This window comes from Methyloversatilis discipulorum, from assembly GCF_018780585.1.
GTDB lineage: Bacteria > Pseudomonadota > Gammaproteobacteria > Burkholderiales > Rhodocyclaceae > Methyloversatilis > Methyloversatilis discipulorum_B.
In genome coordinates, this window is sequence record NZ_JADMJL010000006.1 from 55,520 (window position 1) to 111,068 (window position 55,549).

Consider the following 55,549-nt stretch of genomic DNA (forward strand, 5'->3'; position numbering starts at 1 on the left):
CAACGAAAGGTGCGAGCCGGTGCAGCCGGGTCAGGCGACGCCGGCGGCGTGTGCCTGGCGGTCGGCGTGGTAGCTGGAGCGCACCAGCGGGCCGCAGGCGGCGTGGCTGAAGCCCATCGCCGTCGCTTCGCGCTCGAACATCGCGAAGGTGTCCGGATGCACGTAGCGCAGCACCGGCAGATGACCGCCCGACGGCTGCAGGTACTGACCCAGCGTCAGCATCTGCACGTCGTGCGCGCGCATGTCGCGCATCACGTCGAGGATTTCGTCGTCGGTTTCGCCCAGCCCCAGCATCAGTCCGCTCTTGGTCGGTATTTCGGGGTGGCGGGCGCGGAACTGGCGCAGCAGGTCGAGCGAATGCGCATAGTCGGAGCCCGGGCGCGCCATCCTGTACAGCCGCGGCACGGTTTCCAGGTTGTGGTTCATCACGTCCGGCGGCGCGGCGTCGAGGATGGACAGCGCGATGTCGAGGCGGCCGCGGAAGTCCGGCACCAGCACCTCGATCTGTGTGCGCGGCGAGTGCTCGCGCACGGCGCGTATGCAGTCGACGAAGTGCTGGGCGCCGCCGTCGCGCAGGTCGTCGCGGTCCACGCTGGTGATCACCACGTAGTTCAGCTTCAGCGCGGCGATGGTCTTCGCCAGCTTTTCCGGCTCGCCGGCATCCAGCGGGTCGGGGCGGCCATGGCCGACGTCGCAGAAGGGACAGCGGCGGGTGCACTTGTCGCCCATGATCATGAAGGTGGCGGTGCCGCCGCCGAAGCACTCGCCGATGTTCGGACAGCTCGCCTCCTCGCACACCGTGTGCAGACCGCTGTCGCGCAGGATCTGCTTGATCTCGCCGAAGCGGCTGTCAGGGCGCGCCGCGCGCACGCGTATCCAGTCCGGCTTGCGCAGGGTTTCGGCCGGCACCACCTTGATCGGGATGCGGGCGGTTTTCGATGACCCCTTCTGTTTTTCGGTCGGGTCGTAGGCGGTGTCGCTCATGGCTGCTGTTTACCTATTCATAGAGGGCGCGCTGTAGCGCGCCGGTCAGTTGCAGGCAGATCGCCTCCGGTGGGAGGTCGATGCCCAGATCGCGCGTCTGTGTGACGCGCAGCCCACTGTAACCGCAGGGGTTGATCGCGGTAAACGGTGTCAGGTCCATGTCCACGTTCAGCGAAACGCCGTGGTAGGTGCGGCCGTTGCGGATGCGCAGGCCCAGTGCGGAAATCTTGGCTTCGTCGTCGCCCGTGCCGACGTAGACGCCGGGTGCGCCGGGGCGTCGCTGCGCGCCGACGCCGTGCACCGCCAGCAGATCGATCACCGCCTGTTCGATGCGGTTCACCACCTCGCGCACGCCGAGGCCGGCGCGCTTGAGGTCGATCAGGGTGTAGATGACGACCTGGCCCGGGCCGTGATAGGTCACCTGGCCGCCGCGGTCGCTGTCGACCACCGGCACGCCGACGTCGCGCAGCAGGTGTTCGCGCTTGCCGGCCAGCCCCAGCGTGAATACCGGCGGGTGCTCGACCTGCCAGAACTCGTCCGCCGTGTCGGCAGCGCGCGCCGCGGTGAAGGCCTGCATGTCCCGCCACACCGGCGTGTAGTCCACCCGGCCGAGCGCGCGGACGAGGGCGGTCACAGGACGACTTTCACCATCGGATGGCCGCTCAGTTCGCTGTACAGCGCGTCGAGCTGATCCTTCGAGGTCGCCCGTATCGTCGCGGTCAGACCGATGTAGCGGCCACCGGACGACGGGCGCATGCCCAGCGTCGCCGGGTCGAAGTCGGGCGCGTGGCGCAGCACCACCTCGACCACCACCTGGGCGAAGTCGTCGTGGCGCTCGCCCATGATCTTGAGCGGGAAGTCGCACGGAAACTCGAGCAGGGTGTCGGTGCGCGACGGCTGTGGCTGATCGGCCATCGGTCTGTCCTCGGAAACGCGTTCAGAGACCCAGCCAGAGCCGGATCGTGTCCCAGATGCGGCGGAAGAAACCGCCTTCGTCGATCGCCACCTTGGCCACCAGCGGATACTCGCCGGCCGGCTTGCCGTCGATCGCCACCTTCAGCGTACCGAGCTGCTGGCCGACGGCGATGGGCGCGATCACCGGCGTGGTGATGACGATCTCGCGCGTCACCTTGCCGGCCTGGCCGCGCGGCACCGTGACGACGGCGTCCTCGGCCGCGCCGACCTGCACGCTGGCGGCGGCGCCTTTGTAGACGGCAGGCGTGGCCAGCACTTCCTCGGCGCTGGCGAGACGGGCGTTCTCCCAGGCGTTGAAGCCGTAGTTCAGCAGCGTGGCCGACGATTCGATGCGGCCCTTTTCGTTCGGCGCGCCGAGCAGCACCGACACGACACGGCGGTCTTCGCGCTTCGCCGACGACACCAGGCACCAGCCGGCCGCATCGGTGTGGCCAGTCTTCATGCCGTCCACGCTGCGGTCCATCGTCAGCAGGCGGTTGCGGTTGCCCTGCTTGATACCGTTGTAGGTGTAGTCCAGCGTCGAGTACAGCGGGTAGTACTCGGGGAAGTCGTGGATCAGCGCGCGCGCCAGGATGGCCAGGTCGCGTGCCGTCGTGTAGTGACCGTCCTCGGTCAGGCCGGTCGAGTTGCGGAACTGCGTGCCCGACATGCCCAGACGCTTCGCCTCGGCATTCATCATCTGGGCGAAGGCGGCCTCCGAACCGGCGATCGCCTCGGCCAGTGCAACGCAGGCGTCATTGCCGGACTGGATGATCATGCCGCGGATCAATTCATCGACGGTGACCGGCTTGTCCGGCGCGATGAACATCTTGGAGCCGCCGGTCTTCCATGCGGCGACGCTGACCGGCACCGCCTGGTTGGGCTTCAGCTGCCCGTTCTTCAGCGATTTGAAGGTCAGGTAGGCGGTCATCAGCTTGGTCAGCGAGGCCGGTTCGACCTTGTCGTCCGGGCGCGACTGCGCCAGCACGGCCCCGGATTCGTGGTCGATCAGCAGCCAGGCCTTGGCGTCGGGCTGGGGTGGCGGGATCAGGTCGGCGGAAGCGGCGAACGGAAGTGCGGCGGACACGAGAAGCGCGGTGCAGCGCAACAGCTTGAGCATGAAAGTTACCGGTGGTCAGAACAGCGTGCGCAGTCTACCAAAGCAGGGCCGGCCACCGGCATGGAAGCTGCTTCGTGATGTTTCGTGTTGCACCGCGAGTTGAAACAGTGGTTTCATGAAAGGGAACTTAAATTCCGTGCCGTGCGTCCGAACGCCTCATGAGTTCCGCCAGAGCCTTCCTGTTGATCGGTGTCCTGCTGTTTGCGCTGTCTGCCCTGTGGGCCGGGCAGCGTGCGCTCGCCGATGCACCGGAACAGTGCGTGAGCTGTGCGTCCTTCGAATTCCCCGATGCCACGCCGACCGACGTCTACGGTGCCTTGATGCACCGTCTCGATCTGGCCGGCGATCCGCCGGACCCATTCGTCGCCGAAGTGCCGCAGCGCGCGCGCAGCCAGGCACGCCCCGAACAGATCGCCTCCGCCCTCGTCCTGCAGGACCCCGAGCCCGACCGGGTTCCGTTGCGCCCGCCCAGGCTGGGCTGAGGCGCGGCTGCCCGCCATCGCGGGCGCCGTCCATATCCGTTTCTTCACGACCTGCGCGGCATGCCGTGCGCGCAGGCGTGTTCGCCTGTTTCATCGTTCCCGTCAGGGCATCAGACTCATGAAAACAAAAGCCATCGCCCTTCTGGCCGCCCTCGGCCTGTGTGCGCACGCGGCAGGGGCCGCCGAGCGCTACACACTGGGCCAGCTGCAGACGCTGGCCCTGCAGTCCAACGCATCGCTCGGCGCCGCGCGCGCCGACGTTGATGTCAGCCGCGCCGACACCTTGACCGCCCGCGCCTATCCGAATCCGGAACTCGAAGTGATGGGCGGCGACCGCAATTCGCGCGGTCCCAATCTGGCACCGGGTTCGCTCGGTTCGATCACGCTGTCGCAGCGCTTCGACTACCCGTCGCAGCGCGACGCCCGCCTGCGCGTGGCCGAAGCGGGCATCACGTCCGCCATGTCCGGCGCCCAGGCATACGAGGTGGATCTGCTGACCCGCCTGAAGCAGAGCTTCTACGCAGTCATCCGCCACGAGCGCGAGCTGGGCGCCGCACGCGAGGACCTCGAACTGGCCAAGGCCATCCGCAACCGTGTCGAGGTGCGGGTCAATACCGGGGAAGCACCGCGCTACGAACTGATCCGCGCCGATACCGAGCTGCTGAGCGCGCAGAAGAACGCCGACGCGGCCGAGCTGCGCATTGCGCAGTCCAAGGCGCGACTGCGCGGACTGGTCGGCGGCGTGCTGCCGATCGACTACGAACTGCAGGGCGATCTGGTGAACGACGTCGAGCTGCCGCCGCTGGAAAAGCTGCGCGAGGACATGCTGACGCGCAATCCGGAGATCGCCCGCCTGCGCGCCGAGATCGAGCGCGCGAAGGAGCAGATCGAACTGGAAAAGCTGCGCCGCATGCCGGAACTGTCGTTCAAGCTCGGCCGCGACCAGGATCCGGAATACGAAGCCAACCGCATCGGCGTCGCCGTGAGCATTCCGCTGTTCGACCGCCGCCAGGGCCAGATCGCGCAGGCCAGCGCGATCGGCGAACGCAATCGCATGGCGCTCGAAGGGCGCATGTTCGAACTGCAGCAGCAGCTCGATGCCGCCTACCGGCAGTACGACCTGTCGCGCACTCAGGTGTCGGCACTGGAGAGCGGCATCGTGCGCCAGGCCGAAGCCGCGTTGAAGGTGGCCGAGGCGGCTTACAAGTTCGGTGAGCGCGGCATCCTCGAAGTGCTGGATGCGCAGCGCACCTTCCGCGCCGTCCGCAACGAGCTGATCAGCGCCCGCTACGAACTGATCAATGCCGTCGCCGAAATCGAACGCCTTGGCGCCCTGCGCTGAGCCGGCTCACGCACAACGAATTCATCCACATTCCGATCCGCTATGAAACTTATCCAACGCCCCCTGCTGTGCGCCGGACTGCTCGGCGCTTCCCTTCTGCTCGGCGCCTGCTCCGAAGAATCCGATACCGCGACACCGACGGCCGCTGCGGCGCCGGTCGACCCCAATCTGGTCCAGGCCGGTGACAACCTCGGCAACATCATCAAGCTCGGCACGGTCAGCCGCATGGAGCTGTCGGACACGCTGCGCGTGGCCGGTCAGGTCGATTTCGACGAGCAGCGGGTGACCCGCATCGGCGCCACGGTGACCGGCCGTGTGACCGAACTGACCGCCATGCTGGGCCAGCAGGTGAAGGTGGGCGACACGCTGGCGGTGCTCAACAGCACCGAGCTGGGTGCCGCCCAGCTCGCCTACATGAAGGCGCGCGCGCAGGCGCAGCTGAACGAACGCAATGTCGAGCGCGCGCAGCAGCTGTTCGCAGCCGACGTGATCGGCAGCGCCGAACTGCAGCGCCGCGAGAGCGAACTGTCGATTTCGCGCGCCGAAATGCGCGCCGCCGCCGACCAGCTGCGCGTGCTCGGCGTGTCGTCGAAGTCGCTGGAGAAGCTCACGTCGACCGGGGCCATCAATTCGGTGTCGCCGGTGGTGGCGACGATGGCCGGCACCGTGGTCGAGCGCCTGGTCGCCCAGGGGCAGGTGGTGCAGCCGAGCGAGGTCATGTTTACGGTGGCCGACCTGTCGCGCGTCTGGGTCGAGGCCGAAGTGCCGGAACAGCAGGCTGCCGCGGTGCGGCCGGGCCAGACCATCCAGGTCGAAATCCCGGCGCTCGGCCAGCAGCTGACGGCCAAGCTCATCTTCATTGCCGACACCGTCAATCCGATGACGCGGACCATCATGGTGCGCAGCGAACTGGACAACAGCGACCGCTCGCTGAAGCCGGCGATGCTGGCGACGGTGCTGATCCAGGGGCGGCCGACCGCGCGTCTGGTCGTGCCCGACACCGCCATCGTGCGCGAGAACAACAAGGACTACCTGTTCGTCGAGGTCGGTCCGCAGCAGTTCAAGCTGACCGAAGTCGCGCTCGGCCCCGCCATCGGCACCATGCGGCCGGTGCTGGGCGGTGTGGCCGAAGGCACGAAGGTGGTGACCGAGGGCGCCTTTCATCTGAACAACGAGCGCAAGCGCAAGGAACTCGAATGAGAACCGCACGACTTCGCGCCAACGCTGAACGGATGAACTGGAGACGCCATGATTGAATCCCTCGTGCGCGGGGCGCTCAAACAGCGCCTCGTCATCGTCGTCGTCGCGCTGTGTCTGCTGGCCTTCGGCCTCGACGCGGCGCGCAAGCTGTCGGTGGATGCCTTCCCCGACGTGACCAACGTTCAGGTGCAGATCGCCACCGACGCCACCGGCCGTTCGCCGGAGGAGGTCGAGCGCTTCATCACCGTGCCGATCGAGATCGGCATGACCGGTCTGCCCGGTCTGACCGAAATGCGCTCGCTGAACAAGCCGGGCCTGTCGCTGATCACGCTGGTGTTCACCGACAAGACCGACGTCTATTTCGCGCGCCAGCTGGTGATGGAACGGCTGCTCGAAGTGCGTGACCGCATGCCGGCCGGCGTGGTGCCGGTGCTCGGCCCGGTGTCCACCGGTCTGGGCGAGGTCTATCAGTACACGCTGGTGCGCCCGGACGACGGCGACCGCGAATTGACGCAGGCGGAACTGACCGAGCGCCGCACCATCCAGGACTGGGTGGTGCGTCCGCTGCTGCGCTCGACCCGCGGCGTGGCCGAAATCAACTCGCAGGGCGGCTACCAGAAGCAGTACAAGGTGCTGGTCAATCCGGACCGTCTGCGTCACTACCAGCTCACCGTCAAGGATGTGTACGAGGCGCTGGCGCGCAACAACGCCAATGCCGGTGGCGGCGTGCTGCCGCAGAACGCCGAGCAGTACCTGATCCGCGGCGTCGGTCTGGTGAAGGATCTGGACGACATCCGCCTCATCGTCGTCAAGGAGATCAACGGTACGCCGGTGTTCATCCGCGACGTCGCCGAGGTGGTCTTCGGTCACGCGGTACGCGTCGGTGCGGTGGTCAAGAACGGCAGCACCGAGGCGGTCGGCGGCGTCGTCATGATGATGGCCGGCGGCAACGCCAAGGCCGTGGTGTCGGACATCAAGAAGAAAGTGGCCGACATCAACGACAACAACATGCTGCCTGGCGGCCTGAAGATCGAGCCCTACTACGACCGCTCGGAACTGGTCGATGCGGCACTGGCCACCGTGATCAAGGTGCTGATCGAGGGCGTCATCTTCGTCGTCATCGTGCTCTACCTCTTCCTCGGCGATCTGCGTTCGTCGGTCATCGTGATCGCCACGCTGGTGGTGACGCCGCTGGTCACCTTCATGGCGATGAACCAGCTGGGGCTGTCGGCCAACCTGATGTCGCTGGGCGGTCTGGCCATCGCCATCGGTCTGATGGTGGACGGTTCGGTGGTGGTGGTCGAGAACGCCTTCGAGCGCCTCGGCCATGCGAAGGAGGAAGGCGAAAGCCGCATCCGCGTCATCCTGTCGGCGGTGATGGAGGTGGCGACACCGGTCATCTTCGGTATCGGCATCATCATTCTGGTGTTCCTGCCGCTGATGACGCTGCAGGGCATGGAAGGCAAGATGTTCGCGCCGCTGGCCTACACCATCGCCATCGCACTGTTCGTGTCGTTGGTGCTGTCGCTGACGCTGACGCCGGTGCTGTCCAGCTATCTGCTCAAGGGCGGTGCCGACCACGACACCTGGCTGATCCGCATGATGAAGAAGCCGTATGTGCCGATGCTCGAGTGGGCGGTCGCCAACAGCAAGAAGACGGTATCGCTGGCGGTGGCGGCCTTCATCGGCGCCATCCTGCTGCTGCCCTTCCTCGGCACCGCCTTCATTCCGGAGATGAAGGAAGGTTCGGTGGTGCCCGCGATGGATCGCGTGCCGAACATTTCGCTGCAGGAATCGCTGCGCATGGAACGCGAGGCGATGCGCCTGGTGATGGAGGTGCCGGGCGTGAAGTCCGCCGTGTCCGGTGTCGGTCGCGGCGAGTCGCCGGCCGATCCGCAGTCGCAGAACGAGTCCACGCCCATCGTGTCGCTGAAGCCGCGTGACGAATGGCCGGAAGGCTGGACGCAGGAAACCATCCAGGAGCAGATCCGCGAGAAGCTGAAGGCGCTGCCCGGCGTGAACATCATCATGGCGCAGCCGATTTCCGACCGCGTCGACGAGATGGTGACCGGTGTGCGCGCCGACGTCGCGGTGAAGATATTCGGCGACGACCTCGACCTGCTGAAGGCCAAGGCCGACGAGATCGCGCGCGTTGCGCGTGGCGTGCAGGGCGCGAGCGAAATCAAGATCGAACGCGTGACCGGCCAGCAGTACCTCACCATCGAGATTGATCGGCCGACCATCGCCCGCTACGGCCTCAACGTGGGCGACGTGAACGACCTGATCGAAGCGGCCATCGGCGGCCGTCACGTGACCGACGTGTTCGAGGGGGAGCGGCGCTTCGCTGCGGTGGTGCGTCTGCCGGAGCGCTTCCGCGACAACATCGAGGCGATCCGCAACATGCTGGTACCGACGCCGGAGGGCGCAGCCATCCCGCTGTCCAGCCTGGCCACCATCGACGTGCGCGACGGCCCGGCGCAGATCTCGCGCGAGACCGGCAAGCGTCGCATCGTCATCGGCATCAACGTGGCGAACCGCGACCTCGGTGGTTTCGTCGCCGAACTGCAGCAGAAGGTGAAGGACCAGGTGCAGTTGCCGGAGGCCTACTACTTCGAGTGGGGCGGCCAGTTCCAGAACATGGAGCGCGCGCTCGGCCACCTGTCGGTCATCGTGCCGATCACCGTGGCGGCCATCTTCTTCCTGCTCTTCCTGCTGTTCGGGTCGCTGCGTTTCGCCACGCTCATCATTACCGTGCTGCCCTTCGCGTCGATCGGGGGCGTGATCGGGCTGTTCGTCAGCGGCGAGTACCTGTCGGTGCCGGCGTCGGTGGGTTTCATCGCGCTGTGGGGTATCGCGACGCTGAACGGCGTGGTGCTGGTGTCCTACATCCGCGGCCTGCGCAACGAGGGCATGGAACTGATGCAGGCAGTGGTGCAGGGCGCCAAGATGCGCTTCCGGCCGGTCATGATGACGGCGACCGTTGCACTGCTCGGTCTGGTGCCCTTCCTGTTCGCCACCGGTCCCGGCTCCGAAGTCCAGCGTCCGCTGGCCATCGTGGTGATCGGCGGTCTGATCACCTGCACGCTGCTCACGCTGGTGGTGGTACCGGCGCTGTACACCTGGTTCGACGACAAGCCGTTTGAAGCTTGAGCGAACATCGAAGACGGAGAGACGACATGAAGGAAATTCGCGCCATCATCAGGCCGAACAAGCTGCCGAAACTGCGCACCGTATTGCGTGAAATGCCGGGCTTCCCGGGCATGACGGTGAGCAAGGTGGAGGGCTTCGGTGCGCCGAGCGAGCACACACCGCACAACATCAAGGAGGAGCTGACCGATTACTCCGCCAAGGTGCGCATCGAAATCGTCGCGCCCGACGAAAAGGTCGACGACATCGTGCGCCGCATCATCAGCGTTGCCTGCACCGGCCAGACCGGTGACGGTCTGGTCTGGGTGGTGCCGATCGACCGGGCGGTATTCATCAACAAGACCACCATCGGGTCGCCGCAGGGCTGATCCACCCTGCGCCCGCGCCGGTCACAGGCGCGGGCGTTCTTCCGGATGCCGCTGCAGCCAGGCAGCGTAGCGGCGTTCGTACTCCAGCTTCTCTTCCTGATAGACGGTCCATACGCAGCGCTCGCAACCGGATTCGCAGCACTCGGAGTCCATCGGCATGGTGGGCGGAACGGGGGCGACATCCTCGTCGAGCGATGCGGCCGACAGCATTTCGGTCATAGGCGGAAACGGGCGGTGATGAGACGGGCCGCATTGTCGTACTCGCCATCGAGCTGCGCCAGTGCGATCGTTGCTGCGCTGCAATCAGCGCCACCCTCCCGCAGCGCGCATTCCAGCGCCTGGGCGCTCGCCGACAGGCTGGCCGCGCCCACATTGCTGCAACTGCCCTTCAGTGCATGTGCCGCGCAGATGGCGGAACCGAGCTCGCCGTCGCGCAGTGCCCGGTGCACGGTCTGCAGCGTGCGCGGCGTGTCCTGCAACCAGGCACGCAGCACTTCATCGATCACCGGTCCGAGCATGTCCTGCAATTCGGCCAGTCGTGCGTCGTCGAGTACCGGAGGTGCTGTGGCGGTCGGCATGGTGTGCGGACGGTGTCGTCGGGTAACAGTCGGTGTCGCACACATCAACGACCGGCGCCGCCGCGCCTTGAGCGCCCTCAGCTTTCCCAGATCACCGGCTGTTTCGCCTTCAGCGAACGTTCGAGCTGTTCGATCAGCGGTGCGGCACGCTGGGCCAGCGACACCGGCATCAGCATGGCCGGCGGTCGGTCCTCGGGGTTGTCGTCGTCCTGCGGCTGTGCGCGTTCCGCTTCCCGGCTGGCGACGATCGCCTGCTTCAGTGCGTCGATCGCGGCGGGCAGCTGCTCCAGCGTGATAATGCCCTTCGCGTCGAAGGACTTGCCCATCAGCGACAGCAGCTGCTTTGCGTTGTCGCCGAACATGAGGGTGTCGGCAGTGGCGGATGACTTGAAGGTGACGATCATGATCGATGGACCTCGGTGGGTGACGAAGGACATTGTCGCGCGGAACGTGGTGGCGGCGCCATGCGCATAGGCGTCGATCTCGGCGGTACCAAGACCGAGCTGATCGCGCTCGGCGACGATGGCGCGGTGCGCCTGCGCCGACGCGCGCCGACACCGGCCGGCGACTACGCGGCGACGGTCGCGCTGATCGCCGGGATGGTGACGCAGGCCGAGCACGAACTGGGTGTGCGCGCCAGCGTCGGCATCGGCACACCGGGTTCGCAGTCGCCGGTCGACGGCCGCATGCGCAACGCCAATTCGACCTGTCTCAACGGGCAGCCCCTCAAGCAGGACGTCGAGGCGGCGCTCGGTCGCGCGGTGCGGCTGGCGAACGACGCCAACTGCTTTGCGCTGTCGGAGGCGGTCGACGGCGCCGGCCGGGGTGCCGACGTCGTGTTCGGCGTCATCCTCGGTACCGGGGTCGGTGGCGGCGTCGTGGTTCACGGCCGCGTGCTGCAGGGCGCCAACGGCGTGGCCGGCGAGTGGGGGCACAACCCGCTGCCGCCGGGCGACGACACCGGTGGTCATACGCCGGCCTGCTACTGCGGCCGCCACGGCTGCGTCGAAACCTGGCTGTCCGGTCCGGCGCTGGCGGCCGACCATCTGCGGACGAGCGGCGAGACGGCGGCGCCGGAACACATCGTGGCCCGCGCCGCGGCCGGAGATGCCGCCTGCGAGGCGACGCTGCAGCGCTACGAGGCGCGGCTGGCGCGTGCGCTGGCCGGCGTCATCAATCTGCTCGATCCGGACGTGATCGTGCTCGGCGGCGGTCTGTCCTCGATCGGCCGGCTGTACGAACAGGTGCCACGGCTGTGGGTGCCCCATGTGTTCTCCGACCGCATCGTCACCCGGCTGTGCCCGCCGCTGCACGGCGATTCGTCGGGCGTGCGCGGTGCCGCCTGGCTGTGGTGAGTCACCGTCAGCATTTTTCGCAGACCACTGTAAGGTTCTCGATGCTTGCAGGTCTACTGCCGTGCAAGCCCCACAGGCGGCTTCCAGCCTGTCACTTCAGAGGAGTACACAGATGAGCAAATCCGTCGCACTGCATGCCGCACTCGCTTCCGTCCTCGCGCTCGGCGTGGTCGCCAATCCGGTTTTCGCCGCCGATGACAAGGGCAAGGAGAAGTGCTTCGGTGTCGCCAAGAAGGGCGCCAACGACTGCGCTTCGGCCAACGGCAGCCACAGTTGCGCCGGTCAGGCCAAGATGGACAACGATCCGAACGAATGGAAGTTCGTCGCCGCCGGCACCTGCGAAAAGATGGGTGGCAAGACGATGGCGCCGGGCAAGTAATCGGAGCGCTGCCGGCGCGCCCGCCGCGCCGGCTTCCAGACATGAAGATCGCATCTCCAACCGGCATCGGTCTGCGCCAGCCGCACTATGCACGCGTGCTCGATGAACGCCCGCCGCTGGGCTTCGTCGAAGTGCACAGCGAGAACTTCTTCCATGACGGTGGTGCTGCGCTGCAGGTCCTGCAGCGTGCGCGCGAGTGCTATCCGTTGAGCCTGCACGGCGTTGGTCTGGCGCTCGCGTCGGCCGACGGCGGCGGCGATGCGCACGTGGAGCGGCTGGCTGCGCTGGTGGATCGCTTCGAGCCGGCGCTGGTGTCGGAACACCTGTGCTGGGGTCGAATCGATGGTCGCCACTACAACGACCTGCTGCCCTTTCCCTACACCAGTGACGCGCTGGCGCTGGTTGCCGGCCGCGTATCCGCTCTCCAGGACCGGTTGAAGCGGCAGGTGCTGCTCGAGAACCTGTCGACCTACGTGCAGTTCCGCGACAGCGAAATGAGCGAAGCCGATTTCCTGGCGGAACTGGTCTGCCTGACCGGCTGCGGTCTGCTGCTCGATCTGAACAATCTCTATGTGAATGCGCGCAACTTCGGTGGCGATGCGCTGGAAGCACTCGACCGCCTGCCCATGCGCGCGGTCGGCGAAATCCATCTGGCCGGTCACGCGGTCACCGAACACGGCCTGATCGATACCCACGGCAGCCGCGTCTGCGACGACGTATGGGCGCTGCTGCGCGATGTGCGGCTGCGCGGTGTCGGCGCGCCGGCGTTGATCGAGTGGGACACCGACCTGCCCGATCTCGACCTGCTGCTGGCCGAGGTGGCGCAGGCCGACCGCATCGGCGGCCTCGAACAGGAGCTCGACCATGTCCGCGCTGCGTGAGGTGCAGCGCCGCTTCGGCGCCGCCCTGTCGTCGGCCGATGGCGAGGACGATGTGTTGCCGCTGCTGGCGGGCGACGAGGGTCGCAACCAGGCGCTGCTGTCGATCTATCGTGCCACCTCGATCGCCAACGCGACGGCGGCACTGCGGCTGGCCTACCCGGTCTGCCGGCAGATCACCGGCGACGACTACTTCGATGCGCTGGCGCGCCGCTATCGCGCGGCCTGTCCGTCGCGCGACGGCGACCTGAACCGTTACGGCGACCGCTTCGCCGCCTTCCTCGACGGCTTCGAGCCGGTGCGCGCGCTGCCCTATCTGCCGGACGTCGCCCGTCTCGAATGGTCGGTGCATGTGGCAACGACGGCAGCCGACGCGCGGCCGGCCGGCGGCGAGCTGTTCGCCGGACTGGCGCCCGAGGCGCTGGCGGAGTTGCGCCTGCAGATGACGCCCGGCTTCGCGCTGCACGCCAGCCGCTGGCCGGTGGCCGACATCTGGCTGCAACACCCGTCGGAGGCCGGTGGTCCGCACGCGCGCGAGCTCACCATCGACCTCGATCTTCCGCAACACGCCGTCGTCTGGCGCGAAGGCTACCGCGTGCGCGTCGGCGCGCTGCAACCGGCGACGCATGCCTTCTGGCAGGCGCTGGTCGAGGACGCGCCGGTGGGCGAAGCGTGGGCTGCAGCCAGCGCGACCGACCCGCATTTCGATCTTGCAGCGGCCATTGCGCAGGCACTTGCCGGCGGCTGGCTGCACCTGCCTGTCACCCCGGGAGCGCCCGCATGAATGCCGTCCTTCGTCTTTACGACTTTGCCCTGCCGTTCGCCCGCCTGGCCGATTACGGCCGTCCGCTGCTGCTGCTTGCCTTGCGCCTCTATATCGCCTCGGTCTTCTTCAAGGCCGGCCTGACCAAGATCGAGGACTGGGACACCACGCTCTTCCTGTTCACCGAGGAATATTCGGTGCCGCTGCTGCCGCCGGCGCTGGCCGCGCTGCTCGGCACTGCCGGCGAACTGCTGCTGCCGCCGCTGCTCGCCATCGGCCTGGCAGGTCGCTTCGCCGCGCTCGGACTGACCGTCGTCAATGCGATGGCGCTGATGGCGTATCCTGCGCTATGGGCCTTCGAGTGCCCGGCCGCCGTGCAGTCCCATCTGTGGTGGGGCGCCGGCCTGCTGGCTGTGCTTGCTTTCGGGCCTGGAATGCTGTCCGCCGATCACTGGCTGGTCCGCTGGCGCGCGACGCGGTGAAACATCCGGCAACACTGCGGTCATCGTTTGCGGGAACATGACCCGCACCATGCCTGCCCCATCCATATTCCATCCAGGGCAAGGCATCGTGCAATCGAAAAACAATACCCTGCATGCGCTGCTCGCCAGCGCTTGTCTGATCGTCGCCGCACCGGCGCTTGCCGATGAAGGCAACCATGTGCTGAGTCTGCAGCTGGGTCCCTACGTCCACCACTGGGACCACGATCCGGACCACAAGAACACGCCCGGCCTGATCGGTCTCGAATACATGGCGCCGTCGCAGTGGCTGGCCGGCGCATCCTTCCTGCGCAACTCCTTCGACCAGCCGACCGAGTACTACTACGCCGGCAAGCGCTGGGATCTGGACTCGATCAGTTCCAATCTTTACGTGAAGGTGACTGCCGGTGCGCTGCTCGGCTACACCGGTCGCTACGAGGACAAGATTCCGTTCAACCACAATGGTGTGGCCTTCGCCGTCATTCCGGCGCTCGGCTACCAGGTGGACCGCTACAGCGCGCAGGTGGCGCTGCTGGGCACCGCCGGCGTCATGTTCACCTTCGGCATTGATCTGGCGAAGTGGTGAACGTAGGCTGACGCTCCAGATATCCGTCGAGGTCCATCCATGTCCATCAGTCTGCTCGGCGCCGTCAAGGCAGTCCCCTGGGGCGACGTCATCGCCGCCGCACCGTCTGTCGTGCAGGGCGCCAACGCGCTGTGGGAGCGTGTCGCGAAGAAGCGGAAGAAGGGCGAGGAGCCATCCGTGGTCGCGCCGCCCGGCGCCAGCGACGACGTACGCATCGCTGCGCTGGAACAGGCGGTGACGGAATTGCAGAAGGAGGCGCTCGCCTCGTCCCAGCTCATCCGCACGCTGGCCGAACAGAACGCGCAACTGGTGAGCGAGATCGGGGCGCTCAGGTTGCGCGTCCGCGTCATCACCGTGGCCGGGACCGGGCTGCTGGTGTTCGTCGTCATCGCGCTGGCGACGATGCTGGCGCGCTGAGCACGACCACGCCGCGGTCGATGCTGCGCGCTGAGCGCTCCAGAACGGGATGAAGAAGCAGTGGGCGGAACCGCCCGCAGGCGGTCCGCGTTACGGGCGTCCGGCCGGTCAGGCGACGGCGCGGTACTGATCGCGCAGCAGGCGGATCTGGTCGTGGTTGCGCTGCACGCCGGCCAGCTGGCGCTGTACCACGATGCGCACGTCGGACGGCAGCGGCTGGAACAGCGCCTCGCGGTAGCGCTGCAGCGCTTTGTCCTCGCCGCGTTCGGCCTCGTTCAGCATGGCCACGTTGTCGTCACCCGGCAGCGCGCTGCGCAGCGACACCCAGCCGCGGTGCAGGGCGCCGCTCACGGTGCCGCTGGTATCGGGTTCGCCGCCGGACGCGGCAACGATCTGCTGAAGTTCGAGTGCGGCCGCGCGGCATTCCAGCGCGCGGTTGTTGAACAGCGCCTTGAGCTGTCCGGCCTGGGCGTGCTCGGCGCATTCGTTGAAGCCGTACTCGCCGTCCTTGCAGGTTTCGATCAGGGTGTTCAGGACTTCGATGACAGTGCGATTGCTCATGACGTCTCCTCGGTGATGAGTGCGGCGACGTGCCGCCGAATCCTCATCCTAGGTGTGCGCTGCCATGAGGGCTGTGGGTGTCCGGCGTAGGACAGCGTAGTCCTGCGCCGACCCGGGCGGGATGTCTTCCCGCCCGAACCGTGGCTTATAGCTTGAAGCGTCCGACCAGTTCGCCCAGATGGTCGGAGGCGCGGCCGATCTGCGACAGCGTGGCCGAGGTGCGCTGGATCGCCTCGTCGGTGTTCTGCACCACTTCGGACGCCTGCTCCGCCGACTGCGCCAGCGCGGTGGTGGCGGCCGACTGTTCCTGAGTCGCTTCGGCGATCTCGCGTACCCGTTCGGCGGCGCGCTGCATGCCGGCCTCGATGCCGCCGATCTCCTCGGCCACGCGGGCGGCGCGCTCGACGCCCGACTCGACCGCTTCGCGCGTGCTGTTCATGCTGTCCACCGCGCGGTCGGTTTCGCTGTGCATGGCGGCGATCATGTCGCGGATTTCGGTGGTGGCATTGCTGGTGCGTTCGGCCAGCTTGCGCACCTCGTCGGCGACGACGGCGAAACCGCGGCCCTGCTCGCCGGCGCGGGCGGCTTCGATCGCCGCATTGAGCGCCAGCAGATTGGTCTGGTCGGCGATCTCGCGGATCACCTGCACGATGCCGTTGATCTGTACCGATCGTTCGGCCAGCCCGGTCAGCGAGCCGGCCAGCGTTTCCATGCTGCCGGCGATGTCGCGCATATGCGTCTGCATGCCGCGCACCGCCTCGCCGCTGCGCTGCGACGCGGTGTGCGTGTCCAGCATGACGCCATTGGCGTCGTTGGCGTGGCTGGCGATGTGGCCGATCGACACGGTGATTTCCTCGATCGTTGCCGCGTTGTCGCCAGTGGTGCCGGCCAGCGAGCGCGAACTGCCGGCGATGTGGTGGGTGGCGTCCGACACTTCGCGGATGCCGCCGACCAGGGTGTGGCTCTGATCGCGCACTTCGATGAACATGCGCTGCAGGGTGCCAAGGAAGGCATTGACCGAGGTGGCGACACGCCCCAGTTCGTCGCGGCTGCGGGTTTCCGGCAGGCGGCGCGTCAGATCGCCTTCGCCGCTGGCCAGCGCCTGCATCGCGTCGGCCAGCGATTCCAGCGGCCGCGTCATCGCACCGAGCAGAGCGAACAGCACGCCGGCCGTCAGCAGCACGCTGACGATGCCCATGACGATGGCGGTGTTGCGCAGTGCGTTGGCCGATGCGGTGATCACGTCTTCGGGCACCGACACCACGCTGCCCCACCAGGCGTCGCCGTCGCTCAGCGACACGCGCTGCAGGAAATGACGCACGCCGGCGGCGTCGCGCCACTGCAGGCTGCGACCTTCGCCCAGCGCAGCCAGCGCGTCGGCCGGCAGATCGGAGGCCGGCTTGCCGATGCGGGCCGCGTCGGCATGAGCGACCACCAGACCGGACGGCGCATACAGTGCAACGGTGCCGACGTCGAAGGGCTTGATGCGGCCGAGGTCGTCGGCCAGCCGGTCGAGCGCCATGTCGACGCCGGCGATGCCGGCGAAGCGGCCATTGACGGCCAGCGGCTTGACCAGCGAGGTGATCAGCATCTTCCGGCCGCCGACCACGTATTCATAGGGCTCGGCGAGATAGGCGCGGCCGGTCTTCTTCGGCTGCTGGTAATAGTCGCCGGCGCCCGGCTTGTCGTAATCGACCAGCGGTTCGACCGACAGCTTGTCGCCGCTGCGGCTCCAGTAGGGCACGAAGCGACCGCTGGCGTCATGGCCGGCGGCACCGCCGAAGTCGGCGTCGCGTCCGTCGAAGGCGTTGGCTTCCCAGCCGGTGTAGACGCCCAGCAGTGCGGGGCGGCCCTCCAGCGTGCGACGCAGCAGACGGCTGACCGCATCGCGGTCGGGCGTGCCCTTCGAGTGCAGGCCTTCGAGCGACAGCGCCAGCGTGGACGACACGGCCATCGCTTCGTCCAGGTTGGCGCCGACATCGTGCGCGACCGAGGCGGCCACGCTCTCCGCGCGCGCCAGACCCTGTTCGAGCACCGCCTGATGGCTGCGCCAGGCAAGCACACCCAGCGTGACCGAGAAGCAGAGCAGGACGGTGATGACGGTGGATGCCAGCAGCTTGGTGCGCAGACTCAGGGCGTGCAGATTCATGATCGACCTCGTTCTTGAGTGAGAAGGGGTTGACGACGATCAAGAAAGTTTCTTTAGGGGAAAAATTTGTGAACGCAATGCACCATTTCCTGCCGGGCTGGAAGGTCGGCGCCAGACCGGCTATCTTCTTCGCCCCGTAATGACCGATGCTTTCCGCCCCGTGGATATCCTGACCCCTCGTCTGTTGCTGCGACCGATGAGCGCCGACTTCCTGCAGGCGTCTGCAGAGGGTTGCGGTGTGCGGGATCTGTCCGGGCTGATCGGTCTGACGGTCGCCGAGGACTGGCTCGCCGAAGCCGATCTGGCCGCACTGCGCCTGGCCGACCTGAGGTCTGACCCGGAATACGCGCCGTGGTCGGTGCGCGCCATCGCCTTGCGCGACAGCGGTGAAATGATCGGTCACGCTGGTTTCCATACGCGGCCGGCGCCGGAATACCTGCTGCCCTACGCGCCGGACGGCGTCGAGACCGGCTACACCATCTATCCGCCGCACCGCCGCCGCGGCCTCGGGCGCGAGGCGCTGATCGCGCTGCTGCGCTGGGCACATCTCGATCAGGGCGTGCCGCGTTTCATCGCCTCGGTGCGGCCGGACAATCTCGCCTCGTGCTCCTTGCTGGCCAGTACCGGCTTCCGTCGCATCGCCTCCTTCATCGACGAGGTCGACGGGCTGGAGTACGTGATGCGGCTCGACCCGCCGGCGTTGCGCCGCCTGCTGAAGGCCGTGGACGACCTTTAGTCGGGCAGCCCGAACACGACGACCGCATCGCCCTGGCGGTAGCCCCAGATCGCGCTGCCGCCAGCGGCCACCGCGACGTAGGGCTTGCCGTCGAGCACGTAGGCGATCGGCGGCGCATTGACGCCGGCGCCGGTCTGGAAGCGCCACAGCCGCTTGCCCGAGAGGCTGTCGAAGGCCGACAGATGGCCGTCGCCCTCGCCGGTGAACACGACGCCGGACTTCAGCGCCAGCACGCCGCCGATCAGTGGCTGATCGGTCTTCACCGTCCACTTCAGCTTGCCGCGCTTCTTCAGGTCGATCGCCGCCAGCACGCCCCATTGCGCCTCGTCCGCCGGTTCCATGCTGTCATAGCGCTGCGCCGGCTTGTCGGCGGTGGCCGCACTTTCCTTGATCCAGTAGCGCATGGGCATGTGCATCGCGGCGACGAAGGCCAGACCGCGTTGTGTGTCCAGCGCGGCAGGTGACCAGTTCACGCCGCCCGCCACGCCCGGCGTGATGCGCGTGCCTTCGCGGCTGGCGGCGGCGAACAGGTTGTCCTGTGGCACGAAGGCGTCGGACTTGTAGAGCAGGGCGCCGGTGGCGCGATCGTGCACGTAGAACCAGCCCAGCTTGGACGCCTGGCCGACCGCCGGCACGACGCGCCCGTCCGGCTCGCGATGGTCGAACAGTACCGGCGGACTGGCCACGTCGTAGCCCCACTTGTCGTGCGGAATCTGCTGGAAGTGCCAGGCGTGGCGGCCGGTCTTCGCGTCGATGGCGACCAGCGAGGCGGTGTACAGATTGTCACCCGGGCGAGTGCTGTCGTTGATCTGCGGGCTCGGATTGCCGGTGCCGAAGTAGAGCAGGCCGCTATTCGCGTCGTAGGCCGGCGCGTTCCATACCGAGCCGCCGCCGTATTCCCAGGCGTCGGCGTACTTGCCGGCATTGGCGCGTTCCTCGGCAATATTGCGGTTCAGCGGCAGGCCGTCGGCGGTGCGCTCGACGAAAGCGCCCTCCCAGCCGCCCTCCGCCGGCTTGCGCACGGTGTCGAACTGCCACACGCGCCTGCCGGTTTTCGCGTCGAAGGCGGCGAGGAAGCCGATGCCGCCGTACTTGCCGGCGATGCCCACGACGGCGGCCAGCTGGCCGGCGCGGCCTTGGGCATCGATGTGCAGGCCATAGCCGACGCCGTTGATGCCGACGATCACCTTGCCGTCCACCACCAGCGGCGCCGCGGCCGCGCCCACCCCGGAGCCGCCGCCGACTTCGCCCTTGATGCCTTCGCCGCTTTCGGTCAGTGCGCTGTCCGGCCGTGCCAGTTCGATGTCCCAGGCCGGTTTGCCGGTGACGGCATCGAGCGCCACCAGGCGCGCATCGACGGTGGCGACGAACACGCGGCCGTCGTCCACCGCGACGCCGCGGTTGGCCGGGCCACAGCACAGCTTGTCGGTGCGCTTCCGGTGCGTGTAACGCCACAGCTCGGCGCCGGTACGCGCATCCAGCGCGACAACGTGCGAACCGGGCAGCGACACATACATGCGGCCGCCGGTGACGATGGGTGTCGCCTGGAAGGTTGCCGCGACACCGCTCTGGTAGATCCACTTCGGCACCAGCTTCTTCACCGTCTTCGGCGTGATTGCCGGCACGTCGGCCAGCCGCGTGTTGGCATGGTCCAGGCCGAAGGTGGGCCAGTCGCGGTCCTTCTGTGCGGCGGCGGGCAGGGCGAGCGCGAGCAGTACGAGGGGCAGGAGGTGGCGGCGCATGGTGTCCGGCGGTGACGGAAAGCGACGATGCTAGCGCAGTCGCCCCTGCAGTCGTTACGTTCGGCGTGGCCGAGTAAAATCGCCGGATGAGCTCCGACAGCACCACCCTCTCCCCGGCCGCCGAGGCCCCCACACCTTTCGTCCACCTGCGCATCCACAGCGAGTACTCGGTGGTCGATGGCATCGTCACCGTCGATGCGGCGGTCAAGGCTGCTGCGAAGGATGGCATGCCGGCGATCGCCATTTCCGATCTCGCCAACGTGTTCGGCCTGGTCAAGCTGTACAAGGCGGCGCGCGGCAAGGGCGTGAAGCCGATCTGTGCGGTCGATGTCTATGTCAGCAACGACGCCGAGCGCGACAAGCCGCATCGCCTGCTGCTGCTGGCGCGCAACCGCGAGGGCTACGGCACCTTGTGCCGGCTGCTCACCCGTGCCTACCTGGAAAACAAGTACCGCGGCCGCGCCGAGCTGCGCCGCGAGTGGCTGGAGCGCGATGCCGAGGGCACGGCCGGTCTGATCGCGTTGTCCGGCGGCATGCTGGGCGACGTTGGCATGGCGCTGCTGGCCGGCAATATGGATTCGGCACGCCGCGCGGCGGCTGAATGGCTGCGGCTGTTCGACGGCGACTTCCACATCGAGCTGCAGCGCGCCGGCCACCCGAACACCGAAACCTATATCGCCGACGCCTGCGCGCTGGCGTCGGAAATGGACATCCCGGTCGTGGCCACCCACCCGGTGCAGTTCATGTCGCCGGACGACTTCAAGGCGCACGAGGCGCGCGTCTGCATCGCCCAGGGCTATGTACTGAGCGACAAGCGCCGGCCGCGCGATTTCACCGAACAGCAGTACTTCAAGACCTCGGCTGAAATGGCCGCGCTGTTCGCCGACATTCCCGAAGCCTTGCACAACGCGGTCGAACTGGCGCGCCGCTGCAACCTGACGCTGACGCTGGGCAAGAACTACCTGCCGCAGTTCCCGACGCCGCCCGGCATGACCATCGACGAGTTCATGATCGCCGAGGCGAAAGCGGGCCTGGAGAAGCGTCTGGCCCAGCTCTACCCGGACGAGACGGTGCGCGAGCAGAAGCGGCCGGAGTACGAGGCGCGGCTCAAGTTCGAATGCGACACCATCATCCAGATGGGCTTCCCCGGCTACTTCCTCATCGTGGCCGACTTCATCAACTGGGCGAAGAAGAACGGCGTGCCGGTCGGCCCCGGTCGGGGATCGGGCGCCGGCTCGCTGGTCGCCTACTCGCTCGGCATCACCGACCTCGACCCGCTGGCCTACGCGCTGCTGTTCGAGCGCTTCCTGAATCCGGAGCGGGTGTCCATGCCCGACTTCGACGTGGACTTCTGCCAGGACAACCGCTGGAAGGTGATCGAGTACGTGCGCCAGAAGTACGGCGCCGACGCGGTGAGCCAGATTGCCACCTACGGCACGATGGCGTCGCGTGCGGTCATCCGCGACGTCGGCCGCGTGCTCGACATGGGTTACAACTTCTGCGACCAGCTGTCCAAGCTGATCCCGGTGGTGCAGAACAAGCCGCTGTCGCTGGCCGAGGCGCGCGAACAGGCGCCGCAGCTGGCCGAGCGCGAACAGGCCGAGGAGGAAGTGCGGGAGCTGCTGCGCCTGGCTGAACCGCTGGAAGGCCTGACCCGCGGCGTCGGCATGCACGCCGGCGGCGTGCTGATCGCGCCGGGCAAGCTCACCGACTTCTGCCCGCTCTACCAGCAGGACGGCGACGACGCCTCGCCGGTGAGCCAGTTCGACAAAGACGACGTCGAAGCCATCGGCCTGGTGAAGTTCGATTTTCTCGGTCTGCGCAACCTGACGATTATCGAACTGGCGGTCGACTACATCGAGCGCATGACTGGCAACAGGCCGGACCTGCTGAGCCTGCCCTTCACCGATCCGGCCGCTTACCAGATCCTGAAGGACGCCAACACGACCGCCATCTTCCAGCTTGAATCGGAGGGCATGAAGAAGCTGCTCGGCAAGCTGGCGCCGGACCGTTTCGAGGACATCATCGCCGTGCTGGCGCTCTACCGGCCGGGCCCGCTCGGCTCGGGCATGGTGGATGACTTCATCCTGCGCAAGAAGGGTCAGCAGGCGATCGACTATTTCCACCCGGACCTGGAAGCCTGCCTGTCGCCGACCTATGGCGTCATCGTGTACCAGGAACAGGTGATGCAGATTTCGCAGATCATCGGCGGCTACACGCTCGGTGGTGCGGACATGCTGCGCCGGGCGATGGGCAAGAAGAAGCCGGAGGAGATGGCCAAGCACCGCGAAACCATCGCCGCCGGTGCGAAGGAGAAGGGCTACGACCCGGCGTTGGCCGAACAGCTGTTCGACCTGATGACCAAGTTCGCGGAATACGGCTTCAACAAGTCGCACACCGCCGCCTATGCCGTCGTCACCTACCACACCGCCTGGCTGAAGGCCCACCACTGCGCCGCCTTCATGGCCGCGTCGCTGTCGTCCGACATGGACAACACCGACACGGTGAACATCTTCTACCTCGACGCGAAGAAGAACCGGCTCACCATCCTGCCGCCGGACGTCAACGAGTCCGAATACCGTTTCGTGCCGGTGTCGCGCAGCGAAATCCGCTACGGCCTCGGCGCGGTCAAGGGCACCGGCGAGCAGGCGGTGAACTGCATCCTTGAAGCCCGCAAATCGGGCGGGCCGTTCAAGGACATTTTCGATTTCTGCCTGCGCGTCGACCGCCGCATGGTGAACCGCCGCACCATCGAGGCGCTGATCCGCGCCGGCGCCTTTGACGCGACGATCGCCGGCACGCCGCACGACCGCAACACGCTGATGAGCAGCGTCGCGCTGGCGATGGAGGCGGCCGAACAGGCGGCGGCCAACGCGCACCAGGGCGGCCTGTTCGACGACGCCCCCAGCGGCACCGGCGCGCGCGCGCCGGAGTATGTGCAGGTCAAGCCGTGGAGCGAGCGCGAAAAGCTGGCCAACGAGAAGCAGGCGCTCGGTTTCTACCTGTCCGGCCATCCCTATAACAGCTACGCACAGGAGTTCTCGCGCTTCGCCCGGCGCAAGCTGGCCCAGCTCGAATCGTCGCGCGATCCGACCGTGGTCGCCGGCTTGGTCGTCAGTTCGCGCGTGCAGATGACGCGTCGCGGCAAGATGGCCTTCGTCGCGCTCGACGACGGCACGGCGCAGATCGAGGTGTCGGTGTTCAACGAACTGTACGAAGCGTCGCGCAACAAGCTGCGCGAGGACGAAGTGCTGGTAGTCGAGGGCCGGGCGCAGTTCGATGAGTATTCGAACTCGATGCGCGTCGTCGCCGACAGCCTGCTCAGTGCCGGCGAGGCACGCGCCCGCTTCGCGCGCCGGCTCGAACTGAAGCTGAACGGCGAAGTGGCCACGCTCGGTGCGCACGCCGCCTGTGCCCGGCTGCGCAGTCTGCTCGAACCATTCCGCACCGAAAGCGGCTGCGCGGTCCGCCTGCACTACCGCAGCAACGACGCCGTCGCGCCGCTCGATTTCGGCGATCCCTGGCGGGTCAGGCTCGACGACGCGCTGTTCGACGGTCTGCGCGACTGGCTGCCGGCCGACGCGGTATCGGTGGCGTACGCATGAGCGCCCTCGCCCGGCCGCCCGAAGAGGGCGCTCACCCTCCCGCGGGGAGGTGGTCACGCAGTGACCGGAGGGGTGTGGCATGAGCGCGCGCTGGCTCGACCGGGCGCTGCTCGACGCGGTGGTTGCCGAGGCGCAGCGCAGCCCGCGCCGACGGATGAACCGCAACTTCCATCCGCACGACGATCATCCGGCGCACCGCCTGCTCAATGCCATCGAACCCGACAGCTATGTCAGACCCCACCGACATCTCGATCCGCTGAAGGATGAAACCATCCTCTGCGTGAAGGGTCGATTGGGGTGCATCCTTTTCGACGACAGCGGTGCAGTGCAGGAAACCTGCGTGCTGGCACCCGGTGGCGAGCGCTTCGGCGTCGATATCGCGCACGGTCAGTTTCACAGTCTGGTGGCCCTCGAACCCGGCTCTGTCATGTTCGAGGCGAAAGCGGGCCCCTACCGTGCGCTGACCGAGGCCGAATTCGCGCCCTGGGCACCGGCCGACGGTGAGCCGGCGCGGCGCTGGCTGGACTGGATGCAGGGTCTGTTCGATGGCGAACGGATGCGCTGACCCGCTCACTGGGGCATACTGCCTTACAGGCCGGAGGTCACGAAATTACACAGTCACCCTTCAGTCCGCGTTGCGCGTGCCGTGAACGCTTTCTGAACCGGTTATTTCCTACGGATACAGAATCGCCGTGCAGACCGCCCGAATAGCATTGCTCGAAGACGACCCGGTACAGGTCGAAATCCTTGGCAGCTGGCTGCGTGCCGCCGGCCATGACATCCACACCTTCATGCGCTCTCGCGACCTGATGCGAGAAGCCGTGCGGGAAAGTTATGACCTGCTGCTGATCGACTGGGAGCTGCCCGATCTGCCAGGCGCCGACGTGCTGCGCTGGCTGCGCAACGAGCGCGGGCTGACGACCCCGGTCATCTTCGTCACCGCCCGGCAGGACGAGAACGACATCGTGACCGCGCTGGCCGCGGGCGCCGACGACTACATCGTCAAGCCGGCGCGACGCATGGAACTGCTCACCCGCATCGAAGCCGTACTGCGGCGCAGCCGCCCGCCGGCCGACCAGCCGGTGATCGATGCCGCGCCCTACCAGTTCGACATGAATTCGCACACCGCCCGCCTCAACGGCGAGGTGATAGACCTGACCGAGCGCGAGTTCGAACTGGCCGTCTTCCTGTTCCGCAACGTCGGCCGCCTGGTGTCGCGCGGCCACCTGCTCGAATCGCTGTGGGGCCGCAAGGGCGACGTGCCGACGCGCACCGTAGACACCCACATGTCGCGCGTGCGCTCGAAGCTCGCGCTGCGGCCGGAGAACGGCTACCGCCTCGCCTCCACCTACAACTACGGTTATCGACTGGAACGCGTGGCCGACGACGGCAAGCGGGCGGAAGAACAGCCGGCTGCCTGAGATGTCGGTCCACCAATGAAAAAGGAGCCTCGCGGCTCCTTTTTCTTTTCCACGACCGCCGATTACTTCTGCAGTGAATCGCGGATCTGGCGCAGCAGCACGACTTCTTCCGGCGGCTCGGCCGGTGCCTCCGGTGCAGCAGGCTCTTCGCGCTTCAGCCGGTTGATCTGTTTCACCATGATGAAGATGATGAAGGCGAGGATGACGAAGTTCAGCGCGACGGTGAGGAAGCTGCCCCACGCGAACACCGGCACGCCAGCCTTCTTCAGGTCGGCCAGCGTTTCCGGCACGCCCGGCGGGATGTCCTTCAGCACGATGAAGAACTGACTGAAATCGAGGCCACCGAACAGCGCGCCGACGATGGGCATGATCAGGTCGCCGACGACGGAGTCGACGATTTTGCCGAAGGCTGCGCCGATGATGACGCCGACCGCCAGGTCGACCACATTGCCCTTCATGGCGAAGGCTTTGAATTCGGACACGAAGCTCATGCGGTTCTCCTCTTTCGGTGGGGATGTCTGACCTGTGCAGCGAGCGCGAAGATAGCACAGGCGACTGTGTGCGCTGCGCCCCGGCCGGCGCGCAGGCTTCTCTGTTACGCTCGCGGACCATCGTGCTCATCGAGTGTCCGGTCGGGCGCTGTCACCCTGAACGGTCGCCATCGCGCGCCGCGGTTCGTCGTTACCTGATTTGCCTGCCATGTCCTGAAGTGCGCCCGCCCGGCGGCGCGCGGCGCGGCGTGGCCGGAGGTCGGCGACCCCGGTCCGCCTGTTTCGCATGGAGAAGGCATGAAAGTACTGAAATACGCAGCATTCGCGCTGGGCGGTATTGCAGCGCTGCTGGCCGCCGTCGTGCTCTACGTCGCCATCACCTTCGATGCGGCAAAGCTCAAGGACGAACTGAAGCGCGTCGTGCAGGAGCAGAAGCAGCGCACGCTGGACATCGAGGGTGATGTCGATCTGTCCTTCTACCCCAATCTCGGTCTCCGTCTGGGTCGCACCACGCTGTCCGAGCACAGCAGTGCCGAACGTTTCGCTCAGGTCGACGCGGCGCGCGTGTCGGTCGCGGTGATGCCGCTGTTGTCGGGCTCACTGGTGGTGGACGAGATCCGCATCGAAGGTGCCTACATCCAGATCACGCGGCACAAGGACGGCAGCTTCAACTTCAGCGACCTGCTGTCCGACGACAGCGACGACAGTTCGCCGGTCAGGTTCGACGTCGCCGGGCTGAAGCTGTCGCGTTCGGCGCTGGCCTTCCGCGACGAGGCCTCGGGCGCCGCGCACCAGCTGGAAGAGATCGAACTGTCGCTCGGCAAGCTGGCGAATGCCGCGCGCGGCAAACTCGATCTGGCGGCGCACCTGAAGTCCACGCAGCCGGCCATCGACAGCCGCATCGTGCTGGCCGCCACCTACGACTACGATCTGCCGGCCCAGCGCTATGCGCTCGACGATCTGAGCGCGAGGGTCGATGGCGAAGCGCTCGATCTGCAGGCGCTGAAAGCGACGCTGGGTGCCTCACGCATCGCGCTGGTGGGCGAAGGGCAGCTGGAACTGCAGAAGCTGCAGCTCGACGCCGTGGCGACCCGCGATGGCGAGGCGCTGAGCGCCAAGCTGTCGGCGCCAGCGGTTCAGCTGGCGGACGGAGCACTGCGCGGCGGCGATGTCAGCTTCAGCGCGCGGCTCGAATCGAAGGCGCGCGCCGCGGATCTGGCGCTTCAGTTCAAGGGGCTCGAGGGCAGCGCTGAGGAGATCAGGGCCAGTGGCCTGGTGCTGAACGTCGATGCGCGCATGGACGACGCCACCGTCAAGGCTTCGCTGCAGACGCCGCTGAACGTGCGTATCGATGGCCCGGTCATCGATCTGCCGGCGCTGGACGGCACCGTCGATGTTGCCCACCCGGCGCTGCCGATGAAGACGGTGAAGCTGCCGGTCAAGGGCGCGCTGCAGGCCGACGTCGGCAAGCAGACCGCGGCACTCGACCTCGCCACCCGGCTCGACGACAGCCAGATCAAGCTGAAGCTCGGTGCCACCCGGTTCGATCCGCTGGCGCTGAATTTCGACGTCGACATCGATCGCCTCAATGTCGACCGCTACCTGCCGCCAGCGAAGGCGGACGCCAAGCCTGCCGGCAATGCGGACGACACGCCGGTCGACCTGTCGGCGCTGCGCGGCCTCAACGCCAGCGGCAGCGTCAAGGTGGGCGAACTGCAGGTGTCCGGCGTGCGGATGACGAATGTGCGGCTGAACGTGAAGGCCGCCAATGGCAAGGTCGATGTCGCCCCGCTGTCGGCCGCGCTCTACCGCGGCACCGCCAGCGGCGCGCTGAGCCTGAACGCGGAGGGCAACCGGATTGCGTTGAAGCAGACCCTGGCCGATATCGACATCCATCCGCTGCTCAAGGACGCGGCGGACAAGGACCTGCTGGAAGGCCGCGGCAACGTGTCGCTCGACCTGGTGACGGCCGGCGGCACGGTCGGCGCGCTGAAGAAGGCGCTTGACGGCAGCGCCTCGCTGAAGCTGCGCGACGGCGCGATCCGTGGCATCAATCTGGCGAAAAGCCTGCGCGAGGCGAAGGCAGCGCTGGGCGGTGGCGCAGCGGCGGCGCAGAAGGCGAACGCGACTGAAAAGACCGATTTCTCGGAAATGAGCGCCAGCTTCCGCATCAAGGACGGCATCGCGCGCAACGACGATCTGGCGGCCAGCTCGCCCTTCCTCCGCCTGGCCGGCGCCGGCGCCATCGACCTGCCGAAGTCCAGTCTCGACTACCTTGCGAAGGTGACGCTTGCGGCGACCAGCAAGGGTCAGGACGGCAAGGCGGCGGCCGACCTCAGGGGCGTCACCGTGCCGGTGCGCCTGTACGGCCCGTTCGCCAGCCTGGACTACAAGATCGAATTCGGCGACCTGGTCAAGGACGCCGCGCGCGCCAAGGTCGAGGAACAGACGCAGAAGCTGCAGGAAAAAGCGAAGGAAAAGGTCCAGCAGCAGGTCGGCGACAAGCTGAAGGGCCTGCTCGGGCGCTGACGCCCGGCCGTGAGGCCGGCCGGTCAGCGCGCGACGGTCAGAGCGGAATTTCCCAGCTCGCGCCGATGGCGGCGATGCCGGCGCGGGCGACGATGGCGTCCTCGCTCGACTTGACGCCGGATACGCCGACGCCGCCGACGCATTCCCCATCGACGATGATCATTTCGCCGCCTTCCAGCGGCAGTACCGGCATGCGCAGCGCCGCCAGACGGCCGCTGTTCACGACGTCCTCGATCGCCTTGCTGGGCTTGCGCGCCAGTGCGCAGGTGCGGGCCTTCTCGGGGGCGATCTGGGTGCTCATGGGCGGCGCGCCGTCGAGGCGCTGCAGCCACATCAGGTTGCCGCCGTCGTCGACGATGGCAATGGTGACCGGCCAGTTGCGTTTCAGTGCTTCGGCCTCGGCGGCGGCGGCGATCTGCTTCGCGTCGTCGAGCGTGAGGGTGAGGCGGGTTCTCATTCGGTTGTCTCCGTCAGGTTCTTGGGCTGACGAGGAATCCCGGTGCGTGCGCACGCGGTACTGCGATTCCCCGGCGACGCTTGGCCGTGACGGGTGGTCCGGCGGGGCGCAGGCGCGGAAGGTTGTTCGCGCGCACTGTGCGTCAGGCTGATTCGGCTGGAGGGTGTTCCGCTCGCGGTACAGACGGGCTGTCCGCGACTGCCGGCTCTACCGGCAGCAAGGACCACATCCTACACTGTCGGCTGCCCGGAGGAGACGGGTCAGAACGCACAGAGAACAACAGAGAGGAGCATCCGCATGGCCAGTAATCTGGGTATCGATCTGTACTCGCCGAAGGAGATCGCGGAAAAGGTCGAGAACATCGGCGTCGTCAAGGCCAATCTGCCGCTGCGCACGATGGCCATGCTGGGCATCCTGGCCGGCGCCTTCATCAGCTTCGGCGCGCTCTATTTCACGCTGGTCGCCAGCGATGCGTCGCTCGGCTTCGCGCTGACCCGGGTGCTCGGCGGGCTGGCTTTCTCGCTCGGGCTGATACTGGTGGCGGTGGCGGGTGCCGAACTGTTCACCGGCAACAACTTCCTGGTGATGGCCTGGGCCGAGGGGCGCATTCCGTTCAGCCTGCTGGCGCGCAACTGGGCCATCGTCTATGTGACGAACGCGGTCGGTGCGCTGGGCATGGTGGCGCTGGTGATGCTGTCGCACCATACCGACATGAATGGCGGCGCGGTGGCCGAAGCCTATGTGAAGGTGGCGGCTGGCAAGACCGCCAGTTCCTTCACCACCGTGTTCATGAAGGGCGTCCTGTGCAATGCGCTGGTCTGCCTCGCCGTGTGGCTGGCCACCGCGGGGCGCAGCGTGACCGACAAGGTGCTGGCCATCATCTTTCCGGTGTCGGCCTTCGTCGCCGCCGGTTTCGAGCACTGCATCGCCAATATGTATTTCATTCCGATGGGCATGCTGCTGCATGCCGGTGGCGTTGTACCCGCGGGCGTCGACCTGTCGGGCCTGACCCTCGTCGGCATGCTGTCCAATCTGCTGGCCGCCACGCTGGGCAATATCGTCGGCGGCAGCATCCTGGTGGCCGGCGTCTACTACGTCACCTTCCGGCAGCGCGGCTGAGCGCCCCCAGACCTGCCGCTTCGCGTCAGGCCCCCCGAGGGGGGCAAGAAAACTCGGGAGCGGCCCAGCGTTTTCTTGAGTCAGCGGGCCGCGATCAGGGCGGCGGCCGCCTGCGCGGCGACGCGGCCTTCGTCGGTCGGCACGACCCACACTTCGATGCCGCTGTCGTCGCTGTCGATGCGCTGTACCGCGTCGCCGGTGGCCGCGGCGTTGCGTCCACCGTCCACGCGCACGCCCATCCACGCGAGCGCGGCGCACACGTCGGCCCGCAGGGTCGCGTCGTGTTCGCCGATGCCGCCGCTGAAGGCGATGAGGTCGAGACCACCGATGCACGCGGCCATCGCGCCGGCCTCCCGCACGACGCGGTAGGTGAACAGCTCGACCGCCTCGCGCGCCGCGGCGCCGGCGTCGGCGCGCAGCCGGCGCATGTCGGCCGAGATGCCGGACACGCCGAGCAGGCCGCTCTGCCGGTACAGCAGTGTCTGCAGCCGGTCGTGGTCCCAGCCCTGTTCCATCAGATAGAGCAGTACGCCGGCATCGAGCGTGCCGCTGCGTGTGCCCATCATCAGGCCGTCCAGCGCCGAGAAGCCCATGGTGGTGGCCTGGCTGCGGCCATCGAGGGCGGCGCACAGACTGGCACCGTTGCCGAGATGGGCCATCAGCACGCGGCCGTTGGCGCGCGGCGAATGCCGCTGCAGCGCACCCATGATGTACTGGTAGGACAGGCCGTGAAAGCCGTAGCGGCGCACGCCTTCGTCGTGCAGTGCGCGCGGCAGCGCGAAGCGGCTGGCCACTTCCGGCAGCCCGGCGTGGAAGGCGGTGTCGAAGCAGGCGATCTGCGGCAGCGCCGGGAAGGCCTCGCGGAAAGCGCGGATGCCGGCGACATTGTGCGGCTGGTGCAGCGGCGCCAGTGAATCGAGCCGGCTCAGGCGGGCGAGGATGTCGTCGGTGACGATGACGCTGTCGCAGAAATCGCGACCGCCATGTACGACGCGATGCGACACCGCTTCGATGGCCGGCACGCCGGTTTCGCTGTCCAGCAGTTCGCGTAGCCCGGCCAGTGCGGCGGTGAAGGGCGCGTCGCTGGCTTCAAGCGAACGCCGGCCGCGGCGACCGTTCAGTGTCCAGCCCATGTCCGGCGTGCCGCCGGGTTCCAGCCCCTGGATGCTGCCGGTGAGCAGGCTGGCCTGCACCTCGCCGTCACGCAGCGGGTGGATGGAGAACTTCAGCGTGGACGAGCCCGCGTTGACGGACAGGATGGCCATCGATGTGTATCCGGCTCAGTGCTGAGACCACGCTTCGCGCGGGTGGTCGCGGCGCGCGTTGTGGGCGGCGAGCAGTGCCAGCAGCGCCGAGGCGACGCGCGTCATCGGGCCGTCGGCGCGGCTGGTCAGCGCGATCGGCACACGGGCGCCGAGCACCAGGCCCGAACCGCTGGCGCCACCGAGGTATTCCAGTTGCTTGGCCAGCATGTTGCCGCTTTCCAGATCCGGCACCGCGAGAATGTCGGCGTCGCCGGCGACCGGCGACTGGATGTGCTTCACCTGTGCGGCGCGTGCGGAGATGGCGTTGTCGAAAGCCAGTGGACCGTCGAGCAGACCGCCGGTGATCTGGCCGCGATCCGCCATCTTGCACAGCGCGGCGGCATCGAGCGTCGACGGGATGTTCGGATTGACCGTCTCGACCGCCGACAGCACGGCGACCTTGGGCTGCTTCACGCCGAGGATGCGCGCGAAGTCGATCGCGTTCTGCACGATGTCGACCTTCTCGATCAGCGTCGGCCGGATGTTCAGCGCGGCGTCGGTGATCAGCAATGGCTTGCTGTACAGCGGCACATCGAAGCGGAACACGTGCGACATGCGACGCCCGGTGCGCAGCGCCGGACGGGACAGCACGGCATGAATCATCTCGTCGGTGTGCAGGCTGCCCTTCATCAGGATGTCGACCTCGCCGGCGGCCGCCATGTCGGCGGCCTTGTCGGCGGCCGCGTGGCTGTGGGGTACGCCGACGATTTCGGCGGCATTCAGGTCGATGCCTGCTTCGGCTGCGAGATGGCGGATGCGAGCTTCCGGCCCGATCAGCACCGGAATGATCAGGCCGTGGCGAGCCGAATCCATCGCGCCGCTCAGCGACTCGACGTCGCACGGGTGCACCACGCCGCAGCGTACCGGCGGAATGCCGTCGCCCAGCGCCAGCAGTTCGCGGAAGCGCGCTTCCGGATCGAACAGCCGGATCTGCGGCGCGCGTACGTGCTCCAGCCGCACCTTCTGCGTTGGCGCCAGCACGCGGGCGGTGCCATGCAGCACACGGTCGCCTTTCTGGTTCACCACCTGGCAATCCAGTTCGACCCACTTCTTCGCGTCGTTCTTGCTGATGACGGTGGCCGTCACCGCCAGCGTGTCGCCGATGCGCACCGGCTTGGTGAAATGCAGCACCTGTTCCAGGTAGATGGTGCCCGGCCCCGGGAATTGCGTGCCGAGCAGTGCCGAGATCAGCGCGCCGCCCCACATGCCGTGCGCGATTACGCCGTGGAACAGCGTTTCCTCGGCGTATGCCGGGTTCATGTGGGCCGGGTTAGTGTCGCCGGACACCGCGGCGAAAGCCTGGATGTCGGCCAGCGTCAGCGTGCGCAGCAGGCGGGCGCTCTGGCCTATCGTCAGTTCGTCGTAGGTGATGTTCTCGATCCACTCGGTGCCGTGCATGTCGTGCGGTGAGGTGTCCATGCGGGAGTCCTGTCTGGTGGCGGTTCAGTCGACGGCGTGATAGCCGGCGTCGACGTAGAGGGTCTGCCCGGTCATGCCGGAGGCGGCGTCCGAGCACAAGAAGGCGGTCAGCCCGGCGATCTCGTCCAGCGTGACCAGGCGGCCCAGCGGCGACTTGCGAACAGCGCTGTCCATCAGTGCGTCGAAGGACGCGATGCCGGAGGCTGCGCGCGTCAGGATCGGGCCGGGCGACACCGCATGCACGCGGATGCCGGCGGGGCCGAGTTCCATCGCCATGTAACGCACCATCGATTCCAGTGCGGCCTTGACCGGTCCCATCAGGCCGTAGTTCGGCACCGCCTCGTCGGCGCCGAGATAGGACATCGTGACCAGGCTGCCGCCGGCGCCCATGTGCGGTGCACACAGACGAGCCAGTGCGGCGAAGCTGTGGCAGGAAATGTCCATCGCCCGGGCGAAGCCGGCGCTCGAGCTGTCGATCACGCGGCCGTGCAGGTCTTCCAGCGGCGCCCAGGCGATCGAGTGGATGACGAAATCGAGCCGGCCCAGATGGGCGACCGCGGCGGCGACCAGTGCCTCCAGGTCGCCGTCCTTCTCCACGTCGCAGGTGAACAGCGGCGAGGCGAGTTGATCGGCCAGCGGCGCAACGTAGCGCGCCGCCTTGTCGTTGAGGCAGGACAGCACCAGATCGGCGCCCTGGGCGCGAGCGGTCTGCGCGCAGCCCCAGGCGATGCTGCGATCGTTGGCAAGACCGACGACGAGGCCTTTCTTGCCGGACAGCGGAGGGGTGTAAGCGGTCATGACGTTGCCGGAATCGGTTCGGATGGACGGGTAAACACTACGCGTCGAATCTTACGGAGTTCCTGTTGCACTGCACATGACTTCGGACAAGTGCGCGCGCGGTCCTTCCGTCGGCACGCCGGACCTCTTTGCTGCCGCACGGTCGCCGTCGCGTCGTCGCATCGACAACGGCGGCCTGCCTGAAGGGCAGAGAGCTGCCTTGATGACGTGCGTATTCCGGGGCGTATTCGAGGGGTGGCGCGGAACCCAGCGCCGACGCGGCTCGCAGGTTGCGGTGCACAAAAAATAAGCGACTGCGGGCGGTGCGTTTATAAGCTTGCCGTAAGGTTCGCTCCCTAGCATCCGCCACGCTGCACTCAAGGCGCCCGGGTGCGGGGCTGTCGGGTACCCCCCGGCAGGCTGGATAAACCGGGTTGTTCATAAACACAGGAGGAGGAGTACCCATGGACAGTAACAGCCAAGGCTACTGGAAAGCCACGCTGGGACTGCTGACCAGGATCCTGATCATCTGGTTCGCAGTCTCGTTCGGCGCAGGCATCCTGTTTGCCGATGCGCTCAACGGCATCAAGCTCGGCGGCTATCCGCTCGGCTTCTGGTTTGCCCAACAGGGTTCGATCTACATCTTCATCGCGCTGATCTTCTACTACGCGAAGAAGATGGGTGACATCGACCGCCAGTTCGACGTTCACGAGGATTGATCACATGGACCTTCAAACAACCATCTACATCGTTGTCGGTCTGAGCTTCGCGCTCTACATCGGCATCGCCATCTGGGCGCGTGCCGGTTCGACCAGCGAGTTCTATGCCGCCGGCGGCAGCGTGCATCCGATCACCAACGGCATGGCAACCGCCGCCGACTGGATGTCGGCTGCGTCCTTCATCTCGATGGCCGGCCTGATTTCCAACATGGGTTACGGCGGCGGCCTGTTCCTGATGGGCTGGACCGGCGGATACGTGCTGCTGGCCATGCTGCTGGCACCGTACCTGCGCAAGTTCGGCAAGTTCACCGTGCCGCAGTTCATCGGCGACCGCTTCTACTCGAAGTCGGCGTCGACCGTGGCGGTGATCTGCCTGCTGACCGCGTCGACCACCTACATCATCGGTCAGATGACCGGCGTCGGTGTGGCGTTCTCGCGCTTCCTGAACGTGTCCAGCGACACCGGCATCTACGTTGGCCAGGCCATCGTGTTCCTGTATGCGGTGTTCGGCGGCATGAAGGGCATCACCTACACCCAGGTGGCGCAGTACATCGTGCTCATCCTGGCCTACACCATCCCGGCCATCTTCATTTCGCTGCAGTTCACCGGCAACCCGCTCCCGCAACTGGGTCTGGGCAGCACGCTGAGCGGCACCGACGTGTCGCTGCTGGCCAAGCTCGACCAGGTCGTGACCGAACTGGGCTTCGGCAAGTACACGACGACCACGGCGGGCTCGACGCTCAACATGTTCGTCTACACGCTGTCGCTGATGATCGGTACCGCCGGTCTGCCGCACGTGATCATGCGCTTCTTCACCGTTCCGACGGTCAAGGACGCACGTTCGTCGGCTGGCTGGGCGCTGGTGTTCATCGCCATCCTCTACACGACCGCTCCGGCCGTGGCCGCGATGGCCAAGATGAACCTGCACGGCACGGTCAACACCGCGGTGAAGACCAACGGCGACCTGTACGCCGTCGAGTCCAGCATCAAGAACGAAGACCGTCCGGACTGGATGAAGCGCTGGGAAAAGACCGGTCTTCTGAAGTGGGAAGACAAGAACGGCGACGGCCGCATCCAGTACTACGACGACAAGACCAAGAGCGACGAAGCCAAGGCCAAGGCCGAAGCCGCGGGCTGGAAGGGCAACGAGCTGACGGTGAACGCCGACATCATCGTGCTGGCCAACCCGGAAATCGCGCTGCTGCCGAACTGGGTAATCGCGCTGGTGGCTGCCGGTGGTCTGGCTGCCGCACTGTCGACCGCTGCCGGTCTGCTGATGGCGATTTCGTCCGCCGTGTCGCATGACCTGGTCAAGGGCGTGTTCAACCCGAACATCAGCGAGAAGGGCGAGCTGCTGGCGGGCAAGATCGCCATGGCGGTGGCCATCGTGATTTCGGGCTATCTCGGCCTGAACCCGCCGGGCTTCGCGGCAGGTACCGTGGCGCTGGCCTTCGGTATCGCGGCATCGTCGCTGTTCCCGGCCATCATGATGGGCATCTTCTCGAAGAAGATGAACAAGGAAGGCGCCATCGCCGGCATGCTGGCGGGTCTCGCGGTCACGCTGTTCTACGTGTTCGCGCACAAGGGCATCTTCTTCATCAAGGGCACGGACTTCGTCGACATGATCGGTGGCGCGAACTCCTTCTTCGGCATCACGCCGGAAGCCTTCGGTGCGGTCGGTGCGCTGGTGAACTTCATCGTCGCCTTCCTGGTCGATAAGGTGACCAAGGAGCCGCCGGAGCACATCCAGCACATGGTCGAATCCGTGCGCATCCCGCGCGGTTCGAAGGTGGTGGACGGCGCTCACTGAGTTCCGGCCGAAGCCGAGCAGGACACCGTCGCGGCCCTGCCGCGCCGGTGGTTTAATGAGAGGCCCTGCCAGCCGTTCTGGCGGGGCCTTTTCACTGATACACCCGTCGTGCCGTTGCGCGCGGCAGAGGCGGGGGAGGAGACACAGCATGGTGTTCGACATCGGCGTCGCAATGACGTGGATACTTTTTCTCGCGCTGTTCCCGATCGCTTTCTTCTGGCTGCGCCGCTGCTGGCGCATCCTGGTCAAGCGGGATTTTTCAGAGGTCGCGCTCAAGCGCGGCGAACCGCCGCCCGACGCAGCCCGCTGGGCGCCGTATGAGCTGACGATCAACGGCATCGGCGGCATCGTCATCCTGTTCGTCATCGGCGGCGTTGTCACCGGCACGCTGAGTTATGAACAGTGGAGCGCCATCGCCGGCACGACGATCTGGTGCAAGTTCTTCACCAGTTTCGCGCTGGGCCGGCACGCCCATATGAACGCGACCAAGAAGGCCGCCTGAGCCGCACGGCGATGAACACGCCGATCCGCTCGCAGCGGCTGATCGGGCTGTTCGCCGCGGCCCTGCTGCTGTTCAACTTCCCGCTGCTGGCACTGTGGGACCGGCACGCGCTGCTGTTCGGTCTGCCCTTGTTCCCGACCGCGCTGTTCCTGGTGTGGGGCGCGCTGATCGCGCTGCTCGCGCTGGTGATCGAGCGCACGGAGCGCTAGCTGTGCTGTCCGCGCCGCTGCTGGTCGGTGCGTCCTTCGCCTACCTGCTGCTGCTGTTCGCGGTCGCCTGGTACGGCGACCATCGCGCGCAACAGGGGCGCTCGGTCATCGACAACGCCTGGGTGTATGCCGCCTCGATGGCGGTCTACTGCACCGCGTGGACCTATTTCGGCAGCGTCGGCCGCGCGTCGACCTCAGGCGTGTGGTTCCTGCCCATCTATCTCGGCCCCACGCTGGCGATGATTCTGGCCTGGATGGTGGTGCGCAAGATGATCCGCATCGCGCGCAGCTACCGCATCACGTCGATCGCCGACTTCGTTGCCAGTCGCTACGGCAAGAGCCCGACGCTGGCCGGACTGGTGACACTGATCACCGTGGTCGGCATCGTTCCGTATATCGCGCTGCAGCTGAAGGCCATCGCAAGCGGCTACGCGGTGATGACCACGGTGCCGGGCGAGGCGGTCGGCAGCCCGTCCGACTGGTGGCGCGACAGCACGCTCTACGTCGCGCTCGCGCTGGCCGGTTTCACCATGGTGTTCGGTACCCGCCACCTCGACACCACCGAACGTCACGAGGGCATGGTGGCGGCCATCGCCTTCGAATCGGTGGTGAAGCTGATCGCCTTCATCGCCGTCGGCAGCTTCGTGTGCTGGTCGCTGTTCGACGGCCCGGCCGACCTGTTCGGGCGCGCACTCGACAACCCGGACCTCGCGCCGCTGCTCGGTCTGGAGCAGCAGGGCCGCCCCTTCGCCTACGAACAGTGGTTCGCGCTGACCGTGCTGTCGATGCTGTCGGTCGTGTTCCTGCCGCGCCAGTTCCAGGTGATGGTGGTCGAGAACGTGAACGAGCGCCACCTGCGCCGCGCCGTGTGGGTGTTTCCGCTCTACCTGCTGCTGATCAATGTGTTCGTGCTGCCGATCGCGCTCGGCGGCCTGCTGCACTTCGGCGCTGGCAACATGAATGCGGAAAGCTTCGTGCTGTCGCTGCCACTCGACCGCGGCTGGCACGCGCTGGCACTGTTCGCCTTCATCGGCGGGCTGTCGGCGGCGACCGGCATGGTCATCGTCGAAACCATCGCGGTGTCGACCATGGTGTGCAACGACCTGGTGATGCCGCTGCTGCTGCGTACCCGCCGCTTCGGCGCCCGCGCCGCCGGTGACCTCACCGGCATCCTGCTCGGCATCCGGCGCGCAGCCATCGTCGGCGTCATGCTGCTCGGCTACATCTACTTCCACGTCGCCGGCGAGGCCTACGCACTGGTGAGCATCGGCCTGATCAGCTTCGCCGCGGTGGCGCAGTTCGCGCCGGCCGCGCTCGGCGGCATGTACTGGAAGGGCGGCACCCGCGGTGGCGCGCTCGCCGGGCTCAGCGCCGGTTTCGCGCTGTGGGCATGGACGCTGATGCTGCCGTCCATCGCCAAGTCCGGCTGGATGGATGCCGCCTTCATCGCGCACGGTCCGTGGGGCATCGAGTTGCTGAAGCCGGAACAGCTGTTCGGCCTGGCCGGCCTCGACAACCTGACGCATTCGCTGTTCTGGAGCCTGCTCGCCAATATTGGCGCCTATGTCGGCGTGTCGCTGTGGCGCACGCCGTCGGCGGCGGAAACCAGCCAGGCGCTGCTGTTCGTCGATGTGTTCGAACGGACCGAAGGCAGCCGGCCGGTGTTTTGGCGCGGGCGTGCGCAGGTGGCCGACCTGTTGCCGCTGGTCGCGCGCTTTCTGGGTGCGGCGCGCGCGCAGAAGCTGTTCGAGGACTACGCCGCCGCCAGCGGTGTAGCCGGCGTGGACGAGATCAAGCCGGATGCACGTCTGGTGCAGTTCGTCGAAACCCAGCTTGCTGGCGCCATCGGCAGCGCGTCGGCACGCGTGATGGTGGCGTCGGTGGTGGAGGAGGAGGCGCTGGACCTCGACGACGTGATGCGCATCCTCGACGAAGCGTCGCAGCTGCGCGCCTATTCGCACGCGCTGGAGGAGAAGTCGCAGTCGCTGGAGCGCGCCACCGCCGAACTGCGCGCCGCCAACGAGCAGCTGAAGAGCCTGGACCGGTTGAAGGACGATTTCATGTCCTCGGTCACGCACGAACTGCGCACGCCGCTCACCTCGATCCGCGCGCTGTCCGAGCTGATGGTGGACGACCCGCAGATGGACAGTGCGCAGCGCCAGCACTTCCTCGGCATCGTCGTGGCCGAGACCGAGCGCCTGAGCCGCCTGGTGAACCAGGTGCTGGACATGGCCAAGATCGAATCCGGCCACGCCGAATGGCACACCGCCGATGTCGATCTGCGGGCGCTGGTGTTGAAGGCGATCGAAACGACGCACGAGGTGTTCCGCGAGCGCGGTGCCGACGTGACGCTGGACGCACCGTCCGCCGTGGCGACGCTGCGCGCCGACCCCGATCGGCTCACCCAGGTGCTGCTGAACCTGCTGTCCAACGCCGCCAAGTTCGTACCGCGCGGCAGCGGACGCATCCATGTGCGCATGCGCAGCGACGACAGCGGTATCACGGTCGAAGTGCGCGACAACGGCCCCGGCGTGCCGGTGGCCGAGCACGCGCTGGTGTTCGAGAAATTCCGCCAGGGCGGCGACGGGGTGAACCGGCCGCAGGGCACCGGACTCGGCCTGCCGATCAGCCGACAGATCGTCGAGCATTTCGGCGGCAGAATGTGGCTGGAATCTGATGCAGGCCAAGGCGCCTGCTTCGCCTTCCATCTACCGTGGCAGATACAAGAGGGCCGTCAGGCACCCGACAATCCGACCGCAAACCCCGTGCAGGGCGGACAGCAAGGAGGAGCTCCCCAGTGAGCAGCAAGATACTGATTGCCGACGACGAGCCGAACATCCTCGTCTCTCTCGAATTCCTGATGAAGCGCGAAGGCTTCGACGTCAGCGTGGCGCGCGACGGCGTCGAAGCGCTGGCTGCCATCCGCGAACAGCAGCCCGAACTGGTGCTGCTCGACGTGATGATGCCCGGCAAGAGCGGCTTCGAGGTGTGTCAGGAAGTGCGTGCCGACGACGCGCTGCGCGGCGTGCGCATCCTGATGCTGACGGCCAAGGGGCGCGACACCGACGTCGCCAAGGGTCTCGCGCTCGGCGCCGACGCCTACATGACCAAACCCTTCTCCACGCGGGAACTGGTGCAGAAGGTGCGCGAGATGCTCGGATGAATCCAAACCGCCGCCCCGATCGCCGCTTCTGGCAAGTGCTGGCGGCACTGTCTGGTCTGCTGCTGCTGTGGGCGGTGGTGACCTGTCTGCTGCTGCTGTCCACGCTGGACGCCAGCGAACGCGACACTGTGCTGTCGCTGCTCGGCGGGCGCATGCCGCTGGCGCTGATGACGCTGCTGTTCGTGCTGATGCTGGCCGCCGCCGGGCTGAACCAGCTGTACCGCCGCTACATCGTCGCGCCGGCGCGGCTGGTGGACGAGGCGCGCATCGTGCTCGGCACCGATGCCGAGCGCGCACTGACGCCGCAGGGCGACGTCGAGAACCGCGCGCTGGCCGACGTCATCGCCGGCTTTGTAGAACAGCGCGCGCGGCTGCGCGCCGACATCGCCGAACAGGTGCGCGCCGCTAGCCGCAACGTCGAACAGGAACGCAGCCGGCTCGCCGCGCTGATGTCGGAACTGACGCAGTCGGTCGTCGTGTGCAATCTGGACGGTCGCATCCTGCTCTACAACAACCGCGCGCGGCTGCAGTTCCGTGCGCTGTCCGACGCCCCGCGTCTGGCCGACGGCGCCGAACTGATCGGCCTCGGCCGCTCGATCTACACCGTGTTCGACCGCAAGCTGGTCGCCCACGCGCTGGAGAACATCGGCCAGCGCATGCAGCGCGGCGTCGCCAGCCCGTCGGCGCAGTTCGTCACCACCACGCGCGCCGGCCAGCTGCTGCGCGCGCAGATGACGCCGGTGCGCAGCGGCGACGACGGCGACAGTGCGATCAGCGGCTTCGTGCTGATGCTGGACAACATCACGCGCGACTTCGAGGAGGATTCGGAGCGCGATCGCCTGCTGCTCGGGCTGACCGAAGGCAGCCGCGCCTCGCTCGCCAACATGCAGGCGGCGATCGACATGCTGGACTACCCCGACCTCGAACCGGCGATGCGCGAGCGCTTCCACGGCGTCATCCGCGACGAGGTGGGCGCGATGAGCCGGCGCATCCGCGATCTGGCCGACGAAGCGACGCGCGGCCTGAAGGCGCGCTGGCCGCTGGAGGACATGCTGGGTGCCGATCTGCTGTCGGCGGCCACGCGCCGCATCGAGGCGGTGAAGGGCCCGCGCGTGCAGCCGGACGACATCGACGCCACGCTGTGGCTCAAGGTCGACAGCTTTTCGCTGCTGCAGGCGCTGGCCTATCTGGCCGAGCGGCTGGCCGACGAGTACGACATCCGCGTCGTCATGCTCAGACTGGTCGCCGCGCCGCAGGACAACCGCGCCCACCTCGACCTGATCTGGCAGGGTCAGACCATGAGCACCGAAACCGTCATGAGCTGGCAGATGGACGCGATGACGGCCGGCGGCGAGCGCTCGCCGCTGTCGGTGCGCGACGTGGTCGAACGGCACGGCGGCGAGTTCTGGCTGGAGCGCGAGCGGGTGCGCCACCGCGCCTTCTTCCGCTTCCTGCTGCCGCTGGCCAGCGAGCGCGAACAGCTCGACGTCGCGACCTTCGTGCCGCAGGGCAGCCGCCCCGAGTACTACGACTTCGACCTGTTCCGCGCCACCGAATCCAGCCGCGAACTGGCCGACCGGCCGCTGACCGAACTGGCCTACACCGTGTTCGACACCGAAACCACCGGCCTGAACCCGGGCGAGGGCGACGAAATCATCCAGATCGGCGCCGCCCGCGTGGTCAACGGCAAGCTGCTGCGGCAGGAAAGTTTCGAACAGCTGGTCGATCCGCAGCGCGGCATTCCGGCGGCATCGATCCCCATCCACGGCATCACGCCCGACATGGTGGCCGGCCAGCCGACGATAGACCGCGTGCTGCCTGCCTTCCACACCTTCGCCCAGGACACCGTGCTGGTTGCGCACAACGCCGCCTTCGACATGCGTTTCCTGCAGCTGAAGGAGGCGCGCACCGGCGTGCGCTTCGAGCAGCCGGTGCTCGACACGCTGCTGCTGTCGGCGCTGGTGCACCCGAACCAGGCGTCGCACCGGCTGGAGGCCATCGCCGAACGCTTCAACATCACCGTGATCGGCCGCCACACCGCGCTCGGTGACGCCATCGTCACCGCCGAGGTCTTCCTGAAGCTGATACCGCTGCTCGCCGAGAAGGGCATCCACACGCTGGGGCAGGCGATGGAGGCGGCGCAGGAAACGTATTACGCGCGGATCAAGTACTGAGCGTGGCGGGGCGCGTCAGAACCGCCCCGCCTGATAGCGCTGCCCCAGCACGTTCTGCAGCGACTGCACGACGCTGAAGGCGTCCTTCAGCTGGCTGCGTTCGAAGTTCGACAGTTCGTCCGGGCGCAGGAAGTTGTCAGCGTTCAGGCCGGCGGCGAGTTGGCGGGCCTGGTGCTGGATGCGCAGCGTGGCGATGAATTCCAGCGCGTCGCGCAGGTCGCGTGCGGCCTGTTCGCTGATCTCGCCGCTGGCGGCGGCGACGGCCAGCCGGTCGTGCGTGTTGACCGCGTCGTGGCCGCCGGCCAGTGCATAGACGCGCGCCAGGTCGACCACCGGCACGATGCCGTTGTGCTTGAGGTCCAGCGTGCCCTTGTTGTCGCCGCTGCGTATCGTCGACAGGCTTCGGAACAGGCCCAGTGGCGGCGTGTGGCTCAGTGCATTGCCCACCATGTATGCGAGGAAGATGCGGTTGTCGCGCGTGTGTGCGAGCACGTCGCGGCGCAGTTCGTCGAGCAGCGCGGTCTTGCCGTAGATGGCGCGCAGGTCGAAGAACACGCAGGTGAGCATGAGCGCCTTCGGCTCCGGCTGGTCCACCCATTTGCGGAAGTACTGCATCCAGCGCGCCTTGGGCTGCCGCCACTGGTCGGTCATCGCCATCATTTCGCCCGGGCAGTGGATGTAGCCGCAGGCGTCCAGGCCGTCGCACACCCAGGTGGCGAAGGCCTTGAAATAGTCGCCGTGCATGGCAGCGTCGTAGCTGTCGTCGATCACGAGACAGTTGTCCTGGTCCGACTTGGCCGTCTGTTCGCTGCGCGCCTGTGAGCCGGCGGCCACCCACACGTAGTCCACCGGCGCCGGGCCGAACTTCGCTTCGGCCAGCTGCACCAGCCGGCAGGTGATGGCGTCGGTCACCGCGGTGATGATGTGGCCGGTGCTGTAGGCAGTGGCGCCGGCAGCGGCCAGATTCTGCTGCAGCTGGCGCACGCGCGAGGCGGCGGCAGCCAGGCCCTCGACCGTGGTCTGCTTGTAGATGTCGCCGGCCAGGTAGACGGCAGAAGTGCTGTGCTGTTCGGTCAGGTCGGTGGCGGTGATCATGCCGGCCACGCGATCGCCGTCCATCACCGGCACGTGGTGGATGTTGTGGCGCGCCATCAGCAGCAGTGCGTCGAAGGCGGGCTTGCGCACGTCCATCGTCATCGGTGCGACGGTGGCGATGTCGATCACCGGACGGTCGATGTCCAGCCCCTGGGCGACGGCGCGGTTGCGCAGGTCGCGGTCGGTCACCAGGCCGTACAGATGGCCGGCTTGGTCGACGATGAGCACCGAGGACACGCGTTGTTCGCGCATCAGCTGCGCCGCCGCGCGTATGGCGGTGTCCGGCGCCAGCGTGATCGGTGCGCGCTTGACCAGTGCCCGCACCGGCGTGGTCATCAGATTCAGGTGTGGATCGCTGCTGCGCGAGGTGGTGCCGGGGCTGCCACCCGGCACGATGAAGGCGCGCAGCGCCGGATGGGCGGCGCAGGCGGCGTCGATGTCGGCAGCGGCAAAGCGGGCGACCGTGGCACCGCGGTCGGCGCGCACCGTCCACGGTTCCGGTACGCGGGCGGCGGTGCCGTAACCGAACAGTTCGCCCGGCGCGAGCGCGACGCGGCCGCCGTGGTCGGCGTCGATCAGGTCGATGTGGCCGTCGAGCAGCAGGTAGAGCGCGTCGGCATCGACCGCCGCCTCGCCGTCGAAGGCGACGACACGGGCGGCGGCGGCCAGCGCCTCGCGGGCGCCGTCATCCAGCAAGGCAAGGGCGCGCTGCGTCGACAGCGCGGTGCGCAGGCGAGCGTCGGGGGAATCGGTCATCGCGTTCGGGGCTCCGCAGGCAGGGCAGGTAATGCAAGCATGCCTGCAATCGTCGTCGCCGCCTTGACTACACGCAAGCCCCGCGACGGCGGCCGGGACTAACTCACGCGTACTTCCGCGCCGGGTTCGATCGCGCCGCCAGCCACCACCTCCAGATACACGCCGAGATCGCGATGTCCGTAGCGCTCCATCATGGTCGCCGGAATGGTCATGTCGCGCTCCGCCGTGAGCGGGTTCACGCCGGTGGCGGCGCAGCGCGGGGTGCGCATGACCGCCTTCAGGCGCACGTTGCCGATCGTCAGTTCGCGGTCGAGCCAACCCGCTTCCGCCCACGGCTCCGCGCCGTCGATGTAGAGGTTGGCGCGAAAGCGCATCGGGTCGATGTCCACGCCCCATTCCTCGCCGATGCGGCGCACCGTGGCGAGGTTGATCAGCGACACTGCATTCATCATGCCGTGCGACAGCACGCTCACGTCGGTGAAGCGGAAGCCTTCGCCAGCGACGAGCGTGGGCGGGCCTTCGAAGCGGGCGCCCAGGTGGCGGGCAACGAAATCGGCGAAGCGGGCGCAGGCGGCGCTGTCGTCGAGGTCGACCTGCAGCGTGCGACCGTCCGGCGTGCGCACGGTGAGGCGGCGCGCGTCGTCGTCGAGATGGGTGGTCAGGGCAGCCAGGGCCGGGTGGTCCATCAGCGCGATGAAGTCAGTCTTTGGACGTGGCTGATAGCTGCCGGCATCGAAGTCCCAGCTGCCGTTGGTGAGCGCGTACAGGCGGTCCAGCGGCATGCCCTCGCCGGCGCGCAGTTCGACGCGGGCGAGCGGTTCGGCGGAAAGGCCCTTTACGGGGTAGCGGTAGAGCTGACGGAGCGTGATCATGGCGGTGCCCGGGGAAGTGAGGAATGAGCGGATGCTCGGGGCGCCGGCCGACACCGGCAATAAGTCGTTCACCGGATGCACCGGCGTTGTCGATTCCTGCGCGTCTGCTTCGTCGTCCGGACATACCCCTTACTCACTTGCAGGAGAGACCGACATGCGATTCATGGTGCTGATCAAGGCCGACGCGAACAGCGAGGCGGGCGTGATGCCGGACGAGGCGCTGCTGACCGAGATGGGCCGCTTCAACGAGGAACTGGTAAAGGCCGGTGTCATGCTGGGCGGCGAAGGGCTGCACCCGAGTTCGCGCGGGGCGCGCGTGCGCTTCTCGGGGGCGGCGAGAACCGTCACCGATGGCCCCTTCGCGGAAACCAGGGAGCTGATCGCCGGCTTCTGGATCTGGCGGTGCGCCTCGCTGCAGGAGGCTATCGACTGGGTGAAGCGCTGTCCCAACCCGATGCCGGGCGAGTCGGAAATCGAGATCCGGCAGATTTTCGAAGCCGACGACTTCGGCGACGCGATGACGCCCGAACTGCGCGCGCAGGAAGACCGACTGCGCGAGCAGATCGAGCGCAACCTGCCCGGCGGCTGAGTACCGGCGCAGGTCCGAACCCGACATTCTGTTGAAAAACAATATATCTGACGATATATTGTTGGCCATGGACACACCCACGCTCGACGATCTGCGCGTTTCGGCTTCGCGCGCCTGCGCGCTGCTGCGCGTGCTGGCGCACGAAGACCGGCTGGTGCTGCTGTGCCGGCTGGCCGAGCGCGAACACACGGTGGGCGAACTGGAACAGGCGCTGGGCATCGTCCAGCCGACGCTGTCGCAGCAGCTGGGTGTGCTGCGGCGCGAAGGTCTGGTCGATACGCGGCGCGACGGCAAGTACATCCACTACCGCATCGCCAGCGACGACGCACTGGCGGTCATGCAGACCCTGCACGCGCGCTTCTGCGCGGACACCACGAACCACGGAGACACACGATGACCATCGCCTGGGATGCCTTCACACCCTGGAGTTCGCTGGCCGGCGGCGTGCTGATCGGCCTGTCGGCCGCCTTGCTGATACTGGGCAGCGGGCGGGTGGCCGGCATCAGCGGCATCGTCGGCGGTCTGCTCAGGCCGGGTGGTCCGGACACGACCTGGCGCCTGGCTTTCCTCGGTGGATTGCTGGTCGCGCCCTTGCTGTGGCGGCTGTTCGCTGTGCTGCCCGAGGCGCAGCCGGTGGCCGGTGGCGGGCTGCTGGTCGTCGCCGGACTGCTGGTCGGCATCGGCACGCGCTACGGCTCGGGTTGCACCAGCGGCCACGGCGTGTGCGGCCTGTCGCGCCTGTCGCCGCGCTCGCTGGTGGCCACGCTGGCTTTCATGGGCGCCGGTTTCGCCACCGTCTACGTCGTCCGTCACCTGCTGGGAGCCTGAACATGCAAGCGCTGATCGCACTCGTTGCCGGGCTGTTGTTCGGCCTCGGCCTGCTGCTGTCCGGCATGGCCAACCCGACCAAGGTGGTCGGTTTTCTGGATCTGGCCGGGAACTGGGATCCGTCGCTGGCGCTGGTCATGGCCGGGGCCATCGGCGCCGCCTTGCCCGCCTTCACGATCGCCAGGAAGCGCAGCACCGCCTGGGCCGGTTGCGCGCTGGCGCTGCCCAGCGCCACGCAGATCGATGCTCCGCTGGTGCTGGGCAGTCTGACCTTCGGTGTCGGCTGGGGGCTTGCCGGCTACTGCCCGGGTCCGGCGCTGGTGTCGCTGGGTACCGGTTCGGCGCCGGCCGTGGTGTTCGTGCTGGCAATGATCGCCGGCATGGCGATCCACGCCTGGCTTACGCGGCCACGGGCGTGAGCAGGTAGTCGAACAGCGCGCGCACGCTGCGGATCTGGTTGCCAAAGGGCAGGGCGCCGCGGCCGCGGAAGAAGAGGCCGGTCTTCAGGTCACCCTTCAGCGCGGCGGCCAGCTGGTGATCAATGCAGAACTGGCCCCAGCCGATCAGGCCGTCGCGCAGCCCGCACTGGGCGAGGCAGTCGAAGCTCTTGGCGCAGCGCGACTTGGCATGCGCCACCGCCTGAGTCCTGTCGAGCAGCGACAGGTATTTCTGCAGCCAGGGCGTGCGCACCGCGCGCGCCGGCAGACCGGCCACGCTGGTGAATTCGACCAGATCCTCATCGCGCGCCTCGGCCAGCACGTGCTTGAAGGCGTCGTCGGCGTCACATTCCTCGGTCACCGCGAACGAAGTGCCAAACTGCACCGCCGAGGCGCCCAGCGCCTGCATGCGACGGATGTCTTCGTGCGTGCGCAGGCCACCGGCGACGATGACCGGCACTTTGCCCTCGAGGCCGGCCTTGTGCAGCACTTCCAGCGTTTCCGGCACCACGCGTTCGAAATCGAAGCGCGGGTCGCTGGTGTCTTCGACCTTGGCCGCGCCGAGGTGGCCGGCGGCCCAGCCCGGATGTTCGAGCACCACGGCGTCAGGCGCGCGTTGCTTGCGTTCCCACTTGCGCACGATGAGCTGCACGCCGCGCGCGTCGGACAGGATGGGGATGAGCGCCGCCTTCGGGTATTCGCGCGCCAGTTCCGGCAGATCCAGCGGCAGGCCGGCGCCGACGACGATGGCGTCAATGCCGGCCTGCAGCGCGGTCTTCACATGTTCGGCGTAGGCACTGACGGCACGCATCACGTTCACCGCCAGCATGCCGCGACCGCCCGAAATTTCCTTCGCGGCCGCAATCTCGCGCTGCAGGGCTTCGACGTTGGCGGCGTTGATCTGCTGTTTGGCGTCTTCACCGCGCAGGCCGCGCGTGCGTTCCATCAGGTCCGGGTGATGACGGCGCAGGTCCACCGACGAAATGGTGCCGACACCCCCCTGCTGTGCCACGGTGCCTGCCAGCCGGTGTGCCGACACGCCGACGCCCATGCCGCCCTGCACGATGGGCAGCAGCGTGCGGCCGCCGAGCTTCAGCGGCCGCAGGCCGCTGCGCGCGAACTGCTCGGCATGCGGGCTGACCGCCGACGTGACGGCGGAAACTTCGGAAGGGGAAAGCATCATGGTGTACGGACCGGCGGAGTGTGGGCGACACCATAGCCGGCCGTCGGCGGCGCCGGCTTGAGCAAGGTCAAGCACCGCTCCCATCCGTAAAGTGCGCCAGACCCGCGGCCCGGGCTCGGGGGAGGGTTCTGTGGGAGGGGCCTTCTGACCCCGACTGCGGCCTGAATCGAAGCCTGCGGATTGCAGCGGCCGCGTCGCGGCCAAGGCCGCTCCCACAGGGATCGCGCCAAATCCGCGGCCAGAGCCAGGGTTTTGTGGGAGGGGTCTTGACCCCGACGGCGGCCTGACTGCGGACTGCAGCGGCCGAGTCGCGGCCGAGTCGCGGTCGAGGCCGCGACTCGGGGCGCCTGGCGATCAGCGCATGCGACGCTTCGCGGCGAGGCCGATCATGCCGAGGCCGGCCAGCAGCATGGCGTAGGTTTCCGGTTCCGGTACCGCGCTGATCGAGAACATCGAGGTCGTGCCGGACACTTCGTTGGCCACCGCGAGGAAGAGCTTGCCGTCGTACTCGAAGGCGCTCAGGCCTTCCGGCGACAGCGAGTCGGCGTCGACGATGAAGTCGAGGAAGGTGGCGGCGGTCGGGTCGGTCACGTCGTAGATCGCGATCACGCTCTGCAGCGAACGTTCGAAACCGATGAAGGCCAGTGTGCGGTCGCCGATCTCCAGCAGCGTCACGCCCTCCGGCTCGACGCCCTTGTTGTCGCTGCGGCCGTCGTCGATCAGCGCCGGGAACTGTGCCAGCAGAAGTGCTTCGAGCTGGTTGCCGCTGTCGAAGACCTGGTTGCCGTTCTCGTCCAGGATGGAGAAGGAGCGGCCGCCGAAGGTGTGAATTTCGTCGTAGTCGCCGTCGCCGTCGAGGTCGCCGCCGGAGGTCGTGACCGTCAGGCGGCCCAGGTTGGCATTCTTCTTCAGGTCGGCCGCGTTCGGAAACACGGTCGGGTCGAGCACGTAGCTGCCGGAGCCGACGCGGATCTCCTCGTTGAAGGCGCCGGGGATCGCGTCGTCGAGGTTGCGCGAGTCGCCTTCGTTGGCGGTGACGTAATAGGTCTTGCCGCCGCTGCTGTAGGCGGCGATGGCATCCGGCATGTACATGCCCTTGACCGGCACCGTGCGGTAATTGCCGGTCAGCGCCGTATTGGCCGGGCCGTCGCGGTCCGAGGTGTCGATCGCGTTCTGCGGCAGGCTGAAGTCCTTCAGGCCGAGCGACTTCACGCTGGTGATCGAGTTCGTCGTCAGATCGATCATCGCCACCGCGTTCGCTTCCTGCAGCGTCACCATGGCGCTCTTGCCGTCCTTCGCCACTGCGATGTATTCGGGTTCCCAGTCGAGCGAGGGCTTGCTGCCCGGCGTGACGATGCGGCCGAGACCGCTGGTGCCGTCGTAGGCGCTGAAGCCCAGCGTCGTGACCGCATCGCGCGTGGTGTCGATGATGCTGATCGAGCCGCGTGCCTCCTGCGTGGTGGAGGCGGTCAGCGGCAGCGGTTCGCCTTCGTTGGCGGTCATGATGCGACCGTCCGGCGTGAAGGTGACCATGTCCGGCAGGGCGCCGACCGAGTAGCTGTTCAGCATGCTGCGGCTGGTCGTGTCGAAGGTGAGCACGGTGCCGGCGGCGGTCTTGACCGGTGCCGCGATGGCGAAGGCGGCCACGCCGTTGCGCACGGCGACGCTGTTCAGCTCACCCCAGGCCGTGGTGTCGATGTGCTGCACGAAGCTGCCGGTCGATGCACTCAGGATGTCGATGCCCTTCAGGCCGGCCACCCACAGTTCGTTGTTGAGGCTGTCGAAGGCGACGATTTCCGAGGTCTGCCCGGCGACGCTGGTCGCGGCGCCGTGGGTGAAGGTCCACAGCTTTTCCCAGCTGACGGCATCGGCTGCCTGGGCGACCGGAACGAACAGCGCGGCGATGGCCGCGGCGGTGATTTTTCTGACCATGACGAACTCCTGTTGTTGTTGGGCGAAACGCGTCTTGCGGACGCGCAATCACAGCAACAGGATGTTTCGACAAGGTTACGCCGCGATGACATGACACAGTTTTGCAATCGGGTGCCGCCCCGCAGGCCGGGCGGCACCCGATCGACTGTCCGTCGCGGACGAGGACTAGCGGTACTCCGACAGCGGCGGGCAGGTGCACACCAGGTTGCGGTCGCCGGCGACGTTGTCGACGCGCGCGACCGGCGGCCAGTACTTGTCGCGATCCACCGATTCGGTCGGGAAGAACGCGGCACGACGGCTGTAGGGCCGTGTCCATTCATCGGCGATCAGCAGCTCGTGCGTGTGCGGCGCGTGCTTGAGCAGATTGTTCTCGCGGTCGGCGCGGCCGGCTTCGATGTCGGCGATCTCGGCGCGAATCTGGATCATCGCGTCGCAGAAGCGGTCGATCTCGGCGCGGTTCTCGCTCTCGGTCGGTTCGATCATCAGCGTGCCGGGCACCGGGAAGGACACGGTGGGTGCGTGGAAGCCGTAGTCCATCAGCCGCTTTGCCACGTCCTCGACGGTGACGCCGCTCGTGTCCTTCAGCGGTCGCAGATCGACGATGCACTCGTGGGCGACGCGGCCGTGCTTGCCGGTGTAGAGCACCGGGTAGTGCGGCGACAGCTTTTGCGCAATGTAGTTGGCATTGAGTATCGCCACCTGAGTTGCGCGCTTCAGGCCGGCCGCGCCCATCAGCGCGATATAGGCCCACACGATGGGCAGGATGCTGGCCGAGCCCCAGGGTGCGGCTGACACCGCACCGATGGTGCCGGCCGGGCCCGCCACCGGATTCACGCCCTGCACTACCGGATGGTCCGGCAGGAAGGGCGCGAGGTGCGGTGCGACGCCGATCGGACCCATGCCCGGGCCACCGCCGCCGTGCGGGATGCAGAAGGTCTTGTGCAGGTTCAGGTGGCACACGTCGAAGCCGATGTCGCCCGGACGCACCAGGCCGACCATCGCGTTCATGTTGGCGCCATCCATGTAGACCTGGCCGCCGTGCGCGTGGATCAGCGCGCAGATGTCGCGTACGCCTTCCTCGAACACGCCGTGCGTGGACGGGTAGGTCATCATCAGCGCGGCCAGCCGGTCGGCATGCTGTTCCGCCTTGGCCTTCAGGTCGGCGAAGTCGACATTGCCCAGCGTGTCGCAGGCGACGACGACCACTTCCATGCCGGCCAGCACTGCGCTCGCCGGGTTGGTGCCGTGCGCCGACGCCGGGATCAGGCATACATTGCGGTGACCCTGGCCGCGTGTCTGGTGGTACTTGCGTATCACCAGCAGGCCGGCGTATTCGCCCTGAGAGCCCGCATTTGGCTGGAAGGACATCGCGGCGAAGCCGGTGATCTCGCACAGCCGCTCTTCCAGTTCCTCGAACAGCTGCTGGTAGCCCTGCGCCTGCTCCAGCGGCACGAAGGGGTGGAGCGCGGCGAACAGCCGGTAGGTGACCGGCGTCATTTCGGTGGTCGAATTCAACTTCATCGTGCACGAGCCGAGCGGAATCATCGCCCGGTCGAGCGCGATGTCGCGCGCGGCCAGCCGGCGCATGTAGCGCATCATTTCGGTTTCCGAGTGATAGCGCTGGAACACCGGGTGGGTCAGGATGGCCGACTCGCGGCGCAGCTCCGCCGGGATGCAGTCGGCGACGCGGGCGTCCATTTCGGCCAGATCGAGCACGCTGTCGGCACGGGTGGCGAAGGTGGCGAGCACGCGTTTCAGCTCGCTGCGGCGCGAGGTTTCGTCGAAGGCCGCCGACAGGTGGTCGGCGTCGATCACGTGCAGGTTGAAGCCGGCTTCGCGCGCCCGCGCGGCGATGCGGCGGGCGATGCCCGGCACGCGCACCTGCACGGTGTCGAAGAAGCGCTCATGCACGACGTCGAAGCCCAGTTCGCGCAGGCCCTGCGCAAACAGCACGGCCATCCGGTGCACCCGCTCGGCGATGGTGCGCAGGCCTTTGGGGCCGTGATAGACCGCGTAGAACGACGCGATGACCGCGAGCAGTACCTGCGCCGTGCAGATATTGCTGTTCGCCTTCTCGCGGCGGATGTGCTGTTCGCGCGTCTGCAGCGCCATGCGCAGCGCCGGCCGGCCGTTGGCGTCGGTCGATACGCCGATGATGCGGCCCGGCATCTGCCGCTTGTGTTCGTCGCGGCAGGCAAAGAAGGCGGCGTGCGGGCCGCCGTAACCCATCGGTACGCCGAAGCGCTGGGCGCTGCCGAACACGATGTCCGCACCCATGCCTTCGGCACCCGGTTCCTTCAGCAGCACCAGCGCCAGCGGGTCGGCCGCCACCGCCGACAGCGCACCGGCGGCGCGCGCCGCAGCCAGCACCGGTGACGGATCGCGCAGGCGGCCGCTGGAGCCGGGATAGCTCAGCAGCACGCCGAAGTACTCGCCGTCGATGCCGGCCCACGGATCGCATTGCACCACCTCGATGCCCAGCGGCTCGGCACGCGTACGCACCACCGCCAGCGTCTGCGGGTGGGTGTCGGCATCGACGATGAAACGCGGCGACTTCACCTTCGAAATGCGGTGCGCCATCGTCATCGCTTCGGCGGCGGCGGTGGCTTCATCGAGCAGCGAGGCGTTGGCGACCGGCAGGCCGGTCAGGTCGATCACCATCTGCTGGAAGTTCAGCAGCGCTTCGAGTCGTCCCTGCGAAATCTCGGCCTGGTAAGGCGTGTAGGCGGTGTACCAGCCCGGGTTCTCGAGCACGTTGCGCTTGATGACATTGGGCGTGATGGTGTCGTAATAGCCCATGCCGATCAGGCTGGTGTGCAGTTCGTTGCGCGCGAACATGCGACGCAGCGCGTCATCGACCACGCGCTCGGAGCGCGGCGCCGGCAGGTTCAGCGGCGCGTCGAGCTGGATGTCGGCCGGAATGGTCTGGGCGATCAGTTCGTCCAGGCTGGCCACGTCGAGCGCAGCCAGCATGACGGCGAGATCGCGTTCGTCGGGGCCGATGTGACGGCGGATGAAGTCGCCGCGGTCTTCCAGCGCTTCGAGGGAGGGACGCTTGTCCATGGTTCAACAGTCCTTTCCGGGCCGCTTCTGGCGGTCCTTTGGTGAAGGTACCGGTCTCGCGTCATGTCGACGTCTGACCGGAGTCGAGGTTCAGCAGAAAAAAGAAGCGTCGCTGTGTGCGGTCGGGCGTCAGCGCCTGTAGCGGTTCGGCACGAAGGGCATGTTGGCGAGTGCGGCCGGCACCTTCTGCCCGCGCGATTCGATGAACAGCGGCGTGCCAGCCAGTTTCGCGGCGCGCTCGATATAGGCCATCGCGATCGGCCGGCCCAGCGTCGGGCTGTGGTTGCCGCTGCTGATGACGCCGATCTGACGGCCGTCGGCGTCGACCACCGCGGCGCCGGCACGCTGCGGCGCGCGGCCCTCCGGCAGCAGGCCGACGCGCACCCGCGCCGGCGGTGCGGCGAATTCGCCGAGGATGACCGCCGCGCCCGGGAAACCGCCGGCACGCACGCCACCGGCACGGCGTGCCGGTGCGACCGCCCAGCCTATGGCTGCCGATACCGGCGTCGTCGTCGCGTCGATGTCGTTACCGTAGAGGCACATGCCGGCCTCCAGTCGCAGCGTGTCGCGCGCGCCGAGGCCGATCCAGCGCACGTGCGGGTGTTCGAGCAGGCGCTCGGCGAAGGTGGGACCGGTTCCGGCCGGCAGCGAAATCTCGAAGCCGTCTTCGCCGGTGTAGCCGCTGCGGCTGACCCGCGCGCCGTCGTTGAATTCGCGCACGTCGAGGAAGCGCATGCCGGTCAGGTCGCCGTAGGGCTGCAGCACCGCTTCGGCTTCCGGGCCCTGCAGCGCGAGCAGCACGCGGTCGTCGCGCAGGCGCCAGCTGCAGTCGTTACCCGGCGGATGGGCGTCGAACTGGGCGAGCACGTCGTCGAGGCGCGACGCGTTGCAGACCACATGGAAGGTGTCGCCCATGCGCTGGATCATCAGGTCGTCGATCAGGCCGCCGGCGGTGTTGGGCAACAGCGAGTAGGTCTGGCGGCCGTCGGGCAGCGCGACGAGGTCGGCGGTGGTCAGCGATTCCAGCCAGGCGCAGGCGCCGGGGCCGCTGACCTCGATCTGCCCCATGTGGGACACGTCGAACAGGCCGGCGTGGGCGCGCGTATGGAGGTGTTCCTGCAGGATGCCCGGGGCGTACTGGATGGGCATGTCCCAGCCGGCGAAGGCAACCATCTTGGCGCCCGCGGCCAGATGCAGCGGATGAAACGGTGTGCGGCGCAGCGCCGCGGTGTTCGGGGTGTCCATCGTTGGATCCTTTCCTGCCGTGCGGTCGGAGGGTGACCTGCGCATGGCTTGAGTCCCGCTCGCCGGGTGGGCGGGCAAGGGCGCGCATGATGCCATGCAACAACAGTGGTCGACGCGTCGACGACGCCGATGTTGCACCTTGACGACGGAAAGTTATTAACTGAACATTCGGTCATTAAAAACCGGATGTCCTGCACGCCGTGACAACACGCCTTTCCGCCACTTTCCCGGTGCGCACACGATGAGCGTCGCGGCTCGCCGCGGGCGGCCGGCGCTGGTCGATCCGGCGGCGCTGATACGCTGCGCGCTCGACCTGTTCGTCGAGCACGGCTACGCCGCCACCCGGCTGGAGGACGTGGCGCACGCGGCCGGGGTGTCCAAGGGCACGCTCTACCTCTACTTCGATTCCAAGCAGGCGCTGTTTGCCGCGGTCGTGCGTGAGGGTCTGGTGCCGGCGCTGGCCGAGGGCGAGGCGCTGGTGGCCGGCTGGGCCGGCAGCGGCCCCGACCTGATGCGCCAGCTGCTGGCCGGCTGGTGGCAGCTGATCGGCGAGACGCCGCTCGGCGGCCTGCCCAAGCTGATGGTCGCCGAAGCGCGCAATTTTCCCGACATCGCCGAGCTGTACCACCGCGAAGTGATGCAGCGCGGCTGCGCGCTGGTCGCGCGGGCGATCGACTACGGACACGCGCGCGGCGAGTTCCGCTCGCCCGGCGACGCACGCACCGTCGATGCGGTGATGGCGCCGCTGCTGCTGTACGTGCTGATGAAACATTCCTTCGGTTCGATTGCCGATGCCTGTTGCGGCGCTTCCGAAGCCGACGATATCCGTTTCCGCATCGAATTCTCCATTCAGGCCCTGCTCACATGACCAAGCTGTTTGCGTTCTGCTTCGCCGCGCTGCTGCCGGTCCTGCCGGCGTCGGCGCAGACGCCGCCCGCCGTCGGCTTCAAGCCGCTGTCCGAAATCGCCACCTATCCGCAGCGCGATGCACCGGCGCAGGCGGTGGCGCTCAACCGCACCCAGCTCGCCGCCGAACTGAGCGCGCGCGTGGCGTCCACGCACGCCGAGCCGGGCGAGCACGTGAAGAAAGGCCAGGTGCTGGTGCGGCTCGATGCGCGCGACTACCAGCTCGCACTGGAGCGTGCGCAGGCGCAGTTGCAGGCGGCGCAGGCACGACTGGCGCAGGCCGACGCGCAATTGCGTCGCACGCGCGCCTTGCGTGACCAGAACTTCGTTTCGCCGGAGGCGCTGACGCAGCGCGAGACCGAAGTCGAAGTGGTGCGCGCCGATGTGGCCGTCGCCGCCAACGCGGTCGACCTCGCGCGGCGCAATGTCGACAAATGCGTGCTGCGTGCGCCCTATGACGCGGTGGTGCGCACGCGCGAGGCTTCGGCCGGCTCGCTGGCCGGCGTCGGCACGCTGCTGATGACGCTGGACGACGCACGGAAGGTGGAGGTGTCGGCACGCGTGGCGCCGCGCGATCTCGACGCGCTGCGCGCCGCACGCGAACTCGCATTCGTATCGCCCGCCGGCCGCCAGCCGCTGCGCATCGCCCGCGTTTCGCCGGCGATCGACGACGCCACCCGTACGCACGAGGTGCGCGCCGTCTTCACCGGAGAGCGTGCACCCT

General features: G+C 67.4%; 52 protein-coding genes (1 of these 52 only partly in view). 31 read left to right on the forward strand and 21 right to left on the reverse strand.

Features of this window, described 5'->3' with window-relative positions; genetic code table 11:
• Nucleotides 1–30: 30 nt before the first annotated feature.
• The 4 genes from lipA to IV112_RS01740 are packed head-to-tail and all read right to left on the reverse strand — an operon-like array spanning nt 31 to nt 3,058.
• The gene (gene lipA / locus IV112_RS01725) at nt 31–984 is read right to left on the reverse strand and encodes a lipoyl synthase (protein ID WP_304000707.1); all 954 of its coding nucleotides are present in this window, start codon (nt 982–984) and stop codon (nt 31–33) included.
• A gap of 13 nt (nt 985–997) precedes the next feature.
• Nucleotides 998–1,618 carry a lipoyl(octanoyl) transferase LipB gene (lipB, locus tag IV112_RS01730; RefSeq protein WP_304000708.1) on the reverse strand — a complete coding sequence of 207 codons (621 nt, stop codon included), beginning with the start codon at nt 1,616–1,618 and terminating at the stop codon, nt 998–1,000.
• The gene (locus IV112_RS01735) at nt 1,615–1,899 is read right to left on the reverse strand and encodes a YbeD family protein (RefSeq protein ID WP_304000709.1); all 285 of its coding nucleotides are present in this window, start codon (nt 1,897–1,899) and stop codon (nt 1,615–1,617) included. The genes lipB and IV112_RS01735 overlap by 4 nt, the downstream gene beginning before the upstream one ends.
• A gap of 22 nt (nt 1,900–1,921) precedes the next feature.
• The gene (locus tag IV112_RS01740; RefSeq protein ID WP_304000710.1) at nt 1,922–3,058 is read right to left on the reverse strand and encodes a D-alanyl-D-alanine carboxypeptidase family protein; all 1,137 of its coding nucleotides are present in this window, start codon (nt 3,056–3,058) and stop codon (nt 1,922–1,924) included.
• Between the two features lie 158 nt (nt 3,059–3,216).
• Here IV112_RS01740 and IV112_RS01745 point away from each other — a divergent pair, with 158 nt between their 5' ends.
• The 5 genes from IV112_RS01745 to IV112_RS01765 all read left to right on the forward strand — a co-directional run bounded on the left by IV112_RS01745 (nt 3,217) and on the right by IV112_RS01765 (nt 9,597).
• Nucleotides 3,217–3,540, forward strand: a complete 324-nt coding sequence (locus IV112_RS01745) for a hypothetical protein (protein WP_304000711.1) — start codon at nt 3,217–3,219, stop codon at nt 3,538–3,540.
• Nucleotides 3,541–3,658: 118 nt separating this feature from the next.
• Entirely contained in the window at nt 3,659–4,882 is a 1,224-nt protein-coding gene (locus IV112_RS01750; RefSeq protein WP_020166232.1) for a TolC family protein, read from the forward strand.
• Nucleotides 4,883–4,924: 42 nt separating this feature from the next.
• Nucleotides 4,925–6,082 carry an efflux RND transporter periplasmic adaptor subunit gene (locus tag IV112_RS01755; RefSeq protein WP_304000713.1) on the forward strand — a complete coding sequence of 386 codons (1,158 nt, stop codon included), beginning with the start codon at nt 4,925–4,927 and terminating at the stop codon, nt 6,080–6,082.
• A gap of 48 nt (nt 6,083–6,130) precedes the next feature.
• A complete protein-coding gene (locus tag IV112_RS01760; RefSeq protein ID WP_304000715.1) occupies nt 6,131–9,232 on the forward strand; it encodes an efflux RND transporter permease subunit in 3,102 nt (1,033 codons plus the stop codon).
• 26 nt (nt 9,233–9,258) lie between these two features.
• Nucleotides 9,259–9,597: a P-II family nitrogen regulator gene (locus IV112_RS01765; RefSeq protein WP_020166229.1), complete on the forward strand. Its 339-nt coding sequence runs from the start codon at nt 9,259–9,261 to the stop codon at nt 9,595–9,597.
• A 21-nt stretch (nt 9,598–9,618) separates the two neighbouring features.
• Here the strand turns inward: IV112_RS01765 and IV112_RS01770 are convergent, their stop codons facing one another.
• From IV112_RS01770 to IV112_RS01780, 3 genes are all read right to left on the reverse strand, one after another.
• The gene (locus tag IV112_RS01770) at nt 9,619–9,816 is read right to left on the reverse strand and encodes an oxidoreductase-like domain-containing protein (protein WP_019916297.1); all 198 of its coding nucleotides are present in this window, start codon (nt 9,814–9,816) and stop codon (nt 9,619–9,621) included.
• A complete protein-coding gene (locus IV112_RS01775; protein ID WP_304000717.1) occupies nt 9,813–10,175 on the reverse strand; it encodes an Hpt domain-containing protein in 363 nt (120 codons plus the stop codon). The genes IV112_RS01770 and IV112_RS01775 overlap by 4 nt, the downstream gene beginning before the upstream one ends.
• Before the next feature lie 77 nt (nt 10,176–10,252).
• On the reverse strand, nt 10,253–10,579 hold the full coding sequence (locus IV112_RS01780; RefSeq protein WP_304000719.1) for a DUF1840 domain-containing protein: 327 nt from the start codon (nt 10,577–10,579) through the stop codon (nt 10,253–10,255).
• Between the two features lie 60 nt (nt 10,580–10,639).
• Here IV112_RS01780 and IV112_RS01785 point away from each other — a divergent pair, with 60 nt between their 5' ends.
• The 7 genes from IV112_RS01785 to IV112_RS01815 all read left to right on the forward strand — a co-directional run bounded on the left by IV112_RS01785 (nt 10,640) and on the right by IV112_RS01815 (nt 15,032).
• Nucleotides 10,640–11,530, forward strand: coding sequence for an ROK family protein (locus IV112_RS01785; RefSeq protein ID WP_304000720.1), 891 nt, complete (start codon nt 10,640–10,642; stop codon nt 11,528–11,530).
• A 112-nt stretch (nt 11,531–11,642) separates the two neighbouring features.
• Nucleotides 11,643–11,909, forward strand: coding sequence for a BufA1 family periplasmic bufferin-type metallophore (locus IV112_RS01790; RefSeq protein ID WP_304000722.1), 267 nt, complete (start codon nt 11,643–11,645; stop codon nt 11,907–11,909).
• Between the two features lie 41 nt (nt 11,910–11,950).
• Nucleotides 11,951–12,790 (forward strand): MNIO family bufferin maturase, encoded by an 840-nt coding sequence (gene bufB / locus IV112_RS01795; protein ID WP_304000723.1) that lies wholly within the window; start codon nt 11,951–11,953, stop codon nt 12,788–12,790.
• Nucleotides 12,774–13,571 (forward strand): HvfC/BufC N-terminal domain-containing protein, encoded by a 798-nt coding sequence (locus IV112_RS01800; protein WP_304000725.1) that lies wholly within the window; start codon nt 12,774–12,776, stop codon nt 13,569–13,571. The genes bufB and IV112_RS01800 overlap by 17 nt, the downstream gene beginning before the upstream one ends.
• Entirely contained in the window at nt 13,568–14,032 is a 465-nt protein-coding gene (locus tag IV112_RS01805) for a DoxX family protein (protein ID WP_304000727.1), read from the forward strand. Before IV112_RS01800 ends, IV112_RS01805 begins: the two co-directional genes overlap by 4 nt.
• Before the next feature lie 88 nt (nt 14,033–14,120).
• Complete coding sequence (locus IV112_RS01810; RefSeq protein ID WP_304000728.1) at nt 14,121–14,615, forward strand: hypothetical protein; 495 nt, start codon at nt 14,121–14,123, stop codon at nt 14,613–14,615.
• Nucleotides 14,616–14,654: 39 nt separating this feature from the next.
• The gene (locus IV112_RS01815) at nt 14,655–15,032 is read left to right on the forward strand and encodes a hypothetical protein (protein ID WP_304000729.1); all 378 of its coding nucleotides are present in this window, start codon (nt 14,655–14,657) and stop codon (nt 15,030–15,032) included.
• Between the two features lie 108 nt (nt 15,033–15,140).
• On the opposite strand, the gene IV112_RS01820 is transcribed toward IV112_RS01815, so the two are convergent.
• Nucleotides 15,141–15,593 carry a PA2169 family four-helix-bundle protein gene (locus IV112_RS01820; protein ID WP_304000730.1) on the reverse strand — a complete coding sequence of 151 codons (453 nt, stop codon included), beginning with the start codon at nt 15,591–15,593 and terminating at the stop codon, nt 15,141–15,143.
• A 145-nt stretch (nt 15,594–15,738) separates the two neighbouring features.
• Nucleotides 15,739–17,742 (reverse strand): methyl-accepting chemotaxis protein, encoded by a 2,004-nt coding sequence (locus tag IV112_RS01825; protein WP_304000732.1) that lies wholly within the window; start codon nt 17,740–17,742, stop codon nt 15,739–15,741.
• 196 nt (nt 17,743–17,938) lie between these two features.
• On the opposite strand from IV112_RS01825, the gene IV112_RS01830 reads away from it, so the two are divergent.
• Nucleotides 17,939–18,478 carry a GNAT family N-acetyltransferase gene (locus IV112_RS01830; protein ID WP_304000733.1) on the forward strand — a complete coding sequence of 180 codons (540 nt, stop codon included), beginning with the start codon at nt 17,939–17,941 and terminating at the stop codon, nt 18,476–18,478.
• Here IV112_RS01830 and IV112_RS01835 read toward each other — a convergent pair.
• Nucleotides 18,475–20,220, reverse strand: a complete 1,746-nt coding sequence (locus IV112_RS01835; RefSeq protein WP_304000734.1) for a pyrroloquinoline quinone-dependent dehydrogenase — start codon at nt 20,218–20,220, stop codon at nt 18,475–18,477. The two genes, IV112_RS01830 and IV112_RS01835, sit on opposite strands and share 4 nt — an antisense overlap.
• Before the next feature lie 86 nt (nt 20,221–20,306).
• Between IV112_RS01835 and dnaE the strand changes: the two genes are divergently transcribed.
• From dnaE to IV112_RS01850, 3 genes are all read left to right on the forward strand, one after another.
• Nucleotides 20,307–23,825, forward strand: a complete 3,519-nt coding sequence (dnaE, locus tag IV112_RS01840) for a DNA polymerase III subunit alpha (protein ID WP_304000735.1) — start codon at nt 20,307–20,309, stop codon at nt 23,823–23,825.
• Between the two features lie 79 nt (nt 23,826–23,904).
• A complete protein-coding gene (locus IV112_RS01845) occupies nt 23,905–24,390 on the forward strand; it encodes a WbuC family cupin fold metalloprotein (RefSeq protein WP_304000736.1) in 486 nt (161 codons plus the stop codon).
• Nucleotides 24,391–24,517: 127 nt separating this feature from the next.
• Entirely contained in the window at nt 24,518–25,246 is a 729-nt protein-coding gene (locus IV112_RS01850; protein WP_232416092.1) for a response regulator transcription factor, read from the forward strand.
• Nucleotides 25,247–25,308: 62 nt separating this feature from the next.
• On the opposite strand, the gene mscL is transcribed toward IV112_RS01850, so the two are convergent.
• Nucleotides 25,309–25,737 carry a large conductance mechanosensitive channel protein MscL gene (gene mscL, locus IV112_RS01855; RefSeq protein WP_304000737.1) on the reverse strand — a complete coding sequence of 143 codons (429 nt, stop codon included), beginning with the start codon at nt 25,735–25,737 and terminating at the stop codon, nt 25,309–25,311.
• Between the two features lie 297 nt (nt 25,738–26,034).
• On the opposite strand from mscL, the gene IV112_RS01860 reads away from it, so the two are divergent.
• Complete coding sequence (locus tag IV112_RS01860; protein ID WP_304000738.1) at nt 26,035–28,266, forward strand: AsmA family protein; 2,232 nt, start codon at nt 26,035–26,037, stop codon at nt 28,264–28,266.
• Between the two features lie 37 nt (nt 28,267–28,303).
• Here the strand turns inward: IV112_RS01860 and IV112_RS01865 are convergent, their stop codons facing one another.
• A complete protein-coding gene (locus IV112_RS01865) occupies nt 28,304–28,723 on the reverse strand; it encodes a GlcG/HbpS family heme-binding protein (RefSeq protein WP_304000739.1) in 420 nt (139 codons plus the stop codon).
• Between the two features lie 297 nt (nt 28,724–29,020).
• Between IV112_RS01865 and IV112_RS01870 the strand changes: the two genes are divergently transcribed.
• Nucleotides 29,021–29,842 carry a formate/nitrite transporter family protein gene (locus IV112_RS01870; RefSeq protein ID WP_304000740.1) on the forward strand — a complete coding sequence of 274 codons (822 nt, stop codon included), beginning with the start codon at nt 29,021–29,023 and terminating at the stop codon, nt 29,840–29,842.
• An 80-nt stretch (nt 29,843–29,922) separates the two neighbouring features.
• Here IV112_RS01870 and IV112_RS01875 read toward each other — a convergent pair whose 3' ends face one another.
• Genes IV112_RS01875 through fabI form a run of 3 tightly spaced genes read right to left on the reverse strand, consistent with a single transcriptional unit; the run spans nt 29,923 to nt 33,363 of the window.
• Nucleotides 29,923–31,107, reverse strand: coding sequence for an acetate/propionate family kinase (locus IV112_RS01875; RefSeq protein ID WP_304000742.1), 1,185 nt, complete (start codon nt 31,105–31,107; stop codon nt 29,923–29,925).
• A gap of 15 nt (nt 31,108–31,122) precedes the next feature.
• Nucleotides 31,123–32,565 (reverse strand): bifunctional enoyl-CoA hydratase/phosphate acetyltransferase, encoded by a 1,443-nt coding sequence (locus IV112_RS01880; RefSeq protein ID WP_304000743.1) that lies wholly within the window; start codon nt 32,563–32,565, stop codon nt 31,123–31,125.
• 24 nt (nt 32,566–32,589) lie between these two features.
• A complete protein-coding gene (gene fabI, locus IV112_RS01885; RefSeq protein ID WP_304000744.1) occupies nt 32,590–33,363 on the reverse strand; it encodes an enoyl-ACP reductase FabI in 774 nt (257 codons plus the stop codon).
• A gap of 443 nt (nt 33,364–33,806) precedes the next feature.
• On the opposite strand from fabI, the gene IV112_RS01890 reads away from it, so the two are divergent.
• From IV112_RS01890 to IV112_RS01920, 7 genes are all read left to right on the forward strand, one after another.
• On the forward strand, nt 33,807–34,061 hold the full coding sequence (locus tag IV112_RS01890; protein WP_296813644.1) for a DUF4212 domain-containing protein: 255 nt from the start codon (nt 33,807–33,809) through the stop codon (nt 34,059–34,061).
• A gap of 4 nt (nt 34,062–34,065) precedes the next feature.
• On the forward strand, nt 34,066–35,871 hold the full coding sequence (locus IV112_RS01895; protein ID WP_020166206.1) for a sodium:solute symporter family protein: 1,806 nt from the start codon (nt 34,066–34,068) through the stop codon (nt 35,869–35,871).
• A gap of 148 nt (nt 35,872–36,019) precedes the next feature.
• The gene (locus tag IV112_RS01900) at nt 36,020–36,373 is read left to right on the forward strand and encodes a hypothetical protein (protein WP_304000745.1); all 354 of its coding nucleotides are present in this window, start codon (nt 36,020–36,022) and stop codon (nt 36,371–36,373) included.
• Nucleotides 36,374–36,384: 11 nt separating this feature from the next.
• Nucleotides 36,385–36,582 (forward strand): hypothetical protein, encoded by a 198-nt coding sequence (locus IV112_RS01905; protein ID WP_019916326.1) that lies wholly within the window; start codon nt 36,385–36,387, stop codon nt 36,580–36,582.
• A gap of 2 nt (nt 36,583–36,584) precedes the next feature.
• Nucleotides 36,585–39,383: a sensor histidine kinase gene (locus tag IV112_RS01910; protein ID WP_304000748.1), complete on the forward strand. Its 2,799-nt coding sequence runs from the start codon at nt 36,585–36,587 to the stop codon at nt 39,381–39,383.
• Complete coding sequence (locus IV112_RS01915; protein WP_019916328.1) at nt 39,380–39,745, forward strand: response regulator transcription factor; 366 nt, start codon at nt 39,380–39,382, stop codon at nt 39,743–39,745. Before IV112_RS01910 ends, IV112_RS01915 begins: the two co-directional genes overlap by 4 nt.
• Nucleotides 39,742–41,919 (forward strand): 3'-5' exonuclease, encoded by a 2,178-nt coding sequence (locus tag IV112_RS01920; RefSeq protein ID WP_304000750.1) that lies wholly within the window; start codon nt 39,742–39,744, stop codon nt 41,917–41,919. Before IV112_RS01915 ends, IV112_RS01920 begins: the two co-directional genes overlap by 4 nt.
• A 15-nt stretch (nt 41,920–41,934) precedes the next feature.
• Here the strand turns inward: IV112_RS01920 and IV112_RS01925 are convergent, their stop codons facing one another.
• Nucleotides 41,935–43,770 (reverse strand): putative nucleotidyltransferase substrate binding domain-containing protein, encoded by a 1,836-nt coding sequence (locus IV112_RS01925; protein WP_304000752.1) that lies wholly within the window; start codon nt 43,768–43,770, stop codon nt 41,935–41,937.
• Between the two features lie 98 nt (nt 43,771–43,868).
• On the reverse strand, nt 43,869–44,642 hold the full coding sequence (locus IV112_RS01930; protein ID WP_304000754.1) for an MOSC domain-containing protein: 774 nt from the start codon (nt 44,640–44,642) through the stop codon (nt 43,869–43,871).
• A gap of 154 nt (nt 44,643–44,796) precedes the next feature.
• Between IV112_RS01930 and IV112_RS01935 the strand changes: the two genes are divergently transcribed.
• From IV112_RS01935 to IV112_RS01950, 4 genes are all read left to right on the forward strand, one after another.
• Complete coding sequence (locus tag IV112_RS01935; RefSeq protein WP_304000755.1) at nt 44,797–45,231, forward strand: YciI family protein; 435 nt, start codon at nt 44,797–44,799, stop codon at nt 45,229–45,231.
• A 67-nt stretch (nt 45,232–45,298) separates the two neighbouring features.
• The gene (locus IV112_RS01940; protein ID WP_304000756.1) at nt 45,299–45,628 is read left to right on the forward strand and encodes an ArsR/SmtB family transcription factor; all 330 of its coding nucleotides are present in this window, start codon (nt 45,299–45,301) and stop codon (nt 45,626–45,628) included.
• Complete coding sequence (locus tag IV112_RS01945; protein ID WP_304000758.1) at nt 45,625–46,059, forward strand: YeeE/YedE family protein; 435 nt, start codon at nt 45,625–45,627, stop codon at nt 46,057–46,059. Before IV112_RS01940 ends, IV112_RS01945 begins: the two co-directional genes overlap by 4 nt.
• Before the next feature lie 2 nt (nt 46,060–46,061).
• On the forward strand, nt 46,062–46,478 hold the full coding sequence (locus tag IV112_RS01950; protein ID WP_304000759.1) for a DUF6691 family protein: 417 nt from the start codon (nt 46,062–46,064) through the stop codon (nt 46,476–46,478).
• Here IV112_RS01950 and IV112_RS01955 read toward each other — a convergent pair.
• The 4 genes from IV112_RS01955 to gcvT all read right to left on the reverse strand — a co-directional run bounded on the left by IV112_RS01955 (nt 46,459) and on the right by gcvT (nt 53,919).
• Nucleotides 46,459–47,679, reverse strand: coding sequence for an NAD(P)H-dependent flavin oxidoreductase (locus tag IV112_RS01955; protein WP_304000760.1), 1,221 nt, complete (start codon nt 47,677–47,679; stop codon nt 46,459–46,461). The two genes, IV112_RS01950 and IV112_RS01955, sit on opposite strands and share 20 nt — an antisense overlap.
• A 354-nt stretch (nt 47,680–48,033) precedes the next feature.
• Nucleotides 48,034–49,611, reverse strand: coding sequence for a choice-of-anchor I family protein (locus IV112_RS01960; RefSeq protein WP_304000761.1), 1,578 nt, complete (start codon nt 49,609–49,611; stop codon nt 48,034–48,036).
• A 165-nt stretch (nt 49,612–49,776) separates the two neighbouring features.
• Entirely contained in the window at nt 49,777–52,674 is a 2,898-nt protein-coding gene (gene gcvP, locus IV112_RS01965; RefSeq protein WP_304000762.1) for an aminomethyl-transferring glycine dehydrogenase, read from the reverse strand.
• A 129-nt stretch (nt 52,675–52,803) separates the two neighbouring features.
• Nucleotides 52,804–53,919 (reverse strand): glycine cleavage system aminomethyltransferase GcvT, encoded by a 1,116-nt coding sequence (gcvT, locus tag IV112_RS01970; protein ID WP_304000763.1) that lies wholly within the window; start codon nt 53,917–53,919, stop codon nt 52,804–52,806.
• A 241-nt stretch (nt 53,920–54,160) separates the two neighbouring features.
• On the opposite strand from gcvT, the gene IV112_RS01975 reads away from it, so the two are divergent.
• Together IV112_RS01975 and IV112_RS01980 are read left to right on the forward strand one after the other, a co-directional pair.
• The gene (locus tag IV112_RS01975; protein ID WP_304000764.1) at nt 54,161–54,787 is read left to right on the forward strand and encodes a TetR/AcrR family transcriptional regulator; all 627 of its coding nucleotides are present in this window, start codon (nt 54,161–54,163) and stop codon (nt 54,785–54,787) included.
• A protein-coding gene (locus IV112_RS01980; RefSeq protein WP_304000765.1) for an efflux RND transporter periplasmic adaptor subunit crosses the window boundary here: on the forward strand, nt 54,784–55,549 show its 5' portion. 233 nt of this gene lie beyond the right edge of the window; only the first 766 of its 999 coding nucleotides appear in the window; it begins with the start codon at nt 54,784–54,786; its stop codon lies off the right edge, out of view. The genes IV112_RS01975 and IV112_RS01980 overlap by 4 nt, the downstream gene beginning before the upstream one ends.

What these genes read in the sequence shown, in the direction of transcription:
- IV112_RS01950 (WP_304000759.1), top strand. Translation starts at nt 46,062, where the DNA reads ATGCAAGCGCTGATCGCACTCGTTGCCGGGCTGTTGTTCGGCCTCGGC.
- bufB (WP_304000723.1), top strand. Translation starts at nt 11,951, where the DNA reads ATGAAGATCGCATCTCCAACCGGCATCGGTCTGCGCCAGCCGCACTAT.
- IV112_RS01830 (WP_304000733.1), top strand. Translation starts at nt 17,939, where the DNA reads ATGAGCGCCGACTTCCTGCAGGCGTCTGCAGAGGGTTGCGGTGTGCGG.
- IV112_RS01900 (WP_304000745.1), top strand. Translation starts at nt 36,020, where the DNA reads ATGGTGTTCGACATCGGCGTCGCAATGACGTGGATACTTTTTCTCGCG.
- IV112_RS01935 (WP_304000755.1), top strand. Translation starts at nt 44,797, where the DNA reads ATGCGATTCATGGTGCTGATCAAGGCCGACGCGAACAGCGAGGCGGGC.
- IV112_RS01790 (WP_304000722.1), top strand. Translation starts at nt 11,643, where the DNA reads ATGAGCAAATCCGTCGCACTGCATGCCGCACTCGCTTCCGTCCTCGCG.
- IV112_RS01865 (WP_304000739.1), bottom strand. Translation starts at nt 28,723, where the DNA reads ATGAGAACCCGCCTCACCCTCACGCTCGACGACGCGAAGCAGATCGCC.
- IV112_RS01815 (WP_304000729.1), top strand. Translation starts at nt 14,655, where the DNA reads ATGTCCATCAGTCTGCTCGGCGCCGTCAAGGCAGTCCCCTGGGGCGAC.
- IV112_RS01780 (WP_304000719.1), bottom strand. Translation starts at nt 10,579, where the DNA reads ATGATCGTCACCTTCAAGTCATCCGCCACTGCCGACACCCTCATGTTC.
- IV112_RS01960 (WP_304000761.1), bottom strand. Translation starts at nt 49,611, where the DNA reads ATGGTCAGAAAAATCACCGCCGCGGCCATCGCCGCGCTGTTCGTTCCG.
- IV112_RS01905 (WP_019916326.1), top strand. Translation starts at nt 36,385, where the DNA reads ATGAACACGCCGATCCGCTCGCAGCGGCTGATCGGGCTGTTCGCCGCG.
- fabI (WP_304000744.1), bottom strand. Translation starts at nt 33,363, where the DNA reads ATGACCGCTTACACCCCTCCGCTGTCCGGCAAGAAAGGCCTCGTCGTC.
- IV112_RS01740 (WP_304000710.1), bottom strand. Translation starts at nt 3,058, where the DNA reads ATGCTCAAGCTGTTGCGCTGCACCGCGCTTCTCGTGTCCGCCGCACTT.
- IV112_RS01930 (WP_304000754.1), bottom strand. Translation starts at nt 44,642, where the DNA reads ATGATCACGCTCCGTCAGCTCTACCGCTACCCCGTAAAGGGCCTTTCC.
- IV112_RS01800 (WP_304000725.1), top strand. Translation starts at nt 12,774, where the DNA reads ATGTCCGCGCTGCGTGAGGTGCAGCGCCGCTTCGGCGCCGCCCTGTCG.
- IV112_RS01860 (WP_304000738.1), top strand. Translation starts at nt 26,035, where the DNA reads ATGAAAGTACTGAAATACGCAGCATTCGCGCTGGGCGGTATTGCAGCG.
- IV112_RS01895 (WP_020166206.1), top strand. Translation starts at nt 34,066, where the DNA reads ATGGACCTTCAAACAACCATCTACATCGTTGTCGGTCTGAGCTTCGCG.
- IV112_RS01890 (WP_296813644.1), top strand. Translation starts at nt 33,807, where the DNA reads ATGGACAGTAACAGCCAAGGCTACTGGAAAGCCACGCTGGGACTGCTG.
- IV112_RS01880 (WP_304000743.1), bottom strand. Translation starts at nt 32,565, where the DNA reads ATGGACACCTCACCGCACGACATGCACGGCACCGAGTGGATCGAGAAC.
- IV112_RS01765 (WP_020166229.1), top strand. Translation starts at nt 9,259, where the DNA reads ATGAAGGAAATTCGCGCCATCATCAGGCCGAACAAGCTGCCGAAACTG.
- IV112_RS01820 (WP_304000730.1), bottom strand. Translation starts at nt 15,593, where the DNA reads ATGAGCAATCGCACTGTCATCGAAGTCCTGAACACCCTGATCGAAACC.
- IV112_RS01925 (WP_304000752.1), bottom strand. Translation starts at nt 43,770, where the DNA reads ATGACCGATTCCCCCGACGCTCGCCTGCGCACCGCGCTGTCGACGCAG.
- gcvP (WP_304000762.1), bottom strand. Translation starts at nt 52,674, where the DNA reads ATGGACAAGCGTCCCTCCCTCGAAGCGCTGGAAGACCGCGGCGACTTC.
- IV112_RS01845 (WP_304000736.1), top strand. Translation starts at nt 23,905, where the DNA reads ATGAGCGCGCGCTGGCTCGACCGGGCGCTGCTCGACGCGGTGGTTGCC.
- IV112_RS01760 (WP_304000715.1), top strand. Translation starts at nt 6,131, where the DNA reads ATGATTGAATCCCTCGTGCGCGGGGCGCTCAAACAGCGCCTCGTCATC.
- IV112_RS01945 (WP_304000758.1), top strand. Translation starts at nt 45,625, where the DNA reads ATGACCATCGCCTGGGATGCCTTCACACCCTGGAGTTCGCTGGCCGGC.
- IV112_RS01920 (WP_304000750.1), top strand. Translation starts at nt 39,742, where the DNA reads ATGAATCCAAACCGCCGCCCCGATCGCCGCTTCTGGCAAGTGCTGGCG.
- mscL (WP_304000737.1), bottom strand. Translation starts at nt 25,737, where the DNA reads ATGAGCTTCGTGTCCGAATTCAAAGCCTTCGCCATGAAGGGCAATGTG.
- IV112_RS01955 (WP_304000760.1), bottom strand. Translation starts at nt 47,679, where the DNA reads ATGATGCTTTCCCCTTCCGAAGTTTCCGCCGTCACGTCGGCGGTCAGC.
- IV112_RS01940 (WP_304000756.1), top strand. Translation starts at nt 45,299, where the DNA reads ATGGACACACCCACGCTCGACGATCTGCGCGTTTCGGCTTCGCGCGCC.
- IV112_RS01770 (WP_019916297.1), bottom strand. Translation starts at nt 9,816, where the DNA reads ATGACCGAAATGCTGTCGGCCGCATCGCTCGACGAGGATGTCGCCCCC.
- lipA (WP_304000707.1), bottom strand. Translation starts at nt 984, where the DNA reads ATGAGCGACACCGCCTACGACCCGACCGAAAAACAGAAGGGGTCATCG.
- dnaE (WP_304000735.1), top strand. Translation starts at nt 20,307, where the DNA reads ATGAGCTCCGACAGCACCACCCTCTCCCCGGCCGCCGAGGCCCCCACA.
- IV112_RS01875 (WP_304000742.1), bottom strand. Translation starts at nt 31,107, where the DNA reads ATGGCCATCCTGTCCGTCAACGCGGGCTCGTCCACGCTGAAGTTCTCC.
- IV112_RS01775 (WP_304000717.1), bottom strand. Translation starts at nt 10,175, where the DNA reads ATGCCGACCGCCACAGCACCTCCGGTACTCGACGACGCACGACTGGCC.
- IV112_RS01805 (WP_304000727.1), top strand. Translation starts at nt 13,568, where the DNA reads ATGAATGCCGTCCTTCGTCTTTACGACTTTGCCCTGCCGTTCGCCCGC.
- IV112_RS01750 (WP_020166232.1), top strand. Translation starts at nt 3,659, where the DNA reads ATGAAAACAAAAGCCATCGCCCTTCTGGCCGCCCTCGGCCTGTGTGCG.
- IV112_RS01825 (WP_304000732.1), bottom strand. Translation starts at nt 17,742, where the DNA reads ATGAATCTGCACGCCCTGAGTCTGCGCACCAAGCTGCTGGCATCCACC.
- IV112_RS01745 (WP_304000711.1), top strand. Translation starts at nt 3,217, where the DNA reads ATGAGTTCCGCCAGAGCCTTCCTGTTGATCGGTGTCCTGCTGTTTGCG.
- IV112_RS01755 (WP_304000713.1), top strand. Translation starts at nt 4,925, where the DNA reads ATGAAACTTATCCAACGCCCCCTGCTGTGCGCCGGACTGCTCGGCGCT.
- IV112_RS01735 (WP_304000709.1), bottom strand. Translation starts at nt 1,899, where the DNA reads ATGGCCGATCAGCCACAGCCGTCGCGCACCGACACCCTGCTCGAGTTT.
- IV112_RS01870 (WP_304000740.1), top strand. Translation starts at nt 29,021, where the DNA reads ATGGCCAGTAATCTGGGTATCGATCTGTACTCGCCGAAGGAGATCGCG.
- IV112_RS01975 (WP_304000764.1), top strand. Translation starts at nt 54,161, where the DNA reads ATGAGCGTCGCGGCTCGCCGCGGGCGGCCGGCGCTGGTCGATCCGGCG.
- gcvT (WP_304000763.1), bottom strand. Translation starts at nt 53,919, where the DNA reads ATGGACACCCCGAACACCGCGGCGCTGCGCCGCACACCGTTTCATCCG.
- IV112_RS01785 (WP_304000720.1), top strand. Translation starts at nt 10,640, where the DNA reads ATGCGCATAGGCGTCGATCTCGGCGGTACCAAGACCGAGCTGATCGCG.
- IV112_RS01835 (WP_304000734.1), bottom strand. Translation starts at nt 20,220, where the DNA reads ATGCGCCGCCACCTCCTGCCCCTCGTACTGCTCGCGCTCGCCCTGCCC.